Below are 55668 nucleotides of genomic sequence, written 5' to 3'. Positions count from 1 at the left end.
ACCGCTTTCGCGCAACAACTCCTCCCTGCGGATATGGGTCCCGGGCTCATCGCTTTGCGATGCCCCGGGACGACGAACGTAAAATGTGACCCCGCTCTCACGAACAACAACAAACAAAGGAAACACCATGCACATCGGATTCATCGGCCTCGGAAACATGGGTTTCCCGATGGCGCGGCGGCTGATCGAGGCGGGGCACAAGCTCGTCGTGTTCGACACCCGCAAGGAGGCCGTCGACAAGCTCGTGGCGCGCGGCGCCACCGCTGCAACCTCGCCGAAGGACGTTGCCGACCAGGTCGAGACGGTCATGGCGAGCCTGCCCTCGCTGCAGGCGTCGCTCGAGGTCGCGACGGGAGCGAACGGCGTGATCGAAGGGAGCCGCGCCAGGCGCTTCATCGATCTCTCCACCGTCGGCTCGACGATGGCGGCGAAGATCCACGGCCTGCTGGCGAAACGCGACATCGTGCAGATCGACTGCCCCGTCTCCGGCGGCGTCGGCGGCGCCGAGAAGGGCACCCTGGCGGTGATGGTCTCAGGGCCCAAAGCCGAGTTCGAGCTGCTCAAGCCCGCGCTCGACGTGATCGGAAAAGTGTTCTTCATCGGCGAGAAGCCGGGCGCGGCGCAGACCATGAAGCTCGCCAACAATTTCCTGTCGGCGACCGCGATCGTGGCAACCTCGGAAGCGGTGGTGATGGGCGTCAAGGCGGGGCTCGATCCCGCGGTGATGATCGACGTCATCAATGCCGGCTCCGGCATGAACACCGCGAGCCGCGACAAGTTTCCGCGCGCGGTGCTGCCGCGGACATTCGACTTCGGCTTCGCCACCGGATTGATGGTGAAGGACGTGCGGCTGGCGCTGGAGGAGATGAAGCAGCTCGGCCTGTCGATGGAGGTCGCCGACGCGGTCGGACGACTATGGGAGACCGTGATCAGCGCGGAAGGTGCCGAGTCCGATTTCACGGCGGCGATCAAGCCGATCGAGAAGAAGGCGGGCGTTGTGGTTGGCGGAACGAAGGGTGGATTGGCCGGGAAATAGCCCCTCAATCCCTCACAGCCACGGCGCCGGCGTATCCATCGCGATCAGCTGCTCGACCTCGATGCGCGGGCGCACCACGGCGTATTGATCGCCCTTCACCAGCACTTCCGGCACCAGCGCCCGCGTGTTGTAGGTGCCGGCCTGCACCGCGCCATAGGCGCCCGCGGTCATGATGGCGATGAGATCGCCGGGCTTCGGCGTCGGCAGCGTGCGATCCAATGCGAGATAGTCGCCGGTCTCGCAGACCGGGCCGACGACGTCGGCCATGATCGTGGCGGCGCCCGCGGCCGGCTGCGTCACCGGCAGAATGTCGTGATGCGCCTCGTACAGCGTCGGGCGGATCAAATCGTTCATAGCGGCGTCGATGATGACGAAGTTCTTGCCGTCGCCGTGCTTCACATAGATCACCCTGGCGACCAGGATGCCGGCATTGCCGACGATCATGCGGCCCGGCTCGAACATCAGCGTGCAGCCGAGATTATGGCTGACGCGCTTGACCATGGCGGCATAGGCGTCGGGTGCCGGCGGCGCCTCGCGGTCCATGTAATAGGGAATGCCGAGGCCGCCGCCGAAATCGACATGCGAGATGTTGTGGCCGTCGGCGCGCAACGTCTGCACGAATTCGGAGAGGATGCGGAACGCGGTCTCCATCTTGGAGAGATCGGTGATCTGGCTGCCGATATGCACGTCGGTGCCTGTGACCTCGATGCCCGGAAGTTTTGCGGCGCGCGCATAGACCTCGCGGGCATAGGCGATCGGAATGCCGAACTTGTTCTCGGACTTGCCGGTCGAGATCTTGGCGTGTGTGCCGGCATCGACGTCGGGATTGACGCGCACGGAGATGCGCGCGGTCTTGCCCATCTCGGTCGCAAGCCGCGACAACAGCTCGAGCTCGGGCTCGGATTCGACGTTGAGGCAGAGGATGTCGGCGGCCAGCGCGGCGCGTAATTCGGTTTCGGTCTTGCCGACGCCGGAGAACAGGATCTTGCTGGCGGGGATGCCGGCGGCCAGCGCGCGCTTCAATTCGCCGCCGGAGACCACGTCGGCGCCGGCCCCGAGCTTGGCCAGCGTGCGCAGCACCGACTGGTTGGAATTCGCCTTCATGGCGTAGCAGACCAGCACCTTCTCGCCGGCGAAGGCGTCGGCGAAGACGCGGTAGTGCCGCTCGAGCGTCGCGGTCGAATAGCAATAGAACGGCGTACCGACGGTTGCGGCCAGCTCGGACAGGTTCACGGCCTCGGCGTGCAGCACGCCGTTGCGATAGTCAAAATGGTTCATGGCGTCGGCTCAGCTATCCCGGCTCATTTTTTGCCGGGAGGTTCGTCCAGGAGCGGGTCGAGGATAAACGATTTCTTCTTGCCCTTGGCCGCGGCAGGCGCTGCGTCCGCACCGTAGCCGGGATTGAACACGCTCGGCGTCCTCTGGGCTTCGGTCTCGGTGTCGGTTGGAGCTGCGACATTGGCCGTGGATGCACTGGAGGCGGTCGGCGGCAGATCCAGCGGGCCCTTGCGGCCGCAGCCGGCAAGCGCGAGCGCCGTCAGGCTCAAGACAATGATGGCCCACCCCGAGCCGGCCGGGCGAAACTTTGACGTCACGACGAAATCCCCACTACGCGGGCCGCACCATACAGAGATTGGCACGCTCTGGCGAGAGCCGGATGATCATGAAACATAAGCGAAATTTTGCCCTCAGCCCAATTTTCGCTCTTTTTCCAGCCGCTTCGCCCACGCCTTGGCCTGCGACGCCACGTTCTTCGGCGCGGTGCCGCCGAAGCTGGTCCGGCTCTTCACCGACGATTCGACCGAGAGCACGCCGAGCACGTCCTTGGTGATCTTTGGCTCGATCGCCTGCATCTCCTTCAGCGGCAGCTCGTGCAGCGCCACGCCGCCCTCGGCGGCCTTCGCCACGATACGGCCGGTGACGTGGTGGGCGTCGCGGAACGGCATCTTCAGCGTCCGCACCAGCCAGTCGGCAAGGTCGGTCGCGGTGGCATAGCCCTCGCCCGCCGCCGCCCTCATCTTCGCTTCGTCGGGCATGAGATCGCGGACCATGCCGGTCATGGCGCGGATCGCGAGCGACAGGGCGGCAAAGCCCTCCATCGCGCCCTGCTTGTCCTCCTGCATATCCTTTTGATAGGCGAGCGGCAGGCCCTTCATCACGATCAGGAGGCCGTTGAGCGCGCCGATGACGCGGCCGGTCTTGGCGCGCACGAGCTCGGCGGCATCCGGATTGCGCTTCTGCGGCATGATCGAGGATCCCGTGGTGAACTTGTCGCTGAGGCGGATGAGACCGACCAGCGGCGAGGTCCAGATCACGATCTCCTCGGCAAAGCGCGACATGTGCACGGCGCAGATCGAGGCCGCCGACAGCGTCTCCAGCACGAAGTCGCGATCGGAGACCGCATCGAGCGAGTTCGCCATCGGGCGGTCGAAACCGAGCGCTTTCGCGGTGGCGTGGCGGTCGATCGGGAACGAGGTGCCGGCGAGCGCGGCGGCGCCGAGCGGCGATTCATTGAGCCGCTTGCGGGCGTCCTGGAAACGGCCGCGGTCACGCGCCGCCATCTCGACATAGGCGAGCAGATGATGGCCGAAGGTCACGGGCTGCGCGGTCTGCAGATGCGTGAAGCCGGGCATGACGGTCGCGGCGTGTTCGAGCGCGCGATTGACCAGCGACGCCTGGAACGCGGCGAGCGCGGCGTCGGTCTCGTCGAGCACGTCGCGGACGTAGAGACGGAAATCGGTCGCGACCTGGTCGTTGCGCGAACGCGCGGTGTGCAGCCGGCCGGCGGCGGGGCCGATCAGCTCGGACAGGCGGCTCTCGACGTTCATATGGATATCTTCGAGGGCACGCTTGAACGTGAAGCCGCCCTTGCCGATCTCTGACAAAATCGTGTCTAGACCCTTGCCGATATTTTTCGCATCAGAGCCCGTGATGATGCCCTGCGCGGCAAGCATCGCGGCGTGCGCCTTGGATGCGGCAATGTCCTGGGCAAAGAGGTGACGATCGACGTCGATGGAGACGTTGATCTCTTCCATGATCTCATCGGGACGTTCCGAGAACCGGCCGCCCCACATCTTGTTGCTCATGATCCCCTGCTCACGCCTTGCTTGCCGCTGCTGCTGCTGCACGTTTGCTGGCCGGAGCCAGCCGTATTAAGAGGCCCCTGATAGCCATATCTGCGACCGGATGACAAACGATATGCTCGACAAGACGCCCTCCGCCACGCGCCGGATCCCCCTCGTCATCGCCACCGTGGCGATCGGTGGGCTGGCCGGCTTCGCCGCGCTGTACGGGCTGGGCCTGAACCGGGCGCCCTCAGGCGATCCGGCCTGCCGGGCCGCGGTGGCAACGGCGCAGAAAATCGCCCCCCTCGCCCATGGCGAATTGGCCGCCCTGACCATGGCGAGCGCGCCGCTAAAACTGCCCGACCTGGTCTTCGAGGACGCCGACGGCAAGCCGAAGAAGCTGTCCGATTTCCGCGGCAAGACGCTGCTGGTCAATCTCTGGGCCACCTGGTGCGTGCCCTGCCGCAAGGAAATGCCGGCGCTGGACGAGCTCCAGGGCAAGCTTTCGGGCCCGAATTTCGAGGTGGTGGCGATCAACATCGACACCCGCGACGCCGAGAAGCCCAAGACGTTCCTGAAAGAGGCCAATCTGACCCGGCTCGGCTATTTTAGCGATCAGAAAGCCAAGGTTTTCCAGGATCTTAAAGCCATAGGCCGGGCCCTGGGCATGCCGACCTCGGTGCTGGTCGACCCGCAGGGCTGCGAGATCGCGACGATCGCGGGGCCGGCGGAATGGGCGAGCGAGGACGCGCTCAAGCTGATCCGGGCTGCGACGGGCAAGGCCGCCGCGTCGCTCTAGGCGGTTTGTCTTAAGCGGTGACGTTGAGGTTGCCGCCGACGCCGGCGCCGACATTGGCGAGCGAGGGCTGACCAGCGCCGAGCAGCGTCAGGACGGTGGATTTCTCCGCGTCCGCATTCTGCTTCATCAGCGTCGCCGTGATATTCGACTGCAGCGCGCCTTGCTGAGCGGCCAGCATGGTGCTGACCATCGCCATCATGTCCATTACGCAAACCCTCTTACCGGGCGCAGCCTAGGGGCGAGCGGTTAACGCGACATGAATTGTCACGGTGCGGATGCACGGCCGGAGGGCGATAGCGCCGTAGGGTGGGCAAAGCGGCTTGTCCGCCGTAGCTCGAAGAGCGAAGGCGGAAGCGTGCCCACCAATTTCCACCGCATCATTGGAGAGATGGTGGGCACGGCGCCTTGCGCCTTTGCCCACCCTACGGCACCGGAAATTGGATCAGCGCGTCGGAACCGGCTTGGCGCCCCGGTAGTCGTAGAAGCCACGCTGGGTCTTGCGGCCGAGCCAGCCGGCCTCGACGTATTTCACCAGCAGCGGGCACGGGCGATATTTGGAGTCGGCGAGGCCCTCGTGCAGCACCTGCATGATCGACAGGCAGGTATCGAGGCCGATGAAATCGGCGAGCTCGAGCGGGCCCATCGGATGATGCGCGCCAAGCTTCATCGCCGCGTCGATGGCCTCGACATTGCCGACGCCTTCATACAGCGTGTAGATCGCCTCGTTGATCATCGGCAGCAGGATACGATTGACGATGAAGGCCGGGAAATCCTCGGAGACCGCGACCTGCTTGCCGAGCTTGGAGACGAATTCCTTGGACGCCTCGAAGGTCTGGTCGTCGGTGGCGATGCCGCGGATCAGCTCGACCAGCTCCATCAGCGGTACCGGATTCATGAAGTGAATGCCGATGAAGCGCTCGGGCCGGTCGGTGGCGGCGGCTAGCCGCGTGATCGAGATCGAGGAGGTATCGGAGGCGACGATCGCCTCCGGCTTCAGCACCGCGCAGAGCTCGTGGAAGATCTTGCGCTTGACCTCTTCCTTCTCGACCGCGGTCTCGATCACGAGGTCGCAATCGGCGAGGTCGTCGAGCTTCTCGGCGAGCTTGATGCGCGCCATCGCCTTGGTCTTGTCGTCCTCGCTGACGGCCTTCTTGGAGACCTGGCGCGCCAGATTGCCATTGATGGTGGCCATGCCCGACTTGAGCCGGTCGGCCGAGACGTCGTTGAGCACCACGTCGAAACCGGCCAGCGCCGCGACATGCGCGATGCCATTGCCCATCTGACCCGCGCCGATCACGCCGACCTTCTTGATCACTGCCGCCATAATGTCATCCACCGGAACGGCGCGCAGATCGCGCCTGCCTCATCCCCCGAGCCGGGAGGTCCGATTTAATCAGAAACTCGATTAGATCAGAATCCTGGCTCGAAACCTAGATTGGATCGCTTCCCCGGCGTGCCCCACGCCAAAGAAAACGCCTTGAAAAAGAAAAACCGGCCGGAGTGTACCACTCCGGCCGGTGTTTTTAGCGCGTTTTTACTTGCCGAGCTTGGCAAGCGCTTCGGTGAGCTCAGGAACCGCCTGGTAGAGGTCGGCGACCAGGCCGTAATCGGCGACCTGGAAGATCGGCGCGTCCTCGTCCTTGTTGATCGCGACGATCACCTTGGAGTCCTTCATGCCGGCCAGATGCTGGATCGCGCCGGAAATGCCCACCGCGACATAGAGCTCGGGGGCCACCACCTTGCCGGTCTGGCCGACCTGCCAGTCGTTCGGCGCATAGCCGGCATCCACCGCCGCGCGCGAGGCACCGACGCCGGCACCGAGCTTGTCGGCGAGCGGCTCGATGTACTTGGCGAAGTTCTCGCGGCTCTGCATGGCACGGCCACCGGAGACGATGATCTTGGCCGAGGTCAGCTCGGGGCGGTCGCTCTTGGCGACTTCCTCGCCGACGAAGGACGACAGGCCCGGATCGGCCGCCGCAGCGACGTTCTCGACCGCGGCGCTGCCGCCTTCACCCGCCGCCGCAAAGGTCGAGGTGCGCACCGTGATGACCTTCTTGGCGTCCTTCGACTTCACCGTCTGGATGGCGTTGCCGGCATAGATCGGGCGCTCATAGGTGTCAGGGGCGACCACCTTGGTGATCTCGGAGACCTGCATGACGTCGAGCAGGGCTGCGACACGCGGCATCACGTTCTTGAAGCGCGAGGTCGCGGGCGCGACGATCGCGTCATAGCCGGACGCCAGCGAGACGATCAGCGCGGCCAGCGGCTCGGCGAGATCGTGGGCGTAGGCCTCGCCCTCGGCAAGCAGCACCTTCTTCACACCGGCAAGCTTGGCGGCAGCATCCGCCGCAGCCTTGGCGTTCTGGCCGGCCACCAGCACGTCGACATCCGCGCCGAGCGCGGCAGCCGCGGTCAGGGCCTTGTTGGTCGCGTCCTTCAGCGACGCATTGTCGTGTTCGGCAATCAGAAGCGTCGTCATCAGAGCACCCCGGCTTCGTTCTTGAGTTTCGACACCAGCTCGGCGACGTCCTTGACCTTGACGCCCGCCTTGCGGCCCGCCGGCTCCGTCGTCTTGAGAACCTCGAGACGCGCGGCGACGTCGACGCCGTAATCGGCGACGGTCTTCTCCGCGATCGGCTTCTTCTTGGCCTTCATGATGTTGGGCAGCGAGGCATAGCGCGGCTCGTTGAGACGGAGATCCGTGGTGACGATCGCCGGTCCCTTCAGCTTGACGGTCTGCAGACCGCCGTCGACTTCGCGGGTGACCTTGAAGTCAGAACCTTCGACCTCGAGCTTCGAAGCAAACGTCGCCTGCGACCAGCCGAGCAGCGCGGCCAGCATCTGACCGGTCTGGTTGCTGTCGTCGTCGATCGCCTGCTTGCCGAGGATGATCAGGCCGGGCTGCTCTTCGTCGGCGATCTTCTTCAGAATCTTCGCGACCGCGAGCGGCTCGACGGTGCCATCAACCTTCACCAGGATGCCGCGGTCGGCGCCCATGGCGAGACCGGTGCGGATCGTCTCCGAGGCCTGCGCCGGTCCAATGGAAACCACGACGACCTCGGTGGCCTTGCCGCCTTCCTTCAGGCGCAACGCTTCCTCGACCGCGATTTCGTCGAACGGGTTCATCGACATTTTGACGTTGGCGAGTTCAACGCCCGATCCATCGCCCTTGACGCGGACCTTGACGTTGTAATCAACCACCCGCTTTACCGGCACCAAGACCTTCATCGATCCTCTTTCACTCAATATGGGAGGGGGGTTATCAACTGGCGCGGAACCTAAAGGCCTGATCCGGCCCGGTCAACGCGCGACAGGGCCAAATTTTAGACCTTAGAAATATCGACCTCAATGGGTCAGCGATTCTGGCCCGGAACCCAGAGCACGTCGCCGGCACCATTATGGTTGGCGGCACGGCTGGCAACGAACAGGAAGTCCGACAGGCGGTTCATATACTGGATGCCAGCAGCGCCCACGGGCTCGCCGGGCCGGGCCGCCAGTTCCACCATCACGCGTTCCGCCCTGCGGCAAATCGTACGGGCAACGTGGAGGTAGGCGGCGGCCGGCGTGCCGCCCGGCAGCACGAAGGAGGTGAGCGGCGCCAGCTTGTCGTTGAGCGCGTCGATGTCGCGTTCGAGCCGCTCGACCTGGCTTGCCACCACCCGCAGCCGCTCGGCCTTGCCTTCACGCTCGGGCACCGCGAGGTCCGCGCCGAGGTCGAACAGATCATTCTGGATGCGGCCGAGCATCGCGTCGAACTCGGGCATGTCATGGGTGTGGAGCCTGACAACGCCGATCGCGGCATTGGTCTCGTCCACGGTGCCATAGGCTTCGATGCGCAGATCGTATTTCGGACGGCGCTCGCCCGTTCCGAGCGCCGTCGTGCCGTCGTCACCGGTCTTCGTATAGATGCGATTCAGCGTGACCATTCTTAACGCCCCATCGCCCAGACTGCGAGCATGGCAACCACGATCGCCACGAACTGAAGCAGCACGCGCCAGCGCATCAGCTTCTGCGAGGTGTTTGGCGAGCCGCCGCGCATCATGTTGACGAGACCGAGCAGCAGCACCACCGCCACGGCGCCGGCCGCTACCGGCAGGATGAAAGTACTCAGGAGAGATGCCATTTGGGGTAGATAACACCGTGCTTGCGGATGCGCCATGGTGCCGCGGCAGCCGCCGCCGTCATTCCGGGGCGATGCGAAGCATCGAGCCCGGAATGACGGCGGGGGCGCTTCGCGATCTGGCTTTTAGGTCAATAATATCAGATGGTAGTGCGATGATTTCTGGTCTGCGCCAATTGCCCGGCTTTTTCGCCTCTCCCCGCGTACGGGGCGAGCGAGCGGCACCTGTCGTGTAGGTGGGCGCGTGAGGGCAATCCGCACCATCTACGTCGTCGTGGAAGACGCCTTCTACACCTTCCTCGCCGACGACGGCTGGGCGATCGCGAGCCATATCGCGCTGTCGACGCTGATGGCGCTGTTCCCGTTCCTGATCGTGCTGACCTCGCTCGCCGGCTTCTTCGGCTCCAAGGAACTTGCCGATCAGGCCGCAAGCCTGATGCTTCAGGTCTGGCCGAAGCAGGTCGCCGATTCGATCTCGGGGGAAGTCCACGACGTTTTGACCACGACCCGCACCGGCGTGCTGACGATCGGCGCAGCGCTGTCGGTGTATTTCGCCTCCAATGGCGTCGAGGCGCTCCGCGTCGCGCTGAACCGCGCCTATGCGGTGGTGGAGATGCGGCGCTGGTATTGGTTGCGCCTTGAATCGATCGGCTACACGCTGGTCGCGGCCTTCACCGCGCTTGCCATGGCGTTCCTGATCGTACTCGGACCGCTCTTCATCGAGGCGGCGCGGCGCCATATCCCGCTGGTCGTCGAGTCCAACGAGAGCATCCTCACCTGGCTGCGCTACGGCATCACCGTGGGTGCGCTGGTGGTGGCGCTGATCATCCTGCATGCCTGGCTGCCGGCGGGACGGCGCGCCTTCCTCCAGATCCTGCCCGGCATCGTCTTCACCATCGTGGCATCGCTGATCTCGGGCATCGTGTTCGGCCAATATCTGGCGCGCTTCGCCAACAACTACGTGACGATGTATGCGGGGCTCGCCTCGGTGATCATCGCGCTGGTGTTCCTGTATTTCATCGCCGCGATCTTCGTCTACGGCGGCGAGCTCAACGCCGCGATCATCAAGTCGCGGCTTCCTCACGGCGTTTCGCTTCAAGCAGCGCAGTCGCTAAAGCGCGCGGAGACACAGGCTTGACCAGGAAGGCGTCGGCGCCGGCCTCGCGCGAGGCCGCCTCGTCCTCACCACGGCCGGACACGCCAATGATGGGGATCTGAGCCAGCGGCGCCGGCATGGTCCGGATCCGCCTGATGGCCTCGACGCCGTCGATGCCGGGCAGCACCATGTCCATCAGCACCGCATCGAACGCGCCCTGCGCGAGCCGGTTCACTGCATCCTCGCCGCGCCCGATGAACTCGGCATGGTGGCCGAGCTCGGTCAGGATGGTGTTGAGCACGACGCGGCCGAACGGATTGTCCTCGACGCTGAGCACGCGCAGCGCGGCCATCGCATCCGCCTCGGCTTCGCCCTTCGACTTGCGGGACTTACGCGATTCCGTCGCGTCGAGCGACATGGTCAACGTGAAGGTGGCGCCGCCGCCGCGCCGCGGGGCGACCGTGATGTCGCCGCCCATCGCGCGCGCCAGTTGCTTGACCGAGGAAAGGCCCAAGCCGGCGCCGCCGAAGCGCGAGGCGATGGTGACATTGGCCTGGGTGAAGGGGCGGAACAGCCGCTTGATCTCGGCCATGGTCAGGCCGATGCCGCTGTCGGACACCGCGAAGGCGACGCCGACCTTGCCCTTCGCCTTGTCTCTGGCCTTGCCTTTGGCGGGACGCCAAGGCGCGACCGCGAGCGCGACACCGCCCTGCTCGGTGAACTTGACGGCATTGTCGATCAGGTTCTCGAGCGCGGCGCGCAGGCGGACGGAATCGCCGACCACCAGCCCCGGCAGCTTCTCGGAGATATCGACCTGCGCCTGGAGGCCCTTGGCCGCGGCGCGTCCGGCGAGCGAATCGCCGGCACTGCGGGCGAGCGCGCGCAGATCGAACAAATCCTGCCGCAAGGCACTTCCACCCTTGCCCGCCCCCTTGCCGGTCCTGGCGGCATCGACGAACAGGGTGGCAAGGCTCGCCAGATGCTCGGCACCGGCCTTGATGGTGTCGGCCCAGCGCCGCTCGCGCTCGCCGAGATCGGAGGTGGCGAGCAGGTCGCTGATCGCGAGAATGCCGGTCAGGGGGGTACGGACCTCATGGGCGAAAGCGGCGAGCGCGGCCTGGACCACGTCCGGCGCCACGGCCTTGGCGCTGCGCTTGCGCAACCGGCCGGTCGCCCCGGACCGCTTCCGAGGCGGTCGCCTGGACGTTCGCGTGGTGCGCGCTGAGCGCGTTTTCGCCGCCATGAATCCCTTCGAAGGGTCCCCTTCGATCCCCAGGCTCTCAAGCAAGCATCGCACGGCGGAACCCCCGGAGTCACGGCGACGTTTTGCTAACCCCCAGAGAAACTTAACCTAATCCCACCAACCGGCGGACGCCGGCGGGCGTGGCGCCGGCAGCGCGCAACTCGCGCAGGCCGGTCGAGCGGTCCGATTTCGACAACTTCCGGCCCGCCTCGTCCAGAATCAGGGCGTGGTGGCGATAGGCGGGTTCCGGCAGATCGAGCAGGACCTGGAGCAGGCGGTGAACCGAGGTGGCGTGAAACAGGTCCTGCCCCCGCACGACCTCGCTGATGCCCTGAAGCGCGTCGTCGACGACGACGGACAAATGGTAGCTGGTCGGTGTCTCCTTGCGGGCCAGGATGACGTCGCCCCAAGCCTCGGGCCGCGCGGGGACGGTACCATGCTCGCCGTCGGGGCCCACGCCCAGCTCAGTCCACCTCAGGCCGGCGGCGCGCCGGCAGGCGGCCGCCATGTCGAGCCGCAGCGCGTAAGGCACGCCAGATGCAATGAGCCGGTCGCGCTCGCCGGCCGACAGCGATCTGGCGTCACCCGGATAAAGCGGCGCGCCATCGGGATCGCGCGGCCATGGCCCGGCGGCCTCGCGCGCGGTCACGAGCCTGGCGATCTCCGCCCGGCTTTCGAACGCGGGATAGACGAGACCAAGTGCGGAGAGTTTTTCGAGCGCGGCGCGATAAACCGCGAGATGCTCCGACTGCCGCCGCACCGGCTTCTCCCAGGCAATGCCGAGCCAGGCGAGGTCGTCATAGATCGCCGCCTCGAACTCCGGCCGGCAGCGCGTCGCGTCGATATCCTCGATTCGCAGCAGCAGCAGCCCGCCGGTCTCGCGCGCGCGGTCGAAGTTGAGCAGCGCCGAATAGGCGTGGCCGAGATGCAAGAGGCCATTCGGGCTGGGGGCAAATCTGAAAACGGGTGGCGCCATGCGGTGAAACTCGTCATGGCCGGGCATAGCCGTCCGAAGGGACGGCGTCGCTTCCGCTCGCCTATGTCCCGGCCATCCACGTTCTTCGGTGCGATACAGCGATCGTGTCAAGTCGCGGACAGATACGAACACTGTCACCCATGCTAGACATGTCGTGTGGTTAGAGAGACGTGGATGGCCGGGTCAAGCCCGGCCATGACGCCGGAGAGAGTTTGCCGACCCATATGACCATCCACCTCGAAACCCAGTCCGACCTCGAAGAGGCCGTCCACGCGCTGATCAAGCGCGACCCGCGCCTCAAGCCCGTGCTCGAGATCGCCGGCATGCCCGCCTTGCGGCGGCGTGAGCCGGGTTTTACGGGGCTCGCCCACATCGTTTGCGGGCAGCAGCTCTCCACGGCGAGCGCCGCGGCGATCTGGGGACGGCTGTCCGCCGCGTTCGATCCGTTCGACCATGAGGCCGTGAGCCGCGCCCGCACCGACCGGCTGGGACGGCTCGGCCTGTCCGCCGCCAAGATCAAGACGCTGAAACATCTCGCGCGCGAGATCAATGCGCAGCGGCTGAACCTCGACGTGCTCGCCGAGGAAGACGCCGAGGCCGCGCACCATACGCTGATCGCGCTGCCCGGCATCGGGCCATGGACGGCCGACGTCTATCTGCTGTTCTGCCTCGGGCACGGCGATGCCTGGCCGGCCGGCGACATCGCCGTGCAGGAGGGGATCAAAGTTGGCCTGGGCCTTCAGGCGCGGCCGACGGAGAAGCAGATGGCGCCGCTCGCCGAACCCTGGCGGCCGCTGCGCGGGGCAGCCGCGCATCTGTGGTGGAGCTATTATCGCGTGATCAAGAAGCGCGAAGGTGTCATCAGCAACCAGCTCGCGATCGGCGCGGGCGCATTCGGCCACGAAGTCGATGACGGCGCGCACCGCAGACAACTCGACTAGATCGGGATGGGCGAGCAGCCAGAGGTCGGCGACGCTGACGAGTTTCTGCGGCGCGACGCGCACGAGGTCCGGATAGCTCTCCGCGACGAAGCAGGACAGCGCAGAGATGCCGATTCCGGCGCGCACCGCCGCCAGCATGTCGCCCTGCGACGAGCAGCGCATCACCATGGTTCCTTGGCGGGTGATCGCGTTGCTCCAGCGCGCGAGCTGCGCGTTCGAATCCTGGTCGGCGAAGCCGATGACGCTGTGCCCCTTCCACTCGCCGCTCCGCTCCGGCAGAGAGCGGCCCGCGGCATAGTCGCGCGAGGCATAGAACCCGGTGCCGAGACGGCCGATCTTGCGGCCGACCAGGTTTTCCTCGCCGCTGTCGACCGGGCGCAGCACGACGTCGGCCTCTCGCCGGCGCACGCTGGCCGGAAACGGATGGGTAATGATCTCGAGCCGGATGTGGTCATGCGCGCCGAGAAACGATCGCAGCCGCGGCATCAGCCAGTGCGAGGCCAGCGTCGCGCCGATCGACAGCTTGACCGTGCCACGCGCCTTGCGACCGCCGGCGCCAACGGCGGCTTCGGCGCGGAGCGCGGCAGCCGCCATCGCCTCGGCATGCTCTCGCAGCGTACGTCCATCGGCGGTGAGCACGAAGCCATCGGCGGCCCGCGCCAGCAGCTTGGTGCCGAGCTGCGCCTCCAGCGCCGCGATCTTGCGGCTGACGGTCGGATGGCTGGCGTGCAGACGTTTTGCCGCCGCAGTGAAGCTGCCGGTGTCGGCGACCGCGACGAAGGTCTTGCAGAGATCCCAATCCACGCCGGCTCCGTACAAATCTGAATATCCGCTTGTTCAATATTGAACGATCCCCTGCCCGCCGTCCAACCCTATAGTGGGGTCAAACACGCCAGCGGCGGACACCCCGCCGACGCGACAAGCGACATGGAAGCGCTCACCCCGGCCGGCAGGCTGGCGAAGTGCTTTGTCAGGAGGATCGGATGGCACTGCCCGCTCTGCTCAAGAACAATCTGGAGCTGCCCGTGGTCGGCTCGCCCCTGTTCATCGTCTCCGGGCCGGAGCTGGTGATCGCCCAATGCAAGGCCGGTGTCGTCGGCTCGTTTCCGGCGCTCAACGCCCGTCCGGTGGAAAAGCTCGACGAGTGGCTGAGCCGCATCGAGGACGAGCTCGGCGAATACAAATCGCGCAATCCCGGCAAGAAGGTTGCGCCCTACGCGGTCAACCAGATCTGCCACGCCTCCAACGACCGGCTGATGAAGGACATGGAAACCTGTGTGAAGCACAGGGCGCCCATCATCATCACCTCGCTGCGGCCGCCCGCCGAGATCGTCGAGGCCGCGCACTCCTATGGCGGGCTGGTGTTCCACGACGTCATCAACGTCAAGCATGCGCGCAAGGCCGCGGAGCAAGGCGTCGACGGACTGATCCTGGTGTGCGCCGGCGCGGGCGGACATGCCGGCATGCTGTCGCCCTTCGCGCTGGTGCGCGAGGTCAAGCAATGGTTCGACGGCGCGATCCTGCTGTCGGGCGCGATCAGCGACGGTTTTGGCATCGCCTCCGCGCTGACGCTGGGCGCCGACCTCGCCTATATGGGCACGCGCTTCATCGCGACGAAGGAAGCCAATGCCGACGAAGCCTACAAGTCCGCGCTGACGCAGCACGCCGCGCACGACATCGTCTACACCAACCTGTTCACCGGCGTGCACGGCAACTATCTCGGCCCCTCGATTGCGGCCGCAGGGCTCGATCCAGCCAACCTCCCAGTCGCCGACAAGACGAAGATGAACTTCGGCTCCGGCGGCAACATGAAATCCAAGGCGTGGCGCGACATCTGGGGCTCCGGCCAGGGCATCGGCCAGATCCTGGATGCGCCTCCGGTGGCCGAGCTGGTCGACCGGATGAAGGGCGAATTCGATCAGGCCCGGCAGGATTTCCTGATGCGCGCCAGCGCCTGACGGCTTGGTCGACAAGAAAATTGGACTGAAAAGACAAACGGGAGGACATCATGAAGCTGACAGCCGCGCTGACAGGCCTGTCGTTGCTGACGCTTGCCGCCGGCAGCGCCGGTGCGGACGAGATCCGGATCGGGCAGACCCTGCCCTATAGCGGTCCGGCATCCGGCTTCGGCGCGATCGGACGGACGCAGGAGGCGTTCTTCGAGAAGGTCAACGCGGAAGGCGGCATCAACGGCCGCAAGGTCAAGTTCATCACGCTGGACGACGCCTACTCGCCGCCGAAGACGGTCGAGCAGACCCGCAAGCTGGTGGAGCAGGACGAGGTGCTGATGATGTTCGGCTCGCTCGGCACCGCCACCAACAGCGCCGTGCAGCGTTACCTCAACGCCAAGAAGGTGCCGCAGCTGTTCGTGCTCTCGGGCGCCACCAAATGGGCCGATCCGCAGAAGAATCCCTGGACGATGCCGGGCATGGCGGCCTACGAATCCGAGGGCGTCGTCTATGCCAAGTATATCTTGCAAGCCAAGCCCGACGCGAAAATCGCGGTCCTGTCCCAGAACGACGATTTCGGCCGCGACTATGTCGCGGGCTTCAAGCGCGCGCTCGGGCCCAAGGCCGCCGGCATGATCATCGCGGAAGCGAGTTACGAGACCAGCGCGCCGACGATCAGCTCGCAGCTCTCGACGCTGAAGGCGTCAGGCGCCAACGTGCTGTTTGGCGTCGTGCTCGGCAAGTTCACCTCGCAGATGGTCAAGGGCGTAGCCGAGATCGGCTGGAAGCCGGAGCTGTTGTTCGTGCCCACCTCGGCCTCCTCGATCTCGTTCCTGGAACCGGCGGGCCTGGACAATGCGGTCGGCCTGATCTCGTCGAGCAACCAGAAGGACACGATGGACCCGCAATGGGCCGACGATCCCGGCGTGAAGTCCTATTTCGCGTTCATGAAGCAATACATGCCGACCGCGGATCTCTCGAACTCCAACTATGCGGCGGGCTATCACTATGCCACGCTGCTGATGACGGTGCTGAGCGCCTGCAAGGACGATGTCAGCCGCGACAACATCTTGAAGCAGGCCGCGTCGCTGAAAGAGGTGAAGCTGCCGCTGCTGTTGCCCGGAATGAGCGTATCGACCGGTCCGGACGACTATCTGCCGTTCCAGCAGCTTCAGCTCCGCCGCTTCAACGGCAAGAGCTGGGTGCCGTTCGGCGGCATTCTCGATGACCGTTAGAGTTTTTGTTTGACGCGTTTTCTTGACGCGAACCGGTATCCACTTCGCTTGAAAACGCTTTGAAGGGACGTCCCATGATCATCAGCGGCGAGCGCCGGATCGATTATCCAGACCTCCATGCGCGGATCAGACGGGCCGCAGACGGGATCAGCACGCTCGGCGGGCGCGAGGGCACGCCGGTCGCCATGATGCTGCGCAATGACTTCGCCCTGTTCGAGGTGGTCGCGGCTTCCGCCGCGCTCGGCCGACCGGTGGTGCCGATCAACTGGCACCTGAAGGCCGCCGAAGTCCGCTATATCCTGGCCGACAGCGGCGCCGACATCCTGATCTGCCATGCCGACCTGCTGCCGCAGATTCGCGACGGCCTGCCGGATGGCCTGGCGCTCATGGTCGTGCCGACGCCGCCGGAGATCGCCGGCGCGTTCGACATCCCCGCTGCACTCACAAAGGTGCCGGACGGATTGACCGATTGGGACAAATGGCGGGACGGCCAGGCGGAACTCACCCAGCCGCCACGCCGCGGCGCGCCGATGTTCTACACGTCGGGCACCACAGGCATGCCGAAGGGCGTGCGGCGCATGCCGATGCGCCCCGAGCAGGTCGCGGCCTCCGAGCGCGTCGGGGCGATCGCCTACGGCGTGAAGCCGAACGAGGATCAGGTCGTGCTGATGAACGGCCCGATGTACCATTCCGCTCCGCACTCCTACGGCATGCTAGCCTATCGCAGTGGCTGCACCATCGTGCTGGAACCGCGCTTCGATCCCGAAGACCTGCTGCAACTCATCGAGCGCCATCGCGTCACGCACATGCACATGGTTCCGACGATGTTCGTGCGCCTGCTGCGGCTGCCCGACGACATGAAGCGACGTTACGACTTGTCGTCGCTGCGCTTTGTCGTGCACGGCGCGGCGCCCTGCCCGCCCGACGTGAAAAAAGCGATGATCGATTGGTGGGGAGGCGTCATCAACGAATATTTCGGTTCGACCGAGACCGGGATTCCGGTGTGGCACTCCGCGGCGGAGGCGCTGAAGAAGCCCGGCACCGTTGGCCGCGCCATCGAGGGCGGCATCGTCAAGATCTTCCGCGCCGACGGCAGCCCGTGCGACGTCAACGAACCCGGTGAAATCTACATGCGGCAGGCTTCGGTGCCGGATTTCGACTATCACGGCAAGGCCGAGGCGCGCGCCGAGGCCGGCCGCGACGGTCTCGTCAGCGTCGGCGACGTCGGCTACCTCGACGAGGATGGATATCTGTTCCTGTGCGACCGCAAGCGCGACATGGTGATCTCCGGCGGCGTCAACATCTATCCGGCCGAGATCGAGAACGCGCTGATCGGAATGCCCGGCGTGCGCGATTGCGCCGTGTTCGGCATTCCCGACGCCGAATTCGGCGAGCGGCTCTGCGCCTATGTCGAGCCGGAGCCCGGCGCGACGCTCTCGCCCGCCGCGGTCCAGTCGTTCCTGCGCGAGCGGCTCGCCAATTTCAAGGTGCCGAAGGACGTCGAATTCCGCGACGCGCTGCCGCGCGAGGCGACGGGAAAGATCTTCAAGCGCAAGCTGCGGGAGCCCTATTGGGCGGACCACGCGCGCGCCGGCGCGTAACGAACGGCTGCAAACGGCGTTTTAAACTATGTTGCTGTTGCAAAAGGATCATGGGTGAACGATGAAATGCCGGCGCGGACAAAGCCGGGATCAAAGCCATGACATCGATCGACTTCGTCGTTGCGAAAGATAACCTCGACCAGTGCAAGGTGGTCGCGACCGAGCGTCCCGGCGCGGATGCGCTGCCGACTGACGCCCTGCTCGTCAAGGTCGACCGCTTCGCCTTCACCGCCAACAACATCACCTACGCGGTGATGGGCGACGAGTTGAAATACTGGCAGCTCTTTCCCGCGCCGAACGGTTTTGGCAACATTCCGGTATGGGGCTTTGGCGAGGTGGTCGCCTCCAGGCATCCGAACATCGCCGTGGGCGAGCGCCTGTTCGGCTACTTTCCGATGGCGACGCATCTCGTCATCGAGGCGACCGATGTGAGCAAGCGCGGCCTTCGCGACGGTGCCGCACACCGGCAGGGCGTCGCGCCGGTCTACAACGCCTACGCCCGCGTCAGCGGCGATCCCGCCTACGCCGGCCGGAAGGGCGATTACCAGGCGCTGCTGCGGCCGCTGTTCATGCTGTCGTTCCTGGTCGACGACTTTCTGGCCGAGAACGACGATTTCGGCGCACGCACCGTGCTGCTCTCCAGCGCCTCGAGCAAGACCGCGTTCGGCCTCGCCCATCAGCTGCACACGCGCGGCCGCAAGGTGATCGGGCTGACGTCCGCCGGCAATGCCGGCTTGGTCTCGTCGCTCGGTTGCTATGACGAGGTCGTCAGCTATGACCGCATTACGTCGTTGCCATCGGATGCGCCGGTCGCCTTCGTTGACATGGCCGGCAACAGCGCGCTGCGCGCCGGATTGCATCAGCACTTCGGCGACCGGATGAAATGCTCCGTACGCGTCGGATTGACGCATCGCGCCACAGAGCCCGACGAAGGCGAGCTGCCCGGTGCAAAGCCGCGCTGGTTCTTCGCGCCCGACCAGATCCGCAAACGCGCCAAGGAATGGGGCCCGGGCGGCATCGAGCAGCGCTTCGGCGCAGCATGGTCGGGTTTCGCGCCGCTCCTGGAGAGAAGCCTGACCGTGGTCGAGAGCCGCGGACCCGACGCGGTGCGGCAGGTGTTTCTCGATACCCTGAAAGGGCGTATTCCGCCGGAGCAGGGCCAGATGCTCTCTCTGCTCGGGTAAACCGCTTTCGAGGCCCGTCGAACCGGTATAGCGTCAACCTCAGAGGAAACGCCGCGAAGACGGCCACGAGGTCGCGCATGCTGGACAAGACGAAGGATATTTCCGTCTCGGCGCAAGCCTGGCTCGATGAGTTCGAGCGCTCGCTCGGCAAGCCCGATCCGGCCGCACTCGACCATCTCTTCCTCGCCAACAGTTTTTGGCGCGATGTGCTGGCGCTGAGCTGGAACCTGCAAACGATCGCGGGCCACGACCGGATTGCCCAAGCGCTGAGGGCGCTCGCGCCACGGGCGGCGCCGACCAGCTTCACGATCGCGCCCAACCGCGCGGCGCCGCGCTGGGTCACGCGCGCCGGCACCAGCAATATCGAGATCATCTTCAATTTCGAGACCGTGATCGGTCGCGGCAGCGGCATCGTTCGGCTCGTGCCCGATACCGCCGATGGCGACCGGCTGAAGGCGTGGACACTGCTCACTGCGTTCGATGAGCTCAAAGGGTTCGAGGAGCAGCTCGGCACGTCGCGACCGCGGGGGCAGGCCTATTCACGCGATTTCCGCGGGCCGAACTGGCTCGATTTGCGTAAGGCAGCCCGCGACTACGCCGATCGCGATCCTGCCGTACTGGTGGTCGGCGGCGGCCAGGCCGGCCTTGCGATTGCAGCACGGCTGAAGCAATTGAAGATCGACACGCTGATCGTCGATCGCGAGACGCGGATCGGCGATAATTGGCGCAAGCGCTATCACGCGCTGACCCTGCATAACCAGGTGCAGGTCAATCATTTGCCCTACATGCCGTTCCCGCCGAACTGGCCGACCTACATCCCGAAGGACAAGCTCGCCAACTGGTTCGAAGCCTATGTCGACGCGATGGAGCTGGATTTCTGGACCGGTACCGAGTTCGAGGGCGGCAGCTATGACGACGCGAAGGGCTGCTGGACCGTTACGCTGCGGCGCGCCGACGGCAGCAAGCGCACCATGCAGCCGCGCCATGTTGTGATGGCGACCGGCGTCAGCGGCATCGCCAACGTGCCTGATATTCCGACCCTCGCCAATTTCAAAGGCACGCTGCTGCATTCCAGCCGCTACGAGGACGGCGAGAACTGGACCGGCAAGCGCGCCATCGTGATCGGCACCGGCAACAGCGGCCACGACATCGCGCAGGATCTCTGCTCCAGCGGCGCCGAGGTGACACTGGTGCAGCGCTCGCCGACGCTGGTCACCAATATCGAGCCGTCGGCCCAGCTCGCTTATGCGACCTACAACGAAGGCACCCTCGAGGACAACGACCTGATCGCGACCTCGATGCCGACGCCGCTCGCGAAGAAGACCCATGTGATGCTGACCGAGCAGTCGAAGGAGCTCGACAAGGAGCTGCTCGACGGCCTGCGCAAAGTCGGATTCAAGCTCGACTTCGGCGAGGCCGGCACCGGCTGGCAGTTCAAATACCTCACCCGCGGTGGTGGCTATTATTTCAATGTCGGCTGCTCCAACCTGATCGTCGAGGGCGCGATCGGGCTCAAGCAGTTTGGGGACATCGAGAGCTTCACGGCCGAAGGCGCTCGGATGAAGGACGGCTCGATGATCGCGGCCGACCTCATCGTGCTCTCCACCGGCTACAAGCCGCAGGAATATCTGGTGCGAAAACTGTTCGGCGACGGCGTCGCCGACCGCGTCGGCCCGGTCTGGGGCTTTGGCGACGGCCTGGAGCTGCGCAACATGTACGCGCGGACGAAGCAGCCCGGCCTCTGGTTCATCGCCGGCAGCCTCGCGCAGTGCCGGATCAACTCAAAATATCTCGCGCTCCAGATCAAGGCGATCGAGGAAGGGATTTTGGGGCGTGAGGCGGCCGCCGCTTAAGCCTCGTCATTGCGAGCGCAGCGAAGCAATCCAGGATCTTTCCGCGAAGACAGTCTGGATTGCTTCACTGCGCTCGCAATGACAGTGTAGAGACGATCGCGCCGCTGAAACGAAGAGAAGGAAAAACAAATGCCTGCCATTCTCGGCACCGGCGAGCACCGCTACCGCGTCGTCGACAATTTTGCGAAGCTGCCCGACGGCTGGACGCTGACCGACGTCGCCTCGGTCGCCGTCGACAGCAAGGACCGCGTCTACGTCTTCAACCGCGGGGCCCATCCGATGGTGGTGCTGGATCGCGAGGGCAATTTCCTCCGAAGCTGGGGTGAAGGCCTGTTCTCCCGCGCGCACGGCCTGCACATCGATGCCGACGACAATCTCTACTGCACCGATGACGGCGACCACACCGTGCGCAAATGCACCACCGACGGCAAGGTGCTGCTGACGATCGGCATCCCCGAGAAGCCGTCGCCGTTCATGAGCGGCGATCCGTTCCATCGCTGCACCCACACCGCGCTGTCGCCGAAGGGCGAGATCTACGTCTCCGACGGCTATGGCAATGCGCGGGTGCACAAGTTCACGCCGGACGGCAAGCTGCTCAAGAGCTGGGGCGAGCCCGGCACCGACCCCGGCCAGTTCAACATCGTGCACAACATCGCCGCCGACGCCGACGGTTTTGTCTATGTCGCCGACCGCGAGAACCACCGCGTGCAGGTGTTCGATGGCGAGGGCAAGTACGAGACGCAGTGGAACAACCTGCACCGGCCCTGCGCGCTGTGCTGCTGTGGCGGCGGCAAGAGCCCGACATTCGTAATCGGCGAGCTCGGCCCGGGCCTCGCCGTCAACCGCAAGGTGCCCAATCTCGGCCCGCGGCTGTCGATCGTGGACGCGCAAGGCAAACGCATCGCGCGGCTCGGCGGCGAGGAAGGGCCGGGTGTCGCCAGCGGAAAATTCCTGGCTCCGCACGGCATCGCGCTGGATTCGAAGGGCGACATCTATGTCGGCGAGGTCGGCGTCACCGACTGGAAGACGAGTTTTCCGGACGCGGAGATGCCGGCCGTGGTGCGCGCCACGCGGTGCTTGCAGAAGCTGGAGCGAGTGCGGGAATAGCTGGGCGGGCGAGGCCGCGACGCGCTGTCGGGTCGACCCTGCCTCCCCCGGCGTCGTCCTCGCCCCCCAAATCACGGCGGTTTTGAGCGCTTTGCCACCCCGCCGCCGCATTGCTTGCATCTGAATAAGTCGCTCAACGGGCTTCACAATCCCGTCACGCTGCATGTAGTATGTCAGTACATGCTGCTTCGCAGCGTATATTGGAGGCCGGGAGCGTTACTTGAACGCACATGTCTCGCAAGGCAGTTGGCCGGTGTTGGTGCTGAATGCGGACTTCCGGCCGCTGAGTTACTACCCGCTGTCTCTCTGGTCGTGGCAGGACGCGATCAAGGCAGTGTTCCTCGACCGCGTCAACATCGTCGCACATTACGATCAGGCGGTTCACAGTCCCACGCTGCAAATGCAGCTGCCGAGCGTCGTCTCGCTCAAATCCTTCGTCAAGCCGACCACGCATCCCGCGTTCACCCGGTTCAACGTCTTCCTGCGCGATCGTTTCGCCTGCCAATATTGCGGCTCGCCCGAAGACCTCACCTTCGACCACATCGTCCCGCGCAGCAAAGGCGGCCAGACCACCTGGGAGAACGTGGTCGCGGCGTGCTCGCCCTGTAATCTGCGCAAGGGCAATCTGACGCCGGCGCAAGCAAAGATGTTTCCGCGCCAGAGCGCGTTTGCGCCGACCGTGCACCAGCTCCACCGCAACGGCCGCCTGTTTCCGCCGAACTATCTGCACGACAGCTGGCTGGACTATCTCTACTGGGATACGGAACTGGATCCGTAGGGCGACGCTGTTCGCGCTCGGCCGTTCGTGCGACCTGCTGAAATCGAACGATCGAGGACCCATCGGGTCCTCGGCTCGTTTCATCGAACGTCACGCATTCTGCGCCAGCGAATGAGCCTCGATTCGTTGGCGGATATCGGGCGAATTGATCAGGTCGAATGGCTCCATAAGTTGCACGACATCCGAGAACGCGCGCTGAACCACCGGATCGGCCACGACGGCCCGGAATAGAGCCGCCTCGAACTGCCGGCTTTCCTCGTACCGCTCCGGGCGCTGGCCCCGTGTGGTTGGATAGGCGAAGTCAGCGTTCACGCCCATGTTCCAGGGTGCCTGAAGCAGCGCGCCCACTTCGGACATGAACCCAGCCTGGAGGGCCTCGATCGGGTCCGCCTCCCCGGCGACGCGATCCAGGATCTCGCGCAGCAACTTTGCCTCTCGCGCGGCGACCGTCATGCCCTGCCCGTAGACCGGATTGAACCGGCACAGCGAGTCCGCCACGGGGAGAATCCCGCGCGGGAGCCGCTTGAGCCGTTCAAAATGCCGCCAGCGGCTCGCGTCAAACACGAAATGCCGGAGGCCTCCGGGTGGCAAGAGCTTGTAGACTGCGTTGTAGATCGCCGGCGTCTTCAATTGGCGCGCAGCCGCAAGATAGTCCTCCCACGTGCCGGGGCGATTCGTCGCGCCGTGATGGGAGATCGATGTAAACCAGCGCCCGCCTTCGAGAGGAATGATCAAGCCGGCTGTCGCCGACGTGGCGGGATCGGGCAACGTGACCAGATTTTGCCAGTCGAACGAGGTTCGCCCCGGCCGCAGAACCGCGGTGGTGTAGCTGATGTCGACGCCCACGACGGTCTCCTGCGGCCGCTCCCAGCCAAGCACATCGAGCAGGCCGAGCGTTGGCGCGCCGCGGCCGGATGCGTCCACCACGAGATCCGCCTCGATCGCCGCACCAACGCCTGCGTCGTTCTCGAATTTCACCATCGGCCGGGTTGCAGCCGGCACAATCTCCATCACGCGGCTCTGCGATTGCACTTTGACATTGGCGATCGCAGTCACCTTTCGGCGCAGCGTATGCTCGATCAGCGGCCGCGAGCCACACAGCAGCGACGTCCCGCAGTCGCGCCTTGGCAGCGCGCCGACATCTGGCCGCTCGTACTGGACGTCCTTGAAGACATTCACGGGAACTGCACCGGCGGCGGCAAGCTCCTGCGCGAAACCCGGGAAAAGGGAGTCGAGGGCCTGCAGCCCACCGGCCAGAAGAAGATGCGGATGCCGATCCTGGGGAACGCCGGCGCGGGACATGATCGAAGCCGGCAGGACATCGCGTTCGAGAATGACGACTTCCTGGAAGGCGGAAGAAAGCGCACCGGCGGCAGACAATCCTCCAATCCCCGCTCCGATGACAACCGCGCGTTGCCCAAAATGACGGCTCATACTTATTCCTTTGGTTCGATTCACCACCTTTCTGTGCGTGGACCGCACTACGGGAATGTTTCCAATCGCGGGATCTTTGTTTCGATTGCAACGGAGCGGCCGCGATGCCCAAGCGTTACGACAGAACGCCGCGTTCAGCTGCGGTACTCGCCAGACTCGATGCGGCGCAACCTCTTAGGTTGTAGCACCATGTTTCGACACGTTCTCGCCACGGATCATCGGTATTCGACCAAAATCGGAATACCGGGAAAGTCGCGATGGGTGCATGCAGCTGGTTCAGAGTCGCATTGTTTGTTCTCGCGTTCACGAATGGCGCGACTGCACAGGACATGCCGTCGGAGCTTACGCCTGTCGGCAAGGCCGTCCTTCAAGCCGAGATCGCGGCCAAGGACCGCTCGGAATCCGGCAAGCCGGTGGACTCTCCGTTGGCCGCGTGCACCTTCCCGGGCGGCCTGTGCGGCGCGGTTTGGCGTGACGGTTCGGTTGCCGTGCCGCCGCGATACGATTGGGTCGGCAGCTTCTCGGAGAAGCGCGCTGCAGTTCGCAGCGGAGGACTCTACGGCTTCGTCGACGACGAAGGGCGCGAGGTCGTCACACCGCAATACAGCCTCGTGGACGACTACAAGTTTGGCTTCGCGCAAGTCGAGGTCGGGGGCAAATCGGGCCTGATCGATCGTGACGGCAAGACGATCTTCGCGCCGACATACGGGTTCATCGAAGCGATCGGTCCCGACCGCTTCCGCGTGTCGGATCTTCGGCAACGCGGAGGAACGATCGGCGCCGAGGATTTCTCGGGGATAAGGACCACCTACACCTCAAACAGCGTCAGTGTCTCCGCCCCCTTCGAATTCAAGACGAATGGCGTGATCGATCTCTCCGGACAATGGATAGAACCGGCGGCGCCGCCATCGCGCGAATTCGACAAGACAAGTCCATCAGTTCGCTGGGTCGAAAGAGGCGGATTGTGGGGGTTGTTGCAAGCCGATGGAAGCTGGCTGGTCGAGCCGAAGTTTCAGCGGGCGGAAGCCCTAAGTGACGGCCTGGCGCGTGTGACTCTCAGCAGCAAGGTTGGCTTCATTGATGGCACAGGGAAATTCGCCATCGAGCCGGTCTTCGACACGGCCTGGCCGTTCAGGCTCGGCGTTGGGCGCACATCGGCAGAACGAGACGGCAGCTTCGGCGTGATTGACAAGTCCGGATCCTGGATATTCCAAACCAGTCACCAGCAAATTTATCTGGCGATTGCCCGTAACGAAGGCTCCTCCGAGGTGCCGTACGGATGGCACTTCAAGCAGGCGGACCACTGGGGTCTTCTGGACCTCGACGGCCGTACTGTGCTCGACGCAGCGTTCGATCAACCCGTCCAGCATTGTGAAGACAAGCGGCTGATCGCCTACAAGAACAAGCAATGGCTGTATTTCACGGAAGGCGGAAATCCTCTGCAACCTCCTGGAAGCCGGTTGATCGATGCGACATGCGGCGCCGCACCGCCGTACACCCTGCAAACCGGAGACACGTTCCAGCTTGTTGACGCACGCTTGCAGCCTATCGCGCCGATGCAGTTCGAGGCAGTCGTGCGAATTGGACGGGATGCCAGGAATGCCAAAGTCGATGGCAAATGGGGACGCATCAGGTCCGACGGGAGTTGGCTCGTCGAGCCCCGATTCGACTACCTTTCGACCAATCCCGATCCCTTTGTCGCGTCCATTGACGGTAAGCGCGGCGTCATGAAATCGGATGGGACATGGCTGATCGAGCCCAAATTCGACGCCGTTCGAATCCGACAAGACGACACCGCTTTCGTCACAACCGCCGGCGCCACAGGCATCTTGCGGCTCAATGATCAATCCTGGGTCATGCAACCCCGCCCGGGCGTCATGTGCGACATCGGAATCGCGCTCATGTCGCAGGCCGGCGGAAAACGCGTGATCTTGTCTCCCGCCGGCGAGGTCTGGGTCGACGCCGACGCCGAGCGCGTCGGCATCAATCTCGACTTCGGACTTCTGACGTTTTTGAGAAACGGCAAGTGGGGCCTGGTCGACACTGCCGGACATGTGTTGGTCGAGCCGCAATATGACGAGCCGGTCTATTTCGCGCCACGCGATCGCGGCATCGCCTGGGCCAAGCGGGATGGCAAATGGTGCCCGATCGACCGGCGCAACCATGCGATCCCGGGGATCGCATGCTCCGATGCCAATCCCGCACCATCCCTGGCACCGCGATTCGAATGCAAGATCGAGCCTTGAGTTCGATCTGCGCAAGACGATGATACGTATTTCGTCTCCAGCTCACACCCCGATCGCATTCCGCATCACCACGTCCCGGTAGAACGCCGCGCTCAGCTTCGGCACGCGCGCTTGGGTCTCGAAGTCGACCCGGTAGAGGCCGAACCGCTTGCCGTATCCGTAGATCCACTCGAAATTGTCCATCAGGCTCCACAGGAAATAGCCGCGAATCGGCACGCCCTCGGCGATCGCACGCTGCATCTGGGTCAGGTAATTGCGCAGGAACATGATGCGGTCGAGATCGTAGACCTGGCCGTCGGCCGAAATCTTGTCCTCGGACGAGGTGCCGTTCTCGCTGATGTAGATGGTGTCGATGTTCCAGATTTTTGCGGCGAGACGCGGGGCCCAGTAGATCACCTCGGGGCCGACCCGCAGCCATTCCGAGTTCATGTGCGGGAACGAGGTTGGGAACGGCAGCACGCGGAAGCCCGACGCGCGATCAGAGGCCGTGACGTAGTATTGCGGCGCGTAGATGTTGAGCCCGACGAAATCGTTGGGCGTGCCGATGATCTTCAATTCCTCAGGGGTGAATTTCGGCGCATCCGCGCCGGCATAGGCGAGGAAGCCGTCGGTGTACTTGCCCTCCAGCACCACGCCAAGAAAGCCGGCGTTGAGCTCACGCGTTGCGATCTCGGCAGCGCGGATATTTTCCGGCGTCGCGATCGCGGGCACGCAGGCCGCGATATTCTCGGCCGCACCGACACGGGTGCCGACGCGCCCGGAGGCGCGGATCGCCTGCACGGCGAGCCCGTGCGCCAGCGCGACGTGATGGCGCGCCTGGTTGAGCTGCGCGGTCGGCAGCTTGAGGCCGGGCGCGTCGATGCCCCAGCCATAGCCGAAATTCACGAAGCGCCCGACCTCGTTCACGGTGAAGATGGTTTTGACGCGATCGGTCAGGCGCGCGGCGACGTAGGCGGCGTAATCTGCAAAGGCCTTCGAGGTGTCGCTCGACTGCCAGCCGCCGACGCGGTCCTGGAGCGCCTGCGGCAGGTCCCAGTGATAGAGCGTGGCGTAGGGCTCGATGCCGTTCGCGAGCAGCTCGTCGACGAGCCGGTTGTAGAAATCGAGCCCCTTCGGATTGGGTTGGCCCGATCCATCCGGAAACACCCGCGGCCACGCAATCGAGAAGCGGTAGGCCTTGACGCCGAGCGCCCTGATCAGCGCGACGTCGTCCTTGTAGCGGTGATAGTGCTCGTTGGCGCGGTCGCCGGTCGAGCCGTCCTCGATCTTGCCGGGCGTGTGGCTGAAAATGTCCCAGATCGATTTGCCGCGGCCGTCCTCGTCGACGGCGCCCTCGATCTGGTAGGACGAGGTTGCCGTGCCCCACAAAAAATCCTTGGGAAAGGGCGCGTGGCGATCGGCCGATGCGGGCGTCTCATTATCTGCAGCCCTGTTATCTGCAGCCTTGTTATCTGCAGCTTTGGCACCCGCCGCTGCACCAAGCGCGGCGAGCCCCGCGAGCTTCGCAAGATCGCGCCGCGAGACATCAGCTGACATCGCTATCTCCGAGCCTGCTCCATGTCGATCTGATAGGCGGAAATCCGGTCGATCTCGAATGCGACGGTGGGCGGCGATTCCGCATCGACCGGACCGACGCCGAGAAAGAATTTCGATCCGATCGCGAGATTGACGATCATGTACATGGGATCGTCGAAGCCGATCGGCACCTTGATGTCGGAGACCGGCTTGCGGTCGATGAAATAGACCAGGCGATCCTCCTCCCACAGCACACCGTAATTGTGGAATACGCTGGAGGCGTCGCCGACCGCATAGTCGAAGCCGCAGGACTGGATCTTCTGGGTCGACGGAATCCGCCAATGAGTCGTCATCACGAGATCGCCGGGCCGCTCGCCGCGGCCTTCCAGCACGTCGACCTCCGGCGGCCAGCCGCCGTCGTCTGCCAGCATCCAGAACGCCGGCCACACGGCGTGACCGATCGGCACCTTGGCGCGGATTTCGAAATAGCCGTGCTTCTGCGCGAATGTGCCCTGCGTGGTCAGGATTCCCGAGATGTACTCGTTGTTGAATAGAACGGACTTCAGTTCCGGCGGCGTGCGGCTGGCGACGATCGAGAGCACACCGTCCCTCACCTTGAACGGATCAAGCCCAAGCGGCGTCCCCGCACGCCCCGAATAGCGCGGATCGACATAGATCTGCTGCTCGCCATTGGCGCTGGTCTTGCGCTTGAAGTCGGAGCCGTCACCGCCCCAATAGCGCGCTTCCGGCCACGCTGCACCGCCGGCGTAATGCGGCACCCAGCGACCGGTCGCAAGCGGATGCTCGTCAAAGTCATCGTTGAAAGTCCGGCGCAGCGGCAGGAAGGCGAGCAAGGCGGGATGGACCGTCTCAAGCTTGCGGCACTCGATCATGGAGGGATCGGTGGTCACTTGCAGCGTCATCATGCCGGGCGCAGCATCGAGATCGTCCAGCGCGACGCCCGGCGCGGGCACGGCAGACAGGCCGATCGCGACCAGAGCGCCCTTCGTCCAACTGTCGATCATCACCGCACATCGAACTTGGCAGAAAACTTGGCAGGTGTGCGCAGGTTAGCTCGCCTGTCTTCGAGCGGGCAAGCACGGCCATCTGTGGGGGCGGGCGATTTCGAAAAGGTCATCTCGACATCACATTCGGGTCGGCCGGAAATCGCGTCATCCCGGGCGCAAGCTCGGCGGCTAACCCGGCCAGTTCCGCGCCCAGCTCCGCCAGAGAGGCGCCGGCGCCAAATCCTTCCGCATTCGTTACCGTCCCTTAAGCCTCCGATGGCAGTTTGGCCGGGATCCGCGGCCCTGCCCGTCCAACCGCCGATCCATCAGGTCCAAGGTCGCCGCTCATGTTTGCCGAGACGCTGGAAGCGGTTCAGTCCTCGCCGTCGAAGCGGACTGCCTATGTCCGCTTCGTGCTGGCGGCGCTGGCGTCGATCGCCGTCTTCAAGGCCTTCTGGTTCGCACGCTTCGGCGGCTGGACGGATCGCGAGCTCGCCGATTTCGATGCCTTCCACATCGTCGCGCAGCACGTCTGGCGCGGCGATCTCGACCAGGTCTATCATTTCGACGCCCTGCTGAAGATGCAGATGGAGGCCGCCGGCGGCGCCACCGGCTTCATGCCCTGGACCTATCCGCCGCAATACGACCTCCTGGTCGCGCCGTTCGCATTCCTGCCGGTCGGCATCGGCTATCTCCTCTTCACCGCCGCGACGCTCGCACTTTATCTCGTGACGCTCCGGGCGATCGCCGGCCGGAATTTCGCGCAGGTGCTGGTGATCCTGTTTCCGGCAATGGCGATCACCATCGGCTGCGGGCAGAACGGCTTTCTGACGGGGGCGCTGATCGGGCTGGTCTGCCTCAACGTGGAGCGGCGGCAGCTGGTGGCCGGCCTCGCGCTCGGCGCCATGGTAATCAAGCCGCACCTCGCAATTGCCGCCGGCGTCTATCTGCTGGTGACGCGGCGCTGGATTGCGCTCGGAACGGCCGCGGCCGTCGTATTGGCGAGCTCACTGCTCTGCACGCTCCTCTTCGGGTGGCAGATCTGGTTCGCGTGGCTCGGAGCGATCAGGGAATCGGCAAGCTATCTCGAGCAGGGCTTCTACCCACTCTTCCGCATGATCTCGACCTATGCGGCGCTGTACAAGGCCGGCCTTCCCGCAAGCGCCGCCTTCTGGGGACAGACGGCAGTTGCCGGGCTGGCCTTGTTCGCCGTCCTTCTCGGTGCGGCGCGGGGCGCTTCACCGGCCTTCACGCTCGGTGCCGCCGTGATGGTATCCGTGATGATCAGCCCCTATGCGTATGATTACGATCTGCCGATGCTCGGGATCGGTCTGGCCCTGGTGCTGCCTGATCTCGCCAGGATGGCGAGCCCGCGCGAGCGGAGCGTCATATACGGGCTGATCCTGTTCGCAGGAGCCTATGGGCTGTTGCAGTCGGGGCGGCTCGCGGTGCAATTCGGGCAGAAGGCCGATCCCGACCAACATTTCGCGCCCGCCCTGGGCGGCTTCGCCCTGATGGCGCTCCTGGTCCTGCTGCTGCGGCTGCTGTGGCGCGGGACGCAGCCGGCGCCCATCCTGTCGCAGGCCGCGGAATAACGCCTCTAGGCCCGCTGCAACGCCAGCGTCACGCCGCCGAGCGTGAGCGCCATCGCCGCCCATTCGCGCAGGCCCAGCGGCTCGCCCAGGATGATCGCGGCGGAGACGACGCCGATCACGGGGACGATCAGCATGCCGGTCGAGGCCGAGGTCGGCGGCAGGCGGCGCAACGTCTCGAACCAGGTGACGTAACAGACGCCCATCGGCACCAGCGTCATATAAACGAAGCAGCCGAGCCCCAGCGGGGTGATCGCTGTGATGTCGGGATGCTCGAACAGGATGCCGAGGATCAGCATCGTGGCGCAGCCGAGCCCAACCTGCCAGGCGACGACCACGAGCGGCGGCATCGGCAGCGGCTTGCGGTTGAGCACATTGCCGAGCGCGAACAGGATGGCGCAGAGCAGAGCGAGCGCGATGCCGAGCAGCTTGTCGGCGCCGAACGCAAAGCCGTGGCCGCCGAGCAGCAGCGCGACGCCGGCGACACCGAGGACGAGACCCAAAATATCCCGCATGGTCGGCCGCGTACCCAGCACCGGCCAGGCGAACAGCATGGCCCAGATCGGCATCGTATAGGCGAGCAGAGCCCCCTCGCTCACGGTCACATATTTCATCGCGACCGTGCCGAGCCCCATCCAGGCAAGGACGTTGGTGAGGGTCGCAAACAACAGCCGCGGAATCGCCTCGCGCGGAACGGCGAAGGATTCCTTCCGGCTCAGTGCCAGCGCGCCAAGAATGAGCGAGGCACAGACGCCGGCCAGCCCGCGCGCGAACAGCGGCGGCCATTGCTGGAGCAGCAGCTTCATCAATGGCCAGTTCAGCGCCCAGCCGAACGCCGTCACGCCGAGGCAGAGAGAGCCGATCGTCCTGTCGCGCCGCGCCGAATCCATGGACAGCGCTTAGCAGGCGGGTGCGGCGCACTCCACCTCGGCTGGCGCATGCGGGCCATGGCGGACGATGGAACCGGGAACGCCGGCACCCGTTCAAATGGGAGCGGGTGGCGGTGGTGCCGCAACGCAAACGAGGGAGACGTACCATGCCCACAGCCGAGTCGGATCACGTCTACAAGATCCTGGAGCTGGTCGGATCATCCGAGACCTCCATCGAGGATGCGATCAAGAACGCGATCAGCCGCGCCGCCAAGACCGTTCGCGAGATGAAATGGTTCGAGGTGGTGCAGACACGCGGTCACATCGAGAATGGCGCCGTCCGCCACTACCAGGTGACGCTGCGCGTCGGCTTCACGTTGGTCGGCTGACGCGGCAGACGCGCGCGAACCCGTCATGCCGCGGCGACGTGGTTAACATCCGGCGATGAGAGTCGATTAAAATATCGACGATCTCCTCTGGCTGACTACGGACGCGCAAAATCATCGCGGAAGTTGCAACAGGCCGTTAAGACCAAAGTGAGAGCTTTGCTCCGATTTGGAGCAAGCCGATGGTCACTGACCGCGAGCTCGGCAAGACGCGCCTTCCGCTCTGGGCGGCGGGATTCGTCGTGCTGATCTGCGTGGCGATCCTCGGCTTGAGCGTCTGGCGCGAATGGGAAACGCACAACGCCGATCTCAGGAACGCCGAGATCGACGTCGCCAACCTCGCGCATTCCCTGGTCCAGCATGCGGACGACACGTTCGAGCTTGCCGATACGATTCTGGTCGGACTGGTCCATCGCCTCGAACTCGACGGAACCGGCCCGGACACGATCGCGAAGCTCCAGACTTACCTGCCGACCCGCAAATCATCGGACCGCATCCGCGGCATCTTCGTCTATGACGAGACCGGCCGATGGCTTGCTACGACCGAGCATCTCGACTTCTCCAAGCTCAACAACAGCGATCGCGAATATTTCCGGCAGCACCGAGATTCCCCGGCGAAGGACACGCTGATCGGGCGGCCCATCAAGAGCCGCGCCGGCGGCCAGTGGATCATCACCGCGTCACGCCGGATCAACCACCCCGACGGCAGCTTTGCCGGCGTCGCGCTGCTCACGATCGACGTCGCCTATTTCGCGAAATTCTACGAGCGCTTCGACGTCGGGTCGAACGGCTCGGCATCGCTGCTCAACGACGCCGGTATCATGCTGGCGCGCAGCCACGACGAGAGCGGCGCCTTCATCGGGCGCGACCTCTCCAATGCGCCGCTGTTCAAGGAATGGAAAAGCCGTCCGGCGGCGGCGGTCTACTATTTCAAGTCGCCGCTCGATGGCGTGCAGCGGCTGAGCTACTACCAGCGCAGCAGCCGCTATCCGCTGATGGTGCTGGCGAGCAAGTCGCAGGACGACGTGCTGGCGCCCTGGCGACGCGCGGCAGCCGCACGCACGGCCTTCGTGCTCGGCCTCGTCGCGCTGATCGCGGTGATCGGCTTCTACCTGGTCCGCCAGCTCTGGCAGCGGCAGCGAATGGCCCAAGCCCTGGTCGCGAATGAAGCCCATTTCCGCCTGCTCGCCGAGCAATCCAGCGATATGGTATCCCGGATCGGGCTGGATAACCGGCTGCTCTACGTCTCTCCCTCGTGCGTGCGCATCATCGGCTGGTCTCCCGAGGAACTGCTCGGCACGTCGGCGGTGACCGGTATCCACGCGGACGACATGGAGCGGGTCGAGCAGGCCATCGCAGCGCTGAAGAACGGCGAGGCCGAGGAAGCGCGGTTCGTCTATCGCCAGCGCCATCGCGACAAGGGCGATATCTGGGCCGAGGCGGCCTTGCACGTGACCCGTGCCTCCGACAGCGGCGAAGTCGACGGTGTCGTCGCGGTCGTGCGCGACATGACCGAGCAGAAGGACTTGCAGGACAAACTGGCATCGCTCGCGACCACCGATGGCCTGACCGGCCTTGCCAACCGCCGCGCGTTCGACGAACGCCTCGCGGAGGAATGGGCGCGCGCCCAGCGCGACGGCACGCAGATCTCGCTCCTGTTGATCGACGTCGATCAGTTCAAGAAATTCAACGATCATTACGGACATCAGGCGGGCGACGGATGCCTGCGCGCGCTCGGCCGGATCCTGTCCACTCAGGCCAGGCGCCCGGCTGACCTCGCGGCGCGCTACGGCGGCGAGGAATTCGCCGTATTGTTGCCGAACACCGGCCCGGATGGTTGCGCCGAAGTCGGCGAAGGGATTCGCGAGGCACTGCACGACCTCGCCATGCTGCATGCACAAAATCCGCCCTCCCGGCTGGTTACGGCAAGCATCGGCGCTGCGACAAGCCTTCCATCTCAGACCGCGCTGGACTGCAACACGCTGGTCGCCGGCGCCGACCGCGCACTCTACGCCGCCAAGGACAGCGGCCGTGACCGTATGGTGATGTCGGGACAGGTCGTGCCCTGGCCCGCGAAGAGCGCGTGACGAATTCTGCCAGGCGTAGCGAACGCCGCCCTTTCCTGCGTAGCAGGCAAGCGCGGCTAACGCGGTGTGCACATGCGGCACATCGGCGCGCGCCAAATCCTGCCCACCATCGCTTGCGCACTGATTTCTGAATGGCTACATCCCGAGGCGATGTTGGGGGGCCGCCGGACTTCTTCGATCGGGTCCATGCGGTACGGCCTCATCGTGGGGCAATGCAGACGAGACGGCCGTGAACGAGACCATGCCGGCGGACATCCCGGGGCGCGGGGTGGACGCACTGAGACAGTTGCGCGCCATGACGGCCGACATCTGCGATGTCGTTCCGCTCACCACGGAGGACGACTTCCATGTCACCACCGTGACGATGATGACCCGAAATGCGTTGCTGGTCGATACGCGCGCGACCGATCAGGAATACGACCGGACGCCTGCACACGTCGCCCGCGGTGCGATGGATCACTTTCAGATCACCTTGTGTGTCGAAGGCGAGATGCGGTTCAGCTCCGGCCGGCGCGAGGTGACGATGGGGCCCGGCGCCATCTGCCTGATCGACATGGCGCAGCCGAACCGGACCGTGTTGCGCGGCGGCGGCAGTCGTACCCACCTGATGGCGATCATCCTGCAACGCGCCATGCTGGCACCACGGCTTGCTCATCCGGATTCGGCGACGGCTACCTTGCTGCCGTCAAACCATCCTCATACCCGCCTGCTTGCCAGCCATTACGCGGCGCTTACGCTGCCACCCGAGCCCGAGGCGGGCAGCGCCGAGGCCACGATCGACGCCATCGCCGACATCGTTGCCGCGGCCGCCGGCGGGACCGCCGACATTGCGGCCGGAGTCGAACGCGCCGAGCGGCATCTTTATCTTGCGATGATCAAGCGCCGCATCGCGGACAATCTCGAGACCGACGCGCTCACCGCGGACGAGTTGTGCCGCCACTTCCAGATTTCGCGCGCGACCCTCTATCGGCTGTTCGAGGCGGATGGCGGGCTCTCGCACTATGTGAGGGAGCAGCGGCTCAATCTCGCTTTCCGCCAGCTGATATCGCCGTCCGCGGAGGACACGCGGCTGATCGACCTCGCCGTCGGCATGCGCTTCAGCAGCGATTCCACCTTCATTCGCGCATTCCGCCGCAAGTTCGGCTTGACGCCGGGCGAACTGAGGGAGCTGGCCGACAATTGGCTCCGCGAGACCGGTGCGGTCCCGACCATCGACACGGTGCTGCATCAACTGGCCCGCCGCCGCACCTCGTAGCCATGAAGCTGCGACGCTCGACACCAGTATCGCAACGTTCGGCCTTGGCGCCCGGATTTGTTGCCCGCGTTCCAGTGGGATATGACTTTGAGCACGGCCGGATGTTTCGGTCCGGCCGGGAGCGTTCCCGTGCCTGACGAGATCAAGCTTGTCCTCTTCGACATGGACAATGTCCTCTGCGAATACGACAGAGGAAGGCGCGTCGCGTTTCTGGCGGAGCTTGCGGGGACCACCAGTGAGTTCGTCTACAAGGCGATCTGGGAGAGCGGATTCGAGCTTCTCGGCGACTCCGGCACGCTCGATGCCGCCGACTATTTGCGGGGATTTGGCGAGCGCATCGGCTATCCCCTGTCGCTCGATGAGTGGGTGGAGGCACGCCGCCGTTCGATGAAGGCCGATCGCGCGATGCTGGAGATTGCGCGCCGCCTGCATGAGACCATCGATGTTGCCGTCCTGACCAACAATACCACGCTGGTCGCCGACCATATCGACACGCTGCTGCCGGAATTGCGTCCGCTGTTCGGCTCCCGCATCTACACGTCGGCCCGGTTCAAGGCGGCCAAGCCGGACCCGCGCTGCTATCGCCTCTGCCTGTCGGAGCTACAGGCGACGCCGCAGACCGTTCTGTTCGTCGACGACCTCGCGGCAAATGTTGCCGGCGCGCGGGAAGCGGGCCTCCTCGCGCATCATCACACGTCGGTGGAGGCTTTCCGGCAGGCCCTTTCGGCGCACGGCCTGCTCAGGGACGGATGAACGGGCGCACCGCCTCGCGCGACGTCAGGCGAGGTGGCACGCCACGAAGTGCCCGCCCGCCCCTTCCTTCAGCTCGGGTGCGCTTTCCGCGCAGCGCGGCTGGGCGATCGGGCAACGGGTGTGGAAGTGGCAGCCGGATGGCGGCTTCATCGGGCTCGGCACGTCGCCCTTGAGGCGAATGCGTTCACGCTTGAGCTTGGGATCGGGCACCGGCACCGCCGACAACAGCGCCCTGGTGTAGGGATGCTGCGGATTACGGTAGAGATCGCTCGCTTTCGCCAGCTCTACGATCCGGCCGAGATACATCACGGCGACGCGGTCGGAGATGTGCTCGACCACTGATAGGTCGTGCGCGACGAACAGATAGGTGAGGTTCAGCTCGGCCTGGAGATCCTCCAGCAGATTGATCACCTGCGCCTGGATCGACACGTCGAGCGCGGATACCGGCTCGTCGCAGACGATCAGCTTCGGCTCGACCGCGAGCGCCCGCGCGATCACGATGCGCTGGCGTTGGCCGCCCGAGAATTCGTGCGGGTAGCGGCGCATGTGCTCGGCCTTGAGGCCGACCTTCACGAGCAGGCTGGCGACGCGCTCCTCGCGCTCCTTGGCCGACGACCCAAGCTTATGGATGATCAGGGCCTCACCGAGGATGGCGCCGACCGTCATGCGCGGATTGAGCGAGGCGAACGGATCCTGGAACACCAGCTGCATGTTCCGCCGCATCGCGCGCAAATCATTGCCGCTGAGCTGGCGCACGTCCTGGCCGTCGAACACGACCTCGCCGTCGGTCGGCTCGATCAGCCGCAGTACGCAGCGGCCGGTGGTGGATTTGCCGCAGCCGGATTCGCCGACGAGGCCGAGCGTCTCGCCGCGGTTGACCGAGAACGAGACCCCGTCGACCGCATAGACGCTACCGACCTGGCGCGACAACAGGCCGCCGTGCACGGGGAAATATTTCTTCAGGCCGCTGACGCGGAGCAAGGGCTCGGTCATGCCGTGCCTCCCAACTGCGTATCTCCCAAATGACAGGCCATGCGGTGGCCGGGCGCGATCTCGCGCAGCAGCGGCTCCTTCTCGGTGCAGACGTTCATGGCAAACTTGCAGCGCGGGGCGAAGCGGCAACCGACCGGCGGATTGATCAGGATCGGCACCGAGCCGCCGATCGCTTCGAGCCTTGTCTTGTGCTCGCTGTCGAGATCGATGCGCGGGATCGAGCGGATCAGGCCCTGTGTATACGGATGACCGGGATTGCCGAAGAGATCGTCGACGAGCGCTTCCTCCACCACCTTGCCGGCATACATCACGACGACGCGCTGCGCGGTCTCGGCGACGACGCCCATGGCGTGGGTGATCAGCATCACCGCCATGCCGAAGCGCTCCTTCATGTCCTGCAAGAGGTCGAGGATCTGCGCCTGGATGGTGACGTCGAGCGCGGTGGTGGGCTCGTCGGCGATGATCAGCTTCGGCCTGCAGGCGAGCGCCATCGCGATCATCACACGCTGGCGCATGCCGCCCGAGAACTGGTGTGGATAGTTGTGCACGCGGCCTTCGGCGTTGGGGATCTGCACCAGCTTCAGCATCTCGATGGTGCGCTCGAGCGCCTGCTTCTTCGTCACTGCTTCATGCCGGCGCAGGCTCTCTGCGATCTGCTCGCCGATGGTGAGCACCGGATTGAGCGAGGTCATCGGCTCCTGGAAGATGAAGCCGATCTCCTTGGCCCTGATCTCGTCGAGCTGACGGCTCGTCAGCGGTACGAGATCGCGGCCCTCGAAGATGATCTGGCCCGCCGCGATGCGGCCGGGCGGCATGGCGATCAGCTTCAGGATCGACATCGCGGTCACGGTCTTGCCGCAGCCGGATTCGCCGACGACACAGAGCGTCTCGCCCTTGTTGATGGAGATGTCGACACCGTCGACGGCCTGCAGGATGCCGTCGTCGGTCGAGAAGTGGGTTTTCAGCCCTTTGATTTCCAGCAGCGGCGCCATCAGATCACCCGTCGCGCATCGAGCGCGTCACGCAGGCCGTCGCCGATGAAGTTGATGGCGACCACCGCGATGAAGATCGCGCCGCCCGGGAACAGCGCCCAGTGCGGGCCGATGTCGAGGAAATCCTTGGCGTCGTACAGGAGTCGGCCCCAGGTCGGCGTATCCGGCGGGAAGCCGAGGCCGAGGAAGGACAGCGTCGATTCCGCGATGATGGCGGCAGCGACGTCGATGGTGCCCGCGATGATCACCGGACCGAGCGCATTGGGCAGGATGTGCCGCACCACCTGGCGCACCGGACTTGCGCCGAGCGCACGGGCGGCCTCGACGAACTCCTTCTCGCGGATCGACAGGAACTGCGCGCGCACCAGCCGCGCGACCGGCATCCAGCGCAAGCCGCCGATCACGAGCACGATCAGGATGAAGATGCCGCCCTCGGGACCGAACATCTGCTTCAACCCGTCGCGGAAGAGATAGATCAGCAGCAGCAGCAGCGGCAGTTGCGGCAGGGACAGGAAGAGATCGGTGAGCCACATCAGGCCGTGGCCGAGCGCGCCGCGCGACATGCCGGCGAGCGCGCCGATCAGGACACCGATAAAGACCGAGACCAGCATCGCGGCAAGGCCGACCGCGAGCGAGATGCGCCCGCCATAGATCATGCGGGCCAGGATGTCCTGCCCGAGATCGTCGGTGCCGAACGGATGGGCAAGCGACGGCCCCTGCATGCCCGCCACGATATCGATGTCGTCGATCTTGACCCGCCAGACGAAGGGGCCGGCCACCACCGCCAGGATCAGAATGAGGAGCAGAAACGCACTGACCACGGCGAGCTTGTGGCGGCTGTAGCGCCGCCACATCTCGCGCCAGGGCGAGTAGACGCGCCGCTCAGCGGAGGGAGATGCGAGGGTCAAGCCAGCCATAAAGGACGTCCGCGATGAGATTGAACAGCACGACAAGGCACGCGAAGACGAAGGTAACGGCCATCACCACCGGCGTGTCGTTGGAAAGGATGGAGGAGATCAGTAGCGAGCCGATGCCGGGGATGCGGAAGATCTGCTCGGTGACGATGGCGCCGCCGAACACGGCCGGCATCTGCAACGCAATCAGGGTGACGACCGGGATCATGGCGTTGCGCATGACGTGCTTGACGATGACCGTGGCCTGCCCAAGCCCCTTGGCGCGCGCCGTGGTGACGTAGTCGAGCCGGATCACGTCGAGCATCGCCGAGCGAACGAAACGCGTCATCGACGCCGCCTGAAACAGACCGAGCACCGCCACCGGCATGATCGCCTGCCGGATCATCTCCAGCACCCAATGGATGCCGGTGCCCTTGATGTCGGTCGTATAGACGAAAGGCAGCCAGTCCAGCGTGACCGAGAAGATCAAGATGAACAGAATGCCGGTGAAGAAGGTCGGCAGCGAGAAGCCGACGAAGGCGAGCGTATTGGCGATCTGGTCGAACAGCGAATAGGGCTTTGTTGCCGCATAGACACCGACGGGGATCGCGATCAGCAGCGCCAGGATCTGCGCCGAGCCGATCACGTAGAGCGTCGCCGGCAGACGCTGAAGGATCAGCGTGTCGACATTCATCCGGCTGACGAAGGAGAAACCCCAGTCGCCGTGCAGCATCGCGTTGAGCCAGTGCAGGTAACGGAGGTGGATCGGATCGTCGAGGCCGAACTTGGCCCGAAGTGCGGCCTGCACCTCGGGCGGGACGTTCGGGTTCGTCGCCAGTTCCGAGAACGGATCGCCTGGCGCAAGCGCCAGCACGACGAACAGCACGACCGAGATTCCGAGAAGACTCGGAATCGCGATCAGGAGGCGACGCAGGACGTACTGACTCATAGGGAAAGACCCCGTCTAGAGCTGGGGGATCATTCCTCGCGATACCAATCGTGCAGATTGTCGGTTTCGTTGGCCCAGCCGCTGATGATAGGACGCAGATTGTTGGCCGCCGCTTCCACCTTTAGGCGATGCTGCGCCGGGATGAACACGGTGTCCTGGAACATGAGGTCGTTGGCCTTGATATAGTGCGCCGCGCGCTTGACCGGATCCATTTCGCCTTCGGCTGCTTCGATCGCTGCGTCATAGTCCTTGTTGACCCAGCGCGGGAAGTTCGTGCCCTGCCACTTGTTCTCCTTCGTGGCGACGTTGGTCGACAGATAGCGGCGCATATGCTGAGACGGATCCGGCTGGCTCAGCGGGATCTGGAACATCTGGAGATCGGCGTAGAAATGCGCGTAGGTGTCGGGGTTGGCGACATCGGAGGAGAAGAACACGGACGCCACCACCGACTTCAGCTCGACGTCGATGCCGGCCTTCTGACAGGCCTGCTTGACGATCGCCTGGGTCTTCTGACGCGGTCCGTTGATCGAGGTCTGGTACAGAAGCTTCAGCTTCTTGCCGTCCTTCTCGCGGATGCCATCCGCGCCGGGCTTCCAGCCGGCGTCGTCGAGCAGCTTCGAGGCCTTCTCGATGCTGAATTCCCAGGTCGTGTTCTTGGAGACGAACTTCTCGGGACCGTTGAGGAAGTTGGCGGTGGTGCGGCCGGCGCGGCCGTAGATCGCCTTCTTGATGGACTCGCGGTCGACCAGCATCGACAGCGCCTTGCGTACCGCCGGATCGGAGAACAGCGGATGCTTGGTCTTCATCGAGGAGCGCTCGCCATCGACCTCGGTGTTCGGATCGGTGAAGTTGAGCGCGATGAATTCGGTGTCGCCGCCCACGGCATAAACGGTCTTGCCCTTGCCGCCCTTTTCGAGGCGCAGCAGCACGTCGTCCTCGACCTGGATGTTCCATCCGAAATCATATTCGCCGGTCTGGATCACCGCGCGCGCCGCAGAGACGGCGTCGCCGCCGCCCTTCATCTCGACCGTGTCGAAATAAGGCCGGTTCGGCATGTGGTAATCGGGATTGAGCTGGCCGCGGACGAGATCGCCCGGCTTGAACTCGACGAACTTGTAGGGGCCAGTGCCGACCGGCGAGAGATTGGTGGGCGCTTCCCGCGATTTGGACCCCTTGTAGTCGGCGAACAAATGTTTGGGGATGATGGTGTTGGGAGCCCCGACAAAGGCGTCGGCCCAGAACGGCGTCGGCTTGTTAAAGAGGATGCGAACCGTGAGGTCATCCACCTTCTCGACCGTGATGTCGCGGAGCGTCGCGATGGTCAGGGCGGAGGTCGCCGGATCCCTGGCATATTCCCAGTTGAACACGACGTCATCGGCGGTGAACGGCTTGCCGTCATGCCATTTGACGCCTGGTTTGAGCTTCCAGGTCACCGACTTGCCGTCGGCGGCGAGGCCGCCGTTCTCGATCGAGGGAATTTCGGCCGCCAGAACCAGCTTCATGTTGCCGTCGGGATCCCAACAAGCGAGGGGCTCGTAGAACAGGCGCGCGCCGTCCTGGTCCTTGGTGCCGGTGGCGAAATGCGGATTGAGCAGGGTCGGCCCCTGCCACCACAGCAGCTTCAGCGCACCGCCGCCGCCGCGCTTGGTCGGCTTGTAGGTCTGGGCACCTTCCGCCATGGCGACGCCGCCGAGCGCGAGGATCTGGTTGGCGAGGGGTGCGGTGAGGCCGACCGCGGCCATACGCATGATGAAGGCACGGCGGTCCATCCGGCCGTCCTTCACGTCACCGATCATCGAACGCAGTTCTTTATCCAGCATGGTTGTCCCCCGTCTGGTTCCCGTATGGATGCAGGCAGCCGCACCGCGGCCGCCGGGTTTTGCTGGCGGTAGATGGCACACCGAATAGGCCGCGCGTCAACTGCGACCATGTGTATGCAAACGGTGTTCTGGCTGTCTGTTGGGCAAAACTCTGTTCCGCAGCCCAAGCGTTCGGCAATCCGGCGCTAAATCGCGCCGGAATCCACGTTGCACTGCGGAAAATTTGTTCGCGGCATCAGACGAAGTATCGAGGCGAAATTCTACGCCACGGACATGGTCAGCGGCGGCGCGACGTGGTCCGGCAGCGGACAGACGTAAGGTGTCTTGGCGGTCCGCTTCTGCAAGTCCGCTTTCGCGGCCTTGATCAGCTCCGGATCCGTCAACGCCTTGATGCCGATCCCGGCCATCGCCTTGGCCGCCTGCACCATGGCCTTATGAGCGTGTCCGCTCTTGCCCTGCGCCACCACCTGCCAGGTGTGGAACGGCGTGCCGATTGCAACCGTCGGTGCGTGAACCTGCACCGTGGGCACCACCCAGCTCACGTCGCCGACGTCGGTCGAGCCGACCAGCGGGTTGCGCTTGGCATCGAGCGGCACCAGGAAGTCGGCCAGCGGCCGATCCGTCGGCTCCATGCCGATCGCGTAATAGACCGACGCGATGTCCTTGTCGCTGAGCGTGGCGCGGATCTGGCTGGCAAAGCCCTTGTCGGCGTCGTCGAAATGCGGCGGACCCAGCTCTTCCATCACCCGGTGCAAGGCCTGCTCCAGCGGCGTATTCGGCAGGATGTTGGAGACCGCGGAGATGATCTTCATCTCGACCTTGGTCTCGGTCATCAACGCCGCGCCTTCTGCGATCTTGCTGACGCGTCCGACCAGCTCATTCATGCCGGGCAGATCGCGGGCGCGGATCGAATAGCGCACGCGCGCATGCGCCTGCACCACGTTGGGAGCGATGCCGCCGGTGTCGAGCAGGGCGTAATGCACGCGGGCGTCGCTCGGCATGTGCTCGCGCATATAGTTCACACCGACATTCATCAGCTCCACCGCGTCGAGCGCGGAGCGGCCGAGATGCGGCGAGGCCGCCGCGTGCGACGTGCGACCGGTGAAGATGAAATCCGCACGCGTGTTGGCGAGCGACGGCGTTACCGCGACTTCCCAGAAGCTGTGCGGATGCCAGGTGATGGCGATGTCGGCGTCTTCAAACACGCCCGAGCGCACCATGAAGGCCTTGGCTGCGCCGCCCTCTTCCGCCGGGCAGCCGTAATAGCGAACGCGGCCGGGCACCTTGTTCTCGGCGAGCCAGTCCTTCATCGCGGTTGCGGCGAGCAGCGCCGCGGAACCAAGCAGATTGTGGCCGCAACCGTGGCCATGGCCGCCGGTCTCGACCGGACGGTGCTCGGCGACGCCGGCCTCCTGGCTGAGGCCCGGCAACGCGTCATATTCACCCATGAAGGCAATGACCGGACCGCCCTCACCCCACTCGCCCATCACCGCGGTCGGGATGCCCGCGACGTTCTCGGTGATACGGAAACCCTGGTGGCGCAGCTCGGCGAGATGCTCGGCGGCGGACCGCGCCTCGGTGTAGCACACCTCGGGCATGCCCCAGACCCTGTCGCTGAGGTCGATGAAACGCGCCTTGATCGTGTCGACGCCACGCCAGATGTCGCTGCGATTATCCATGCTTCGGTCCGTGATCTCTTGGTCAAACGAAGCGGCAATGGTTAGCAGCTTCATTGCACCCCGCCTAGCACGTCGCGGGACAGCAGCCATGCGGCCGGTGCTGGATCGCGCGGCCGCTTGCCACCTGTGCGGGCGTCCTGTGCCTGTCGAAGATTTCACGCGGCGATCTCCGGAATAGTTGGGAACGAGGCTTTCAAGACGGCCTCCTCCAGCCTAAATTATCAGTGCTTCGCGCGTCGTTCCGCCGGCCAAGGCGGAGCAATGCTCTCAGCCAGGAGAACTCCATGCCCGCCCTGACCGAATGGAGAGTGCCGCCGGCCAATCAGCCGCGCGCGAGCGATTACGGTTTCGATCTCGACCGCTCGCTGGCGTCCGTCGTCGGCCTGCACGCCATCATCCCGCCCGACGCCTTCAGTGCCGAAACGCTGGGCACCGAACGCGCCGGCAACGGCGTCGTGATCGACAACGGGCTGGTGCTGACCATCGGCTACCTCATTACCGAGGCGGAATCGGTGTGGCTGCATCTCGCCGACGGGCGCGTTGTGGAAGGACATGCTCTCGGCTTCGATTCCGTCACCGGCTTCGGCCTCGTGCAGGCGCTCGGTCAGCTCGACGTCGAACCCTTGCCGCTCGGCGACTCGGCGAAAACAAGGGTCGGCGACCGCGTCGTAGTCGGCGGCGCCGGCGGCCGCACCCGATCGGTCGCGAGCCAGATCGTAGCCAAGCAGGAATTCGCCGGCTATTGGGAATATCTGCTGGACGAGGCCGTGTTCACCTATCCCGCGCATCCGAACTGGGGCGGCACGGCGCTGCTCAACGAGCGCGGGGAGCTGATCGGCATCGGCTCGCTGCAGCTCGAGCGCGAACGCGAAGGCAAGGCCGAGCACGTCAACATGGTCGTGCCGATCGACCTGTTGAAGCCGGTGCTCGACGATCTGCGCAAATTCGGCCGCGTCAATAAGCCGTCGCGCCCCTGGCTCGGGCTCTATTCGACCGAAATCGACAACCGCCTGGTGGTGATCGGGATTTCCACCAACGGCCCGGCCGCGCGCGCGGAGCTGAAGACCGGCGATGTCATCCTTGCGGTGGACGGCCAGGAGGTGACGAGCCAGACCGCCTTCTACAAGACGATGTGGGCGCTCGGCGCCGCCGGCGTCGACGTGCCGCTGACCGTGCATCATGAAGGTGTCACCTTCGACGTCACGGTGACGTCGACCGACCGCTTCAAGCTCTTGAAGGCGCCGAAGCTGCACTGACGAGTTCGAACCGACATCAGGCAAGGAAAGCGGCGATGAGCGAGGCCGTCGTTGACGACATCGTGACCGTGCTGCCGCCGCTGCTCAACGCGCTGGAAGCACTCGGCTTCTTCACCCGGAATCTGCATCCGCCGACCTTTGCCTCGGTGATGAATGCGATCGGCACGCCCGACGAGGCGCTGCGAGCGGCGCACGCTGCGATCGGCGCCTGGCCCGAGCAGTTCACGGGGCTGCGCGAGCGGCTGGACCGCGCCTGCAACGAGACGCTCGCCGCCTTTGCCGGCATACGCGAGGTCGAGCGCGGCAATGGCGATCTCGTCGCGGTCTTCCGCGCGCTGCGCCATCTGCCTCGTGCGCAGGAGGCGCTGTACCCGCTGTCGGCCCAGTTCCCGCCGGTGAGCAGCTTCTTCCTCAACGCCGCCAATCGCGAGAATGACGATCTGCTAACGCGGCTGGAAGCCGGCGCGGGCGAACGCACCGGCATCTTCCACGACCACAACGAGCCCGGCAGCCGCGGCGGCTTCTCGGTCTATGTGCCGGAATATTATTCGCCGGAGCGCGCCATGCCGCTGGTGATGGCGCTGCATGGCGGCAGCGGCAACGGCCGCGGTTTTCTCTGGAGCTGGCTGCGCGATGCCCGCAGCCTTGGCGCGATCCTGGTGGCGCCGACCGCGACCGGCCCGACATGGGCGCTGATGGGCGACGATAGCGACACGCCGAACCTCATGCGCATTCTCGACACGGTGCGCAGCCGCTGGACCGTCGACGGCTCGCGCCTGCTGCTGACCGGCATGAGTGACGGCGGCACCTTCTGCTACGTCACCGGGCTCGACGGCGCCTCGCCCTTCACGCATCTCGCGCCGGTGTCGGCGACGTTCCATCCGCTGATGGCGGAGATGGCGGACGCCGTGCGCCTGCAGGGACTGCCGATCTTCATCACCCACGGCAAGCTCGACTGGATGTTTCCGGTACAGACCGCGCGCCAGACGCAGGCGGCCCTCTCCGCCGCCGGCGCCGATGTCACCTATCGCGAGATCGACGACCTCAGCCACACCTATCCGCGCGAGATCAACGCAGAGCTGCTGGAGTGGCTGAACCGCGGATGAACGGGTCGTCCTTATCTGCGCCGTACTGCCGCGGAACCATCACTCCGGGCCGACGTTATCGCCCGTCACCGGAGGTTCGCAATGCAGACGTTTTTCGGAATGATCTTGGGCGCGCTGCTGCTCGGTTGCGGCGTATACGTCTATGACTCCATGCAGACGTCGTCGGTCGCCAATGGCGAGGTCGCGACGACCAATCGCACCATCGTGAATTGGGACGTCGCCAAGGCCGATTGGGATGCGCTGCGCGATCGCGCGCACAAGGACTGGGTCCGCATCTCGTCGAAGTAACGACGCCGTATCACGAACAAGGCGCCGTCGCGGGTTCGCGGCGGCGCCTTTGTGTTGACGGCGATCGATCCGGCTCGCGTCAGTTCATCTTGGCCTTGCGGGCATCGGCGATGACCTGCTCGAACTCGGTCATGCTGAGCACGCCCGGCACGCGGTACTTGCCGACGATGAAGGAGGGGGTACCGCTGAAGCCGAAGGCTTCCGCCTGCTCGTTGTTGCGCTTGAGGACGGCGTCGATGTCCTTGGCGCGGTCGGTGAGATCGCGCTTCAGGCGGTCCATGTCGACACCGGCGGCCGCGAGCAGCTCGTTGATGCGCGGCTCCGTCAGGCGCGAGCTGACACCCATCATGGCGTCATGCGCCTGATGGTATTTGTCCTGGAATTTTGCCGCGAGCGCGATCCGCGCCGCGGTGACCGAGACCGGCCCGAGGATCGGCCAATCCTTCATCACCAGCCTGACCTTGCCGTCATCCTGGACGACCTGGCGCAGCTCCGGTTCGAGCTTGCGGCAATAGGGACAATTGTAGTCGGACCATTCGATGATGCTGATGTTGCCGTCGGGATTACCGGCCACAGGAACATCGGGGTCGCGCAGCACCTTGGCTTCGGTCAGCACCTCGTCATCGGCGGCGGCCGCGCGCGCAGAGGTGATCCGACCTGCCGCAAGGGCACCCGCCCCGATCAGCGTCAGCGCCGCCCGCCGCGTCGCCACGAGGCCCTTGTTCCTGAATCCAGCCATATCTCGTCCCGTTTCGGTCCCATCGCTGCAAATACGGTTCGCGACCGGGAACTGTTACGCGTCATATAGAGCGTTGCGGGCGTGATGTCATCGCCATGCTATGCGCGGATCACAGCCGGCGCTGGCGAAGCCGCCGCGCGGGGCAGCATAGCCATCAGCGTCCCGGTCATGGTGGCGATCAGCGTGGTGTTGCCCTCGTGCTCGGCAAAGGCCCTCGCCTCGCAGAAGGTCAGCGTGCGGCCGGGCTTGACCACCTCGGCCTTGAAGACGAAGCGCGTGCCGCGGGCGGGTGCCAGCAGCGTGGTCTTGAACTCGACGGTCAGGATATCGGCCTCGCGCGGCATCAGGGTGAAGGCGGCGACGCCGCAGGCATTGTCGAGGCCTGCCGTGATGATGCCGGCATGGACAAAACCGTTCTGCTGCGTGAAGGCCGCCGAATGCAGCATGGCCAGTTCGACCTCGCCCGGCGCGAGGCGGACGATCACGATGCCGAGCGTGCGCATCGCCGGTTGGCCGTCGAACATGGCAATGGCGGCAGCGCGATAGCCCGGATTTTTCGGCTCGAACGCGGCCATGGCTCAGGCCTCGGCCGGCTCGGCAAGATGCTGCAGAGCGACCGCGCGGATCGCATCCGTGAACGACGCCGACTTCCGCTGGCTGCGGTCCATGTGCACGCCGGTGATGTCGCAGAACGCGGCGATCTCGCCGGTCTCGGCATTGGTCATGTCGTGCCGGAAGCGGATCGACTTGTCGCGGACCTCCAGCAAATGGCTGCGGATCTCGACGATGTCACCGGCAAGCAGCTCCCGCCTGTAGGTGATGTTCTGCTGCACGGCGGCCATGCCGCGGCCGGATGAGCGCAGATAGCTCGGCGTCAGCCCGAGGCGGGCGAACAGATTCCAGTTGGCCTCGTCGAATTTGCCGACATACCACATGATGTTCATGTGGCCGACATGATCGCACTGCCACGGATAGACCGTGCCGCGATAGGTCGCCTCCCGCATCGCAATTCCCCCTGCCGTTTTTCCACCCTCTGATCATTGATACGGTAGCGTATCAGCGCCTCCGCGCGTTAGCAATACGGTACCGTATCAAGAACCGGTGAGGCTTCCTTCATGAACGACGGCAAGGGCGATGTCTGGGTCGAGGCAGGGTTTACCGAGCTCGCCCGCTCGGGGGTCGAGGGTGTCAGGGTCGAGGTGCTCGCCAAGAATCTTGGCGTCACCAAGGGCGGCTTCTACCGCCGCTTCGCCGACCGTGCCGCGCTGCTCGATGCCATGCTGGAACGCTGGCGCGAGGGACGCGCGGCGTCAATCGCGCAGCAGACAAGCCTCGATGGGCAAGAGCCCCGCGAGCGGCTGAAGGCGGTGATCCAGCTCTATTCCGAGCGGCTCAATCCGGAGGGCATGGCGATCGAGCTCGCGATCCGGCAATGGGCACGCTCGGACGAAAACGCCGCCGCGGCGGTCGCGAGCGTGGACGCGGCGCGGCTCAAGCACGTCGCCGAGCTCTACCGCGCCACCGGCCTCGAGGCCGAGGCGGCCGAGGCGCAGGCCTTCCTGTTCTATTGCTTCATCTTCGGCCAGAGCTTGCTGTTCGTCGAGCGCGGTCCGCGCAAACGCTCGCAGCTCGTGGCGAAGTCGGCCGAGAAGCTGCTCGACTAGCGAAACGGCCGGAGCTTTGCTCCGGCCATCGCATCATGTCGAAGCTCAGGCGGCGCCCTTCAGCTTCTTGTTGCACTCGCTGTAATAGCCGCCGCCCTTCTCGATCCACTTCATGCCGCCATTGCCGTTGGTGGTCTTGTTGGCGTTGTACTGGTCGACGCAGGTGTGGAGGCGCGCCTTGCCGGCGGTCTCCTTGGCGTATTTCGGATCGACGGCATTCGGATAGATCGCAGGTCCGGCCGGCAGGGTTGGCGCGGCAGCGGGGGCTGCCTCCTTCTTCGCCTGCTTCGGCTCGGCAGGAGCGGCGGGCGCAGCCGGAGCAGCGGCGGCCGGCGCGGCGGCAGGCGTCGCATCCGCTCCGCACTGGGCCTTGCGGAAATCATTCCACTTCGTTGTGCCAAGCGAGCCGTCCTTCTTGGCGGCCTGGTATTTCGCGCTGCACTCCTGCGAGGTCAGCGCATGCGCCGGCGCGCTCGCGACCAGCGCGGCAAAGCCCGTCAATGCAACCGCACACAGCAATTTTGATTGAATGGTCATCCTTGGTCCTCCTCCTTGGTCTTCCCCGACGGAAGCGAAACGAGGATTGCTATCCTAGCGTGCCGCCCGGCCGCGACAAGGAAGCGATGGCTCCTGCCGCCAAAATATAGTGATCCCCCCGGCTCGGATTATTCATGTCGCGTTCAGCAAGGCGAGCCGACGTTCCCAACCCTCCGCAATCTCGCAAGAGTGCACCACCATGACCTTCACGTCTCGCCTCGCCATCGTCGCCCTGACCTCCCTGCTCGCCACCGGCACCGCCTTCGCGCAGACCGCCGCGCCGGCTGCCAAGACCGACGCCAAGACCACAACTGCCGCCGCCCCCGCCGACAAGAAGGCGTCGAAGGAGCGCTCGGCGGAGTCGCTCGAATGCTCCAAGCAAGCGGACGCCAAGGCACTGAAGGGCAAGGAGCGCAAAAAATTCCGCCGTGAGTGCATGAAGGAAGCGAAGGCCGGCACCGCCGCCCCCGCGGCCGACAAGAAGTAAATCCGTCACACTACGGTTTGCGAGCATCCGTGAGAGGCGCGCGCATTGCGGCATGACGAGGCTGCAATTGTGTGCCTCTCGCTGATTTGCGATAAGGTGGCGTGAAGCAAATCACCGCCTCCCTGCCGTTCGAATGGCCAAGCCGTGCCAAGATCTTGAGCACGGTGGAGACACTCGTCATCGGCACCGCCGGCGGCCTCGTGTTTCTGGTCGCCGGACTTCCCGGGGGACTGATCTCGGGCTCGATGATCGCGGTCGGGATCGCCGCGATCGCCGGCCGCCAGCTGGCACTGCCGCCGATCCTGACCCAGACCGTGCTGGTGCTGCTCGGTATTTCACTGGGCTCGGTCGTCTCGCGCCACCTGCTTCAACAGGTCAGCGCCTATCCCCTCACCATCGGCCTGCTTGCGCTCGCCACCTTCTGCTCGACCTTCGGCTCGAGCTATTACCTCCAGCGCATTCATGGCTGGGACCGCACCTCGGCCTTCCTCGCCGGCAGCCCCGGCGCGCTGTCGCAGATCACGATCCTGGCGGTCGAGCGCGGCGCCGACCTGCCCGGCATCGCGGTGGTGCAGACCCTGCGCGTGATCATCCTCACCGCGGCGCTGCCGATGGTGCTCGCGTTCGCGGGCGTGGCGCCCTCCGTCGCGCCGTCGCTGACGACGACGATCGCCTCGCCGCTCGAGCTCGTGGAGCTGGTCGCGGCCTCGCTGGCCGCGGCGCTCCTGCTGCGGCTGATCAAGTTTCCGGCGAGCTGGATGTTCGGCGCGATGATCGCCTCCAGCGTGCTGCATGGCGCAGGCTGGGTCGAGGGCGGCCTGCCGAACTGGGTGCGCGGCGTGGCGCTGATCGGCATCGGCGCATTGATCGGCAGCCGTTTCGCGCGGATGCGGATCAAGACGCTCGCCGGCCACATCCATGCGGCGCTGGGCTCGTTTGCCGTGGCCATCGCCGTCTCCGCCATCTTCGTCGGCATCGTCGCGCTCACTGCGCAGGTGAAATTATCGGATGTCGTCGTCGCCTTCGCGCCGGGCGCGATGGATGCGATGCTGGCGCTCGCGCTCACGCTGCACATCGACCCGATCTTCGTCGGCGCCCATCATTTGTCGCGCTTCGTGTTCGTGACGATCGCGACCCCGGGCATCGTGCACCTGTTCGGCCGCACGCAGGACGATGTGGATGATTGACGGGACGCAGCTGCCGTAGGGTGGGCAAAGGCGCGCTAGCGCCGTGCCCACCATGCTCCCGCAATATCGCTAAAAATGGTGGGCACGCTTCCGCCTTCGCTCTTCGAGCTACGGCGGACAAGTCGCTTTGCCCACTCTACGGCAGCTTGCCTAGCGCTTCGCCGTCCGCAAAAATCCCCACGCCGCGATCGCCGCCATCAACAGCGAGATCAGCACATTGTAGCCGGCGAGCGAGAGGCCGAGGAAGCGCCACTGCACCTCGTCGCAGCGCACCACCTTCACGGTATCGAGCTTGGACAGCAGGTCGGCGGCATTGCCGAGATTGATGACGGGACCGGAGCAATCGGTCGGGCCCTTCCAGAACCCCCATTCGACGCCGGAGTGGTAGGTGCCGAGGCCGGCATTGGCGAGTGTCGCCAGCGCGAGGATCGCAAGGCCCGCGAGCAGCAGCGGCCGCGGCGCCCCGCTCCGCGCCGCAAGCGCCGTGAGCACACCGACCGGGATCGCGAAATAATAGGCGTAGCGCTGCTCCAGGCACAGCGGACAGGGAAGGATCTCCAGCACGAGCTGGAAGAACCAGGCGCCGGCGATGGTCGCGGCGGCAATCAGCGTGACGAGCACCGAGGCGGTCAGCGCGGGACCGGTCCCAGCCGGCCTGAATGCAGGTATTGCGGCACTCTGGGTCGTCACGGCAGCCTCTTCCGGATGGGTCGCTTTCTTAAGGCTCTAACCCCGGCCCAGGCGGCTGTCGAGAACGGCCGGGATCACTTTGGCGCGGGTTGACCCTGCCCTGTCCATGGCTATAGTCCGCCCGCTTTGCGAGGCCCTTTTCCAGGGGCCGACCGGGAGCCCCTGTGGCGGAATTGGTAGACGCGCTCGACTCAAAATCGAGTTCCGCAAGGAGTGCTGGTTCGATTCCGGCCAGGGGCACCAGCCTTCGCTGCTTCGCAGCCACGGCTGGGCGAGCCGGGCGGAGGTCTATCCATGCGAAGCAGGGAAGGCTGTCCCGCCGAAGCCTTGGCGAAGGCGGACTAGATCAACGAGTCCGGTATTTCCCTCCCCTTCCAATCGTCACATCCCACCTGTATAAACCGGTAGCTTCTTCTGTAACTCGAAGGAGCTCACATGAACGACCTGCACACGTGGCTTTCGCAACAGCACCACGGCCTGCGCACCTTCCGGACATTTCAGCAAAAGCTCGAGACGCTCGGCCGGGACGATCCCGCCCAGCGCGGTCTTTGCCGCCTGTTGAGCGGCCTCGTCGGCAGCTATGTCGAGGCCTTTGACGAGGAGCCGCTGCCAGTCGAAATCGCCGATGGCGCATATCAGCATCTGCTAACGCTGGTTGAGAGCATCGATCTTCACGGCGACGCCGATCGCCGGCTCGCCGACATCAACCGCGTGGCAGAGAGTGAGCTCTGGCGGTGAGAGGCGGCACGGCCGTCGCCATCGCGCCGGCGTGATCACGGCAGACGCGTGTAGGTCGTGTTCATCGTATAGTCCTTGCGTGGACCCGATACGACATGACGGACGACGAACGTTCCATCCGGCAGGAACATGTAGGCCGACTGATAGTCGTCGTGCTTGCAAAGATGGCGCGCACGTCCGCTCAGCTCTCCTCCGGAACATGCGGACAGTGAAATCTCGTGAAACAGCCGCGGCGGATCTTCCCTAAAGAAGACCTTGAATCCTCCGTCGCTGTTGCTGAAGACGTATTCGCGTTCGGCCTGCACGATGGTGCCGTTCGCGAGCTTCAGATGTCCCTGCTCGCGATAGGCCAACCGCCCCCCGTCCAGTGGCGTGAAGATCGCGATACCCTGCATCGTAGCCTGGCCTTCGATGACACGGTTGAAGGACCACGAGCCGATCAGCTTTTTCGTGACGTCCGAGGCGTCACCCCAGCCATCGATCATCGCTTCATTCATGTCTTCAGACCTGCGCATTAACCAACCGGTCCAGCCTCACGGGACCCGCAGCCGGGAGTTCGACTTCAGCGAGCCGATACCTATATCCTACCGCAATGAAATGGTGATGCAGTGAGCAGCTTCGATGGCCAGGAGACGCACGACGGAAGCGGACGCCGACGACCTCCCCCGCTATTTCGTCTGGGTCCGGGGCCTCGAAGGCCCCGAGCCGCAGAAATGGACGGCGATGGATTTCGGCATCGGTGATTGGAAGCGGCCGCAAGTGCTGGCCTTTCTGGAGCTGCCGGAAGCCGAACGGCACCTGCCGCTGTCGGCGCTGGCGCGCCGCTATCCGCCGCCGCGGGTGGAGACCTAGCGCTCTCTCACTTCCCCCTCGCCGCGGTCGGCGTCAACCCAAACCGCCTGCGGAAGCAGCGGTTAAAATAAGAGAGATCGTTGAAGCCGCAGGCAAAGGCGATGTCGCTGATGCGGCCCTCGCGGTGTGCCAGGAGGTCGGCGGCCTTGCGCAGACGCAGTTCGGTGAGGCGGGTGGTGAAGCTGGCGCCGGCCTCGAACAGCAGCTCGTTGACGTAGCGCTCGGATAGGCCGGCGGCGGCGGCAAGCTTCTGGGCGGAAAAACCCGGCTCGTGGAAGCGCGCCTCAAGAATCGACAGCACGGCCTTGAGCCGCACGGCGCGCAGGCCCCCGCGTCGCGCGGCAGTGGCGATATCGCTGCGGGCACCGAGACCGATCGCGGCAAGGTCGAGCAGATGGCCGGCGATCGCCATGCCGGCCTCGTCGGCGGCCGTGGGATTGCGTAGGAGGAGATCGCTGTAATCCATCGCCAGCGACAGCGCGCCGCCGGGCTCGAGCTCGCAGCCGACGAGATCGTCGATGTCGGCGACCATCGCGCGCAGCGTATCGACCGGCAGATGCACGTTGGTGAAGCGCTTTTGGCTCGCGCCGTCGGCCGCGAAGAACGGCTCGTCCAGCTTGAGCAGCACCATTGCTCCCGACCGCATGGTGAACTCGCGGCCACGATGGATCACCTGAGACGGAAGATCTCCGGTGTTGCGCGCGAGGCAAAAGCGGTCGTCGCCGGTCTCGATCACCTGGCGCTTCTCGCGCCGGACCGTGACGAAGCTGCCGTCGCAACGGCCGAGCATGGTGGTGCCGATATGGATCGAGTTCATCGTTGCGCGAAACGGCACGTCGGACGCCGGATCGAGCTCGCCGGTGTTGGAGAAATGCTCGAACAGCTCCGCGAAACGGATGAAGCGCTGCCGGTCGGACAAGTCCTGTGGCAGCATCTCGGTCGAGAGCGACTTCCTGATGACGGACATCGAGAACGACTTTTCGAGAATGGCTTTTCTAAGTTCTTAAAAAAAGGCTTGGCGCTCGCCGAACCTCGCACGCCAAACGGACGCCCGCAGAAGACCAGCATACCGCAAGCTATCAGCACGCCAACGTGAATCAAGCTGCGCCGGTCAGTCCAAGCTGCGACGGCGCTGGCGCCGGTCAGTCCAAGACGCCCCGCACAGGCGGGCCCTATTCAGGCCGCGGATGCGGCATCCCGGCACACACGGGACTGCATCCGGGCAAACGGGCGGCCCCAGCCTGACGCCCGCTGGAGGAGACAACGACATGCGAACCTTTCTACCCCGCAGCCTCGTGCTCGGCGGCGCCATCGCGACCAGCCTCTGCATCGGTTACGCGCTTGGCGCGCAGCCGCACATGGACGAAGCCATCGCGATCCTGCAATCGGCCCGCGCCGAGCTCGGCAAGGCAGAGCCGAACAAGGGCGGTCATCGCGAGAAGGCGATCGGGATGATCGACCAGGCGATCGCCGAAGTACGCGCCGGCATCGCGTTCGCCGCCGGCCATTGAAGCAACGGCATTCGGGAGGAAGACATGATACGCACCCTGTTTGCCACGGCTCTCACGCTCGGCGCGATCACGGGCGTTGCCCAGGCCATGCCGCTCACCCTGCTCAACGCAGGCGCGAACGGCGACGTCATCGCGGTCGCCGGCGGCTGCGGCCCCGGCTGGCACCGCGGCCCCTATGGCGGCTGCCTCAGGAACTACGCCAACCCCGCCGCGCATGCCTGCCCGCGCGGCTACCATATCGGCCCCGGCGGCGCTTGCCGCGGCAATGGCAGGTAGGACCTGAACACTCCGCCTCTCCCCGCTCGCAGGGGAGAGGCGTCCGCCGACATCACGCCTCTCGCCACCGGCACCAGCAAGACCAAACGTTTTCGTAACCGTCCTGCCGCGGCGTCCGACCGCGGCAGGGCGGCGGCGCGATCCCGCTTGCTACCTCAACGGGACTATGCACAGAATGCACCTGTTTTTCATGACGCAACCATTGATTGAAATCGTGGAGTGCTGAACGGCTCCGGCCCGAAGTGCTTCACCGTCGATTGCCAGAGGGGCCCCATGACCCAGCATGATGGCGCGCAGAATGGCGATTCTGCCAGACCCAAGCACACGCATGACGATGCAAGCGCCGGCGGGACGACCGCCACCACCCTGTCGAAGCGCAAGCTGGTGCTGTTCGCCGACGGCACGGGCAACGCGTTCACCGCCCAGGAATCCAGCGTCTGGCGGCTCTATGAAGCGCTCGACCACACCCAGCCGGACCAGATCGCCCACTACATCAAGGGTGTCGGCACCGCCGGCTGGGCGCCGCTCGCAGCCATCGACGGCGCCACCGGCATCGGCGTTCCCTCCAACGTCCGCAAGCTCTACCGCTTCCTGTGCTGGAACTGGCGCGAGGGCGACGAGATCTACATCTTCGGCTTCAGCCGCGGCGCCTTCACTGCGCGCACGCTGGCGGCGCTGATCGCGAGCCAGGGATTGGTGCCGGCGGAGATCAAGGGCGAGCCGGTCTCGCATGCCGAGATGGAGCGCAACGCCATGTCCGCATGGCGGGAATACCGCAAGGAATCGGTGGGCTATCGCAGCCTGCCGACGATCTGGATTGCGCGCTGGATTCGCGACCTGCTGCTCATCATCTACCATTTCGTCTGCTGGCACCGCTCCTATTG

Annotated in this window: 56 protein-coding genes, 1 tRNA gene and 1 pseudogene (1 of these 58 running past the window's edge); 29 read left to right on the top strand and 29 right to left on the bottom strand. The window is 65.0% G+C overall.

The features are described 5' to 3' along the window. Positions 1–127: 127 nt before the first annotated feature. The gene (locus tag ABIB95_RS31530) at positions 128–1036 is read left to right on the top strand and encodes an NAD(P)-dependent oxidoreductase (protein WP_354245228.1); all 909 of its coding nucleotides are present in this window, start codon (positions 128–130) and stop codon (positions 1034–1036) included. Positions 1037–1048: 12 nt separating this feature from the next. Here the strand turns inward: ABIB95_RS31530 and lysA are convergent, their stop codons facing one another. The 3 genes from lysA to argH form a co-directional block, all read right to left on the bottom strand. Next, entirely contained in the window at positions 1049–2314 is a 1266-nt protein-coding gene (lysA, locus tag ABIB95_RS31525; protein WP_354245225.1) for a diaminopimelate decarboxylase, read from the bottom strand. 23 nt (positions 2315–2337) lie between these two features. Further along, positions 2338–2631: an LPS translocon maturation chaperone LptM gene (lptM, locus tag ABIB95_RS31520; protein ID WP_063985789.1), complete on the bottom strand. Its 294-nt coding sequence runs from the start codon at positions 2629–2631 to the stop codon at positions 2338–2340. 93 nt (positions 2632–2724) lie between these two features. Beyond that, entirely contained in the window at positions 2725–4122 is a 1398-nt protein-coding gene (argH, locus tag ABIB95_RS31515; protein ID WP_354245222.1) for an argininosuccinate lyase, read from the bottom strand. 112 nt (positions 4123–4234) lie between these two features. On the opposite strand from argH, the gene tlpA reads away from it, so the two are divergent. Continuing rightward, on the top strand, positions 4235–4900 hold the full coding sequence (gene tlpA, locus ABIB95_RS31510; RefSeq protein WP_354181462.1) for a thiol:disulfide interchange protein TlpA: 666 nt from the start codon (positions 4235–4237) through the stop codon (positions 4898–4900). 10 nt (positions 4901–4910) lie between these two features. Here the strand turns inward: tlpA and ABIB95_RS31505 are convergent, their stop codons facing one another. The 6 genes from ABIB95_RS31505 to ABIB95_RS31480 form a co-directional block, all read right to left on the bottom strand. Beyond that, positions 4911–5105: a hypothetical protein gene (locus ABIB95_RS31505; protein WP_014491648.1), complete on the bottom strand. Its 195-nt coding sequence runs from the start codon at positions 5103–5105 to the stop codon at positions 4911–4913. A gap of 237 nt (positions 5106–5342) precedes the next feature. Further along, a complete protein-coding gene (locus ABIB95_RS31500; RefSeq protein ID WP_063985792.1) occupies positions 5343–6224 on the bottom strand; it encodes a 3-hydroxybutyryl-CoA dehydrogenase in 882 nt (293 codons plus the stop codon). Positions 6225–6434: 210 nt separating this feature from the next. Further along, positions 6435–7379, bottom strand: a complete 945-nt coding sequence (locus ABIB95_RS31495; RefSeq protein ID WP_354245219.1) for an electron transfer flavoprotein subunit alpha/FixB family protein — start codon at positions 7377–7379, stop codon at positions 6435–6437. Beyond that, a complete protein-coding gene (locus tag ABIB95_RS31490; protein ID WP_071909337.1) occupies positions 7379–8128 on the bottom strand; it encodes an electron transfer flavoprotein subunit beta/FixA family protein in 750 nt (249 codons plus the stop codon). Before ABIB95_RS31490 ends, ABIB95_RS31495 begins: the two co-directional genes overlap by 1 nt. Before the next feature lie 125 nt (positions 8129–8253). Further along, positions 8254–8826, bottom strand: a complete 573-nt coding sequence (locus tag ABIB95_RS31485; RefSeq protein ID WP_014491644.1) for a cob(I)yrinic acid a,c-diamide adenosyltransferase — start codon at positions 8824–8826, stop codon at positions 8254–8256. Between the two features lie 2 nt (positions 8827–8828). Further along, positions 8829–9023: a twin transmembrane helix small protein gene (locus tag ABIB95_RS31480; RefSeq protein WP_015688858.1), complete on the bottom strand. Its 195-nt coding sequence runs from the start codon at positions 9021–9023 to the stop codon at positions 8829–8831. Positions 9024–9264: 241 nt separating this feature from the next. On the opposite strand from ABIB95_RS31480, the gene ABIB95_RS31475 reads away from it, so the two are divergent. Continuing rightward, positions 9265–10158: a YihY/virulence factor BrkB family protein gene (locus ABIB95_RS31475; RefSeq protein WP_071909336.1), complete on the top strand. Its 894-nt coding sequence runs from the start codon at positions 9265–9267 to the stop codon at positions 10156–10158. Here ABIB95_RS31475 and ABIB95_RS31470 read toward each other — a convergent pair. Together ABIB95_RS31470 and gluQRS are read right to left on the bottom strand one after the other, a co-directional pair. Then, positions 10085–11359 carry an ATP-binding protein gene (locus tag ABIB95_RS31470; RefSeq protein WP_063985796.1) on the bottom strand — a complete coding sequence of 425 codons (1275 nt, stop codon included), beginning with the start codon at positions 11357–11359 and terminating at the stop codon, positions 10085–10087. The genes ABIB95_RS31475 and ABIB95_RS31470 overlap by 74 nt on opposite strands. A gap of 103 nt (positions 11360–11462) precedes the next feature. Continuing rightward, positions 11463–12335, bottom strand: a complete 873-nt coding sequence (gene gluQRS, locus ABIB95_RS31465; RefSeq protein ID WP_354245214.1) for a tRNA glutamyl-Q(34) synthetase GluQRS — start codon at positions 12333–12335, stop codon at positions 11463–11465. Positions 12336–12559: 224 nt separating this feature from the next. Here gluQRS and ABIB95_RS31460 point away from each other — a divergent pair, with 224 nt between their 5' ends. Beyond that, a complete protein-coding gene (locus tag ABIB95_RS31460; protein WP_354245266.1) occupies positions 12560–13276 on the top strand; it encodes a DNA-3-methyladenine glycosylase family protein in 717 nt (238 codons plus the stop codon). On the opposite strand, the pseudogene ABIB95_RS31455 reads toward ABIB95_RS31460, so the two are convergent. After that, a pseudogene (locus ABIB95_RS31455) lies at positions 13211–14080 on the bottom strand (LysR family transcriptional regulator); the annotation flags it as partial. The gene ABIB95_RS31460 and the pseudogene ABIB95_RS31455 sit on opposite strands and share 66 nt — an antisense overlap. Before the next feature lie 179 nt (positions 14081–14259). Between ABIB95_RS31455 and ABIB95_RS31450 the strand changes: the two are divergent. From ABIB95_RS31450 to ABIB95_RS31420, 7 genes are all read left to right on the top strand, one after another. Then, positions 14260–15234 carry an NAD(P)H-dependent flavin oxidoreductase gene (locus tag ABIB95_RS31450; RefSeq protein WP_354245211.1) on the top strand — a complete coding sequence of 325 codons (975 nt, stop codon included), beginning with the start codon at positions 14260–14262 and terminating at the stop codon, positions 15232–15234. Positions 15235–15284: 50 nt separating this feature from the next. Beyond that, complete coding sequence (locus tag ABIB95_RS31445) at positions 15285–16460, top strand: ABC transporter substrate-binding protein (protein WP_354245208.1); 1176 nt, start codon at positions 15285–15287, stop codon at positions 16458–16460. A gap of 74 nt (positions 16461–16534) precedes the next feature. Next, complete coding sequence (locus ABIB95_RS31440) at positions 16535–18061, top strand: acyl-CoA synthetase (protein WP_354245205.1); 1527 nt, start codon at positions 16535–16537, stop codon at positions 18059–18061. 98 nt (positions 18062–18159) lie between these two features. Next, positions 18160–19245, top strand: a complete 1086-nt coding sequence (locus ABIB95_RS31435) for a DUF2855 family protein (RefSeq protein ID WP_354245202.1) — start codon at positions 18160–18162, stop codon at positions 19243–19245. Positions 19246–19322: 77 nt separating this feature from the next. After that, complete coding sequence (locus tag ABIB95_RS31430) at positions 19323–21098, top strand: flavin-containing monooxygenase (RefSeq protein ID WP_354245199.1); 1776 nt, start codon at positions 19323–19325, stop codon at positions 21096–21098. A 129-nt stretch (positions 21099–21227) separates the two neighbouring features. Continuing rightward, positions 21228–22205 (top strand): peptidyl-alpha-hydroxyglycine alpha-amidating lyase family protein, encoded by a 978-nt coding sequence (locus ABIB95_RS31425; protein WP_354245197.1) that lies wholly within the window; start codon positions 21228–21230, stop codon positions 22203–22205. Between the two features lie 220 nt (positions 22206–22425). After that, the gene (locus ABIB95_RS31420; protein WP_063985805.1) at positions 22426–22983 is read left to right on the top strand and encodes an HNH endonuclease; all 558 of its coding nucleotides are present in this window, start codon (positions 22426–22428) and stop codon (positions 22981–22983) included. A gap of 90 nt (positions 22984–23073) precedes the next feature. Here ABIB95_RS31420 and ABIB95_RS31415 read toward each other — a convergent pair whose 3' ends face one another. Beyond that, on the bottom strand, positions 23074–24363 hold the full coding sequence (locus ABIB95_RS31415; RefSeq protein WP_354245195.1) for an NAD(P)/FAD-dependent oxidoreductase: 1290 nt from the start codon (positions 24361–24363) through the stop codon (positions 23074–23076). Positions 24364–24674: 311 nt separating this feature from the next. On the opposite strand from ABIB95_RS31415, the gene ABIB95_RS31410 reads away from it, so the two are divergent. Next, the gene (locus ABIB95_RS31410; RefSeq protein WP_354245192.1) at positions 24675–26663 is read left to right on the top strand and encodes a WG repeat-containing protein; all 1989 of its coding nucleotides are present in this window, start codon (positions 24675–24677) and stop codon (positions 26661–26663) included. 42 nt (positions 26664–26705) lie between these two features. On the opposite strand, the gene ABIB95_RS31405 is transcribed toward ABIB95_RS31410, so the two are convergent. After that, positions 26706–28199, bottom strand: coding sequence for a GH1 family beta-glucosidase (locus ABIB95_RS31405; protein ID WP_354245189.1), 1494 nt, complete (start codon positions 28197–28199; stop codon positions 26706–26708). A 2-nt stretch (positions 28200–28201) separates the two neighbouring features. Further along, positions 28202–29203, bottom strand: a complete 1002-nt coding sequence (locus ABIB95_RS31400) for a glycoside hydrolase family 16 protein (protein ID WP_354245186.1) — start codon at positions 29201–29203, stop codon at positions 28202–28204. A 329-nt stretch (positions 29204–29532) separates the two neighbouring features. Between ABIB95_RS31400 and ABIB95_RS31395 the strand changes: the two genes are divergently transcribed. Next, positions 29533–30780, top strand: a complete 1248-nt coding sequence (locus ABIB95_RS31395) for a glycosyltransferase family 87 protein (protein ID WP_354245183.1) — start codon at positions 29533–29535, stop codon at positions 30778–30780. 5 nt (positions 30781–30785) lie between these two features. On the opposite strand, the gene ABIB95_RS31390 is transcribed toward ABIB95_RS31395, so the two are convergent. Next, on the bottom strand, positions 30786–31667 hold the full coding sequence (locus ABIB95_RS31390) for a DMT family transporter (protein ID WP_354245180.1): 882 nt from the start codon (positions 31665–31667) through the stop codon (positions 30786–30788). Between the two features lie 146 nt (positions 31668–31813). Between ABIB95_RS31390 and ABIB95_RS31385 the strand changes: the two genes are divergently transcribed. The 4 genes from ABIB95_RS31385 (at position 31814) to ABIB95_RS31370 (ending at position 36127) form a co-directional block, all read left to right on the top strand. Beyond that, the gene (locus ABIB95_RS31385) at positions 31814–32035 is read left to right on the top strand and encodes a dodecin (RefSeq protein WP_028147321.1); all 222 of its coding nucleotides are present in this window, start codon (positions 31814–31816) and stop codon (positions 32033–32035) included. Between the two features lie 179 nt (positions 32036–32214). Then, a complete protein-coding gene (locus tag ABIB95_RS31380) occupies positions 32215–34119 on the top strand; it encodes a sensor domain-containing diguanylate cyclase (protein WP_354245176.1) in 1905 nt (634 codons plus the stop codon). A gap of 229 nt (positions 34120–34348) precedes the next feature. Next, positions 34349–35374: a helix-turn-helix domain-containing protein gene (locus ABIB95_RS31375; RefSeq protein WP_354245173.1), complete on the top strand. Its 1026-nt coding sequence runs from the start codon at positions 34349–34351 to the stop codon at positions 35372–35374. A gap of 129 nt (positions 35375–35503) precedes the next feature. Beyond that, entirely contained in the window at positions 35504–36127 is a 624-nt protein-coding gene (locus tag ABIB95_RS31370; RefSeq protein ID WP_502917888.1) for an HAD family hydrolase, read from the top strand. Between the two features lie 24 nt (positions 36128–36151). Here the strand turns inward: ABIB95_RS31370 and ABIB95_RS31365 are convergent, their stop codons facing one another. The 6 genes from ABIB95_RS31365 to ABIB95_RS31340 all read right to left on the bottom strand — a co-directional run bounded on the left by ABIB95_RS31365 (position 36152) and on the right by ABIB95_RS31340 (position 43453). Continuing rightward, positions 36152–37120 carry an ABC transporter ATP-binding protein gene (locus ABIB95_RS31365; RefSeq protein WP_071909320.1) on the bottom strand — a complete coding sequence of 323 codons (969 nt, stop codon included), beginning with the start codon at positions 37118–37120 and terminating at the stop codon, positions 36152–36154. Then, positions 37117–38112, bottom strand: a complete 996-nt coding sequence (locus ABIB95_RS31360) for an ABC transporter ATP-binding protein (protein WP_014491616.1) — start codon at positions 38110–38112, stop codon at positions 37117–37119. The genes ABIB95_RS31365 and ABIB95_RS31360 overlap by 4 nt, the downstream gene beginning before the upstream one ends. Next, entirely contained in the window at positions 38112–39029 is a 918-nt protein-coding gene (locus ABIB95_RS31355) for an ABC transporter permease (RefSeq protein ID WP_014491615.1), read from the bottom strand. Before ABIB95_RS31355 ends, ABIB95_RS31360 begins: the two co-directional genes overlap by 1 nt. Beyond that, positions 38995–39954: an ABC transporter permease gene (locus ABIB95_RS31350; RefSeq protein ID WP_063985816.1), complete on the bottom strand. Its 960-nt coding sequence runs from the start codon at positions 39952–39954 to the stop codon at positions 38995–38997. The genes ABIB95_RS31355 and ABIB95_RS31350 overlap by 35 nt, the downstream gene beginning before the upstream one ends. Positions 39955–39983: 29 nt before the next feature. Next, positions 39984–41774 (bottom strand): peptide ABC transporter substrate-binding protein, encoded by a 1791-nt coding sequence (locus tag ABIB95_RS31345; protein ID WP_085401912.1) that lies wholly within the window; start codon positions 41772–41774, stop codon positions 39984–39986. Positions 41775–42034: 260 nt separating this feature from the next. Further along, positions 42035–43453 carry a M20 family metallopeptidase gene (locus ABIB95_RS31340; protein ID WP_354245166.1) on the bottom strand — a complete coding sequence of 473 codons (1419 nt, stop codon included), beginning with the start codon at positions 43451–43453 and terminating at the stop codon, positions 42035–42037. A gap of 284 nt (positions 43454–43737) precedes the next feature. Here ABIB95_RS31340 and ABIB95_RS31335 point away from each other — a divergent pair, with 284 nt between their 5' ends. The 3 genes from ABIB95_RS31335 to ABIB95_RS31325 all read left to right on the top strand — a co-directional run bounded on the left by ABIB95_RS31335 (position 43738) and on the right by ABIB95_RS31325 (position 46103). Next, the gene (locus ABIB95_RS31335; RefSeq protein ID WP_354245163.1) at positions 43738–44709 is read left to right on the top strand and encodes a S1C family serine protease; all 972 of its coding nucleotides are present in this window, start codon (positions 43738–43740) and stop codon (positions 44707–44709) included. 35 nt (positions 44710–44744) lie between these two features. Beyond that, positions 44745–45815, top strand: a complete 1071-nt coding sequence (locus ABIB95_RS31330; protein ID WP_354245160.1) for a carboxylesterase family protein — start codon at positions 44745–44747, stop codon at positions 45813–45815. A gap of 81 nt (positions 45816–45896) precedes the next feature. Next, a complete protein-coding gene (locus tag ABIB95_RS31325) occupies positions 45897–46103 on the top strand; it encodes a hypothetical protein (RefSeq protein ID WP_028159206.1) in 207 nt (68 codons plus the stop codon). Between the two features lie 79 nt (positions 46104–46182). Here the strand turns inward: ABIB95_RS31325 and ABIB95_RS31320 are convergent, their stop codons facing one another. The 3 genes from ABIB95_RS31320 to ABIB95_RS31310 all read right to left on the bottom strand — a co-directional run bounded on the left by ABIB95_RS31320 (position 46183) and on the right by ABIB95_RS31310 (position 47846). Beyond that, complete coding sequence (locus tag ABIB95_RS31320) at positions 46183–46842, bottom strand: DsbA family protein (protein ID WP_028147336.1); 660 nt, start codon at positions 46840–46842, stop codon at positions 46183–46185. 98 nt (positions 46843–46940) lie between these two features. After that, on the bottom strand, positions 46941–47417 hold the full coding sequence (locus tag ABIB95_RS31315; RefSeq protein WP_354245157.1) for a PaaI family thioesterase: 477 nt from the start codon (positions 47415–47417) through the stop codon (positions 46941–46943). 3 nt (positions 47418–47420) lie between these two features. Further along, positions 47421–47846, bottom strand: a complete 426-nt coding sequence (locus tag ABIB95_RS31310; protein WP_354245154.1) for an acyl-CoA thioesterase — start codon at positions 47844–47846, stop codon at positions 47421–47423. 111 nt (positions 47847–47957) lie between these two features. Between ABIB95_RS31310 and ABIB95_RS31305 the strand changes: the two genes are divergently transcribed. After that, positions 47958–48506, top strand: coding sequence for a TetR/AcrR family transcriptional regulator (locus ABIB95_RS31305; protein WP_028159202.1), 549 nt, complete (start codon positions 47958–47960; stop codon positions 48504–48506). Positions 48507–48551: 45 nt separating this feature from the next. Here ABIB95_RS31305 and ABIB95_RS31300 read toward each other — a convergent pair whose 3' ends face one another. Next, positions 48552–49043 (bottom strand): hypothetical protein, encoded by a 492-nt coding sequence (locus ABIB95_RS31300; RefSeq protein WP_354245151.1) that lies wholly within the window; start codon positions 49041–49043, stop codon positions 48552–48554. 199 nt (positions 49044–49242) lie between these two features. Here ABIB95_RS31300 and ABIB95_RS31295 point away from each other — a divergent pair, with 199 nt between their 5' ends. Next, on the top strand, positions 49243–49530 hold the full coding sequence (locus ABIB95_RS31295) for a PsiF family protein (RefSeq protein ID WP_085401906.1): 288 nt from the start codon (positions 49243–49245) through the stop codon (positions 49528–49530). Between the two features lie 101 nt (positions 49531–49631). Continuing rightward, on the top strand, positions 49632–50717 hold the full coding sequence (locus tag ABIB95_RS31290; RefSeq protein ID WP_085401905.1) for an AbrB family transcriptional regulator: 1086 nt from the start codon (positions 49632–49634) through the stop codon (positions 50715–50717). 150 nt (positions 50718–50867) lie between these two features. On the opposite strand, the gene ABIB95_RS31285 is transcribed toward ABIB95_RS31290, so the two are convergent. After that, entirely contained in the window at positions 50868–51407 is a 540-nt protein-coding gene (locus tag ABIB95_RS31285) for a disulfide bond formation protein B (RefSeq protein WP_063985825.1), read from the bottom strand. 158 nt (positions 51408–51565) lie between these two features. Here ABIB95_RS31285 and ABIB95_RS31280 point away from each other — a divergent pair. Next, a tRNA-Leu gene (locus ABIB95_RS31280) sits at positions 51566–51650 on the top strand. A 192-nt stretch (positions 51651–51842) separates the two neighbouring features. Continuing rightward, complete coding sequence (locus ABIB95_RS31275; RefSeq protein ID WP_354245146.1) at positions 51843–52145, top strand: hypothetical protein; 303 nt, start codon at positions 51843–51845, stop codon at positions 52143–52145. A gap of 35 nt (positions 52146–52180) precedes the next feature. On the opposite strand, the gene ABIB95_RS31270 is transcribed toward ABIB95_RS31275, so the two are convergent. After that, a complete protein-coding gene (locus ABIB95_RS31270; RefSeq protein ID WP_354245143.1) occupies positions 52181–52642 on the bottom strand; it encodes a DUF6314 family protein in 462 nt (153 codons plus the stop codon). A gap of 124 nt (positions 52643–52766) precedes the next feature. Between ABIB95_RS31270 and ABIB95_RS31265 the strand changes: the two genes are divergently transcribed. Then, complete coding sequence (locus ABIB95_RS31265) at positions 52767–52997, top strand: hypothetical protein (protein ID WP_354245140.1); 231 nt, start codon at positions 52767–52769, stop codon at positions 52995–52997. 7 nt (positions 52998–53004) lie between these two features. On the opposite strand, the gene ABIB95_RS31260 is transcribed toward ABIB95_RS31265, so the two are convergent. Beyond that, positions 53005–53964 carry a helix-turn-helix transcriptional regulator gene (locus ABIB95_RS31260; protein ID WP_354245137.1) on the bottom strand — a complete coding sequence of 320 codons (960 nt, stop codon included), beginning with the start codon at positions 53962–53964 and terminating at the stop codon, positions 53005–53007. A 301-nt stretch (positions 53965–54265) separates the two neighbouring features. On the opposite strand from ABIB95_RS31260, the gene ABIB95_RS31255 reads away from it, so the two are divergent. The 3 genes from ABIB95_RS31255 to ABIB95_RS31245 all read left to right on the top strand — a co-directional run. Further along, positions 54266–54508 (top strand): hypothetical protein, encoded by a 243-nt coding sequence (locus ABIB95_RS31255; protein WP_354245134.1) that lies wholly within the window; start codon positions 54266–54268, stop codon positions 54506–54508. Between the two features lie 24 nt (positions 54509–54532). Continuing rightward, positions 54533–54784: a GCG_CRPN prefix-to-repeats domain-containing protein gene (locus tag ABIB95_RS31250; protein WP_071909307.1), complete on the top strand. Its 252-nt coding sequence runs from the start codon at positions 54533–54535 to the stop codon at positions 54782–54784. A 273-nt stretch (positions 54785–55057) separates the two neighbouring features. After that, positions 55058–55668 carry the beginning of a T6SS phospholipase effector Tle1-like catalytic domain-containing protein gene (locus ABIB95_RS31245; RefSeq protein ID WP_354245131.1) on the top strand. Its footprint extends 2137 nt past the window's final position, so only the first 611 of its 2748 coding nucleotides appear in the window; the start codon lies at positions 55058–55060; its stop codon lies beyond the right edge, outside the window.

Source organism: Bradyrhizobium sp. LA2.1 (assembly GCF_040547725.1).
GTDB classification, from domain to species: Bacteria; Pseudomonadota; Alphaproteobacteria; order Rhizobiales; family Xanthobacteraceae; genus Bradyrhizobium; species Bradyrhizobium barranii.
The sequence above is the reverse complement of the archived record's forward strand: the minus strand, read 5'-3'. Positions and strand labels throughout refer to the sequence as shown.

Coding starts and splice junctions, on each gene's coding strand:
- ABIB95_RS31505 (WP_014491648.1), bottom strand. CDS start 5,105: ATGGACATGATGGCGATGGTCAGCACCATGCTGGCCGCTCAGCAAGGC.
- ABIB95_RS31325 (WP_028159206.1), top strand. CDS start 45,897: ATGCAGACGTTTTTCGGAATGATCTTGGGCGCGCTGCTGCTCGGTTGC.
- gluQRS (WP_354245214.1), bottom strand. CDS start 12,335: ATGGCGCCACCCGTTTTCAGATTTGCCCCCAGCCCGAATGGCCTCTTG.
- lysA (WP_354245225.1), bottom strand. CDS start 2,314: ATGAACCATTTTGACTATCGCAACGGCGTGCTGCACGCCGAGGCCGTG.
- ABIB95_RS31330 (WP_354245160.1), top strand. CDS start 44,745: ATGAGCGAGGCCGTCGTTGACGACATCGTGACCGTGCTGCCGCCGCTG.
- ABIB95_RS31295 (WP_085401906.1), top strand. CDS start 49,243: ATGACCTTCACGTCTCGCCTCGCCATCGTCGCCCTGACCTCCCTGCTC.
- ABIB95_RS31345 (WP_085401912.1), bottom strand. CDS start 41,774: ATGCTGGATAAAGAACTGCGTTCGATGATCGGTGACGTGAAGGACGGC.
- ABIB95_RS31395 (WP_354245183.1), top strand. CDS start 29,533: ATGTTTGCCGAGACGCTGGAAGCGGTTCAGTCCTCGCCGTCGAAGCGG.
- ABIB95_RS31255 (WP_354245134.1), top strand. CDS start 54,266: ATGCGAACCTTTCTACCCCGCAGCCTCGTGCTCGGCGGCGCCATCGCG.
- ABIB95_RS31495 (WP_354245219.1), bottom strand. CDS start 7,379: ATGACGACGCTTCTGATTGCCGAACACGACAATGCGTCGCTGAAGGAC.
- ABIB95_RS31340 (WP_354245166.1), bottom strand. CDS start 43,453: ATGGATAATCGCAGCGACATCTGGCGTGGCGTCGACACGATCAAGGCG.
- ABIB95_RS31470 (WP_063985796.1), bottom strand. CDS start 11,359: ATGGCGGCGAAAACGCGCTCAGCGCGCACCACGCGAACGTCCAGGCGA.
- ABIB95_RS31300 (WP_354245151.1), bottom strand. CDS start 49,043: ATGACCATTCAATCAAAATTGCTGTGTGCGGTTGCATTGACGGGCTTT.
- ABIB95_RS31315 (WP_354245157.1), bottom strand. CDS start 47,417: ATGGCCGCGTTCGAGCCGAAAAATCCGGGCTATCGCGCTGCCGCCATT.
- ABIB95_RS31445 (WP_354245208.1), top strand. CDS start 15,285: ATGAAGCTGACAGCCGCGCTGACAGGCCTGTCGTTGCTGACGCTTGCC.
- ABIB95_RS31270 (WP_354245143.1), bottom strand. CDS start 52,642: ATGAATGAAGCGATGATCGATGGCTGGGGTGACGCCTCGGACGTCACG.
- ABIB95_RS31430 (WP_354245199.1), top strand. CDS start 19,323: ATGCTGGACAAGACGAAGGATATTTCCGTCTCGGCGCAAGCCTGGCTC.
- ABIB95_RS31480 (WP_015688858.1), bottom strand. CDS start 9,023: ATGGCATCTCTCCTGAGTACTTTCATCCTGCCGGTAGCGGCCGGCGCC.
- ABIB95_RS31305 (WP_028159202.1), top strand. CDS start 47,958: ATGAACGACGGCAAGGGCGATGTCTGGGTCGAGGCAGGGTTTACCGAG.
- tlpA (WP_354181462.1), top strand. CDS start 4,235: ATGCTCGACAAGACGCCCTCCGCCACGCGCCGGATCCCCCTCGTCATC.
- ABIB95_RS31490 (WP_071909337.1), bottom strand. CDS start 8,128: ATGAAGGTCTTGGTGCCGGTAAAGCGGGTGGTTGATTACAACGTCAAG.
- ABIB95_RS31460 (WP_354245266.1), top strand. CDS start 12,560: ATGACCATCCACCTCGAAACCCAGTCCGACCTCGAAGAGGCCGTCCAC.
- ABIB95_RS31385 (WP_028147321.1), top strand. CDS start 31,814: ATGCCCACAGCCGAGTCGGATCACGTCTACAAGATCCTGGAGCTGGTC.
- ABIB95_RS31355 (WP_014491615.1), bottom strand. CDS start 39,029: ATGGCTGGCTTGACCCTCGCATCTCCCTCCGCTGAGCGGCGCGTCTAC.
- ABIB95_RS31390 (WP_354245180.1), bottom strand. CDS start 31,667: ATGGATTCGGCGCGGCGCGACAGGACGATCGGCTCTCTCTGCCTCGGC.
- ABIB95_RS31485 (WP_014491644.1), bottom strand. CDS start 8,826: ATGGTCACGCTGAATCGCATCTATACGAAGACCGGTGACGACGGCACG.
- ABIB95_RS31380 (WP_354245176.1), top strand. CDS start 32,215: ATGGTCACTGACCGCGAGCTCGGCAAGACGCGCCTTCCGCTCTGGGCG.
- ABIB95_RS31250 (WP_071909307.1), top strand. CDS start 54,533: ATGATACGCACCCTGTTTGCCACGGCTCTCACGCTCGGCGCGATCACG.
- ABIB95_RS31500 (WP_063985792.1), bottom strand. CDS start 6,224: ATGGCGGCAGTGATCAAGAAGGTCGGCGTGATCGGCGCGGGTCAGATG.
- ABIB95_RS31365 (WP_071909320.1), bottom strand. CDS start 37,120: ATGACCGAGCCCTTGCTCCGCGTCAGCGGCCTGAAGAAATATTTCCCC.
- ABIB95_RS31425 (WP_354245197.1), top strand. CDS start 21,228: ATGCCTGCCATTCTCGGCACCGGCGAGCACCGCTACCGCGTCGTCGAC.
- ABIB95_RS31405 (WP_354245189.1), bottom strand. CDS start 28,199: ATGTCAGCTGATGTCTCGCGGCGCGATCTTGCGAAGCTCGCGGGGCTC.
- ABIB95_RS31350 (WP_063985816.1), bottom strand. CDS start 39,954: ATGAGTCAGTACGTCCTGCGTCGCCTCCTGATCGCGATTCCGAGTCTT.
- ABIB95_RS31440 (WP_354245205.1), top strand. CDS start 16,535: ATGATCATCAGCGGCGAGCGCCGGATCGATTATCCAGACCTCCATGCG.
- ABIB95_RS31310 (WP_354245154.1), bottom strand. CDS start 47,846: ATGCGGGAGGCGACCTATCGCGGCACGGTCTATCCGTGGCAGTGCGAT.
- ABIB95_RS31450 (WP_354245211.1), top strand. CDS start 14,260: ATGGCACTGCCCGCTCTGCTCAAGAACAATCTGGAGCTGCCCGTGGTC.
- ABIB95_RS31400 (WP_354245186.1), bottom strand. CDS start 29,203: ATGATCGACAGTTGGACGAAGGGCGCTCTGGTCGCGATCGGCCTGTCT.
- ABIB95_RS31410 (WP_354245192.1), top strand. CDS start 24,675: ATGGGTGCATGCAGCTGGTTCAGAGTCGCATTGTTTGTTCTCGCGTTC.
- ABIB95_RS31360 (WP_014491616.1), bottom strand. CDS start 38,112: ATGGCGCCGCTGCTGGAAATCAAAGGGCTGAAAACCCACTTCTCGACC.
- ABIB95_RS31530 (WP_354245228.1), top strand. CDS start 128: ATGCACATCGGATTCATCGGCCTCGGAAACATGGGTTTCCCGATGGCG.
- ABIB95_RS31320 (WP_028147336.1), bottom strand. CDS start 46,842: ATGGCTGGATTCAGGAACAAGGGCCTCGTGGCGACGCGGCGGGCGGCG.
- ABIB95_RS31275 (WP_354245146.1), top strand. CDS start 51,843: ATGAACGACCTGCACACGTGGCTTTCGCAACAGCACCACGGCCTGCGC.
- ABIB95_RS31260 (WP_354245137.1), bottom strand. CDS start 53,964: ATGTCCGTCATCAGGAAGTCGCTCTCGACCGAGATGCTGCCACAGGAC.
- ABIB95_RS31265 (WP_354245140.1), top strand. CDS start 52,767: ATGGCCAGGAGACGCACGACGGAAGCGGACGCCGACGACCTCCCCCGC.
- ABIB95_RS31335 (WP_354245163.1), top strand. CDS start 43,738: ATGCCCGCCCTGACCGAATGGAGAGTGCCGCCGGCCAATCAGCCGCGC.
- ABIB95_RS31435 (WP_354245202.1), top strand. CDS start 18,160: ATGACATCGATCGACTTCGTCGTTGCGAAAGATAACCTCGACCAGTGC.
- argH (WP_354245222.1), bottom strand. CDS start 4,122: ATGAGCAACAAGATGTGGGGCGGCCGGTTCTCGGAACGTCCCGATGAG.